Source organism: Pantoea sp. BR_17, assembly GCF_041955125.1.
Taxonomy (GTDB): domain Bacteria; phylum Pseudomonadota; class Gammaproteobacteria; order Enterobacterales; family Enterobacteriaceae; genus Pantoea; species Pantoea stewartii.
The window spans coordinates 460,611-515,735 of record NZ_JAVAXT010000002.1; the positions used below are offsets into that span (position 1 = coordinate 460,611).

At 52.4% G+C, this 55,125-nt stretch carries 62 protein-coding genes and 1 tRNA gene (1 of these 63 cut by a window edge); 24 read left to right on the forward strand and 39 right to left on the reverse strand.

The window, feature by feature from the left end:
* Window positions 1-17: 17 nt before the first annotated feature.
* The 6 genes from aspA to RAC60_RS05750 all read left to right on the forward strand — a co-directional run bounded on the left by aspA (window position 18) and on the right by RAC60_RS05750 (window position 5,743).
* On the forward strand, window positions 18-1,454 hold the full coding sequence (gene aspA, locus RAC60_RS05725; protein WP_033739147.1) for an aspartate ammonia-lyase: 1,437 nt from the start codon (window positions 18-20) through the stop codon (window positions 1,452-1,454).
* Between the two features lie 114 nt (window positions 1,455-1,568).
* Window positions 1,569-2,870 carry an anaerobic C4-dicarboxylate transporter gene (locus RAC60_RS05730; protein WP_033739146.1) on the forward strand — a complete coding sequence of 434 codons (1,302 nt, stop codon included), beginning with the start codon at window positions 1,569-1,571 and terminating at the stop codon, window positions 2,868-2,870.
* Window positions 2,871-2,927: 57 nt separating this feature from the next.
* The gene (gene cutA, locus RAC60_RS05735) at window positions 2,928-3,242 is read left to right on the forward strand and encodes a divalent cation tolerance protein CutA (protein ID WP_185200089.1); all 315 of its coding nucleotides are present in this window, start codon (window positions 2,928-2,930) and stop codon (window positions 3,240-3,242) included.
* The gene (locus RAC60_RS05740) at window positions 3,218-4,918 is read left to right on the forward strand and encodes a protein-disulfide reductase DsbD (RefSeq protein WP_375092901.1); all 1,701 of its coding nucleotides are present in this window, start codon (window positions 3,218-3,220) and stop codon (window positions 4,916-4,918) included. The genes cutA and RAC60_RS05740 overlap by 25 nt, the downstream gene beginning before the upstream one ends.
* A gap of 64 nt (window positions 4,919-4,982) precedes the next feature.
* The gene (locus tag RAC60_RS05745) at window positions 4,983-5,561 is read left to right on the forward strand and encodes a transcriptional regulator (RefSeq protein ID WP_006121703.1); all 579 of its coding nucleotides are present in this window, start codon (window positions 4,983-4,985) and stop codon (window positions 5,559-5,561) included.
* A 106-nt stretch (window positions 5,562-5,667) separates the two neighbouring features.
* Window positions 5,668-5,743: transfer RNA gene (locus tag RAC60_RS05750), tRNA-Phe, on the forward strand.
* Window positions 5,744-6,027: 284 nt separating this feature from the next.
* Here RAC60_RS05750 and RAC60_RS05755 read toward each other — a convergent pair.
* Window positions 6,028-6,987 (reverse strand): tyrosine-type recombinase/integrase, encoded by a 960-nt coding sequence (locus RAC60_RS05755; protein WP_375092903.1) that lies wholly within the window; start codon window positions 6,985-6,987, stop codon window positions 6,028-6,030.
* A 29-nt stretch (window positions 6,988-7,016) separates the two neighbouring features.
* Window positions 7,017-8,570, reverse strand: coding sequence for a conjugal transfer nickase/helicase domain-containing protein (locus RAC60_RS05760; protein ID WP_375093001.1), 1,554 nt, complete (start codon window positions 8,568-8,570; stop codon window positions 7,017-7,019).
* A 195-nt stretch (window positions 8,571-8,765) separates the two neighbouring features.
* On the opposite strand from RAC60_RS05760, the gene RAC60_RS05765 reads away from it, so the two are divergent.
* From RAC60_RS05765 to RAC60_RS05810, 10 genes are all read left to right on the forward strand, one after another.
* On the forward strand, window positions 8,766-9,314 hold the full coding sequence (locus RAC60_RS05765) for a pili assembly chaperone (RefSeq protein WP_228225396.1): 549 nt from the start codon (window positions 8,766-8,768) through the stop codon (window positions 9,312-9,314).
* A 173-nt stretch (window positions 9,315-9,487) separates the two neighbouring features.
* Window positions 9,488-10,477, forward strand: coding sequence for a conjugal transfer protein TraE (locus RAC60_RS05770; RefSeq protein WP_375092904.1), 990 nt, complete (start codon window positions 9,488-9,490; stop codon window positions 10,475-10,477).
* A 95-nt stretch (window positions 10,478-10,572) separates the two neighbouring features.
* The gene (locus RAC60_RS05775) at window positions 10,573-11,778 is read left to right on the forward strand and encodes a conjugal transfer protein TraF (protein WP_375093003.1); all 1,206 of its coding nucleotides are present in this window, start codon (window positions 10,573-10,575) and stop codon (window positions 11,776-11,778) included.
* Window positions 11,779-11,831: 53 nt separating this feature from the next.
* Window positions 11,832-12,386 (forward strand): hypothetical protein, encoded by a 555-nt coding sequence (locus RAC60_RS05780; RefSeq protein ID WP_375092906.1) that lies wholly within the window; start codon window positions 11,832-11,834, stop codon window positions 12,384-12,386.
* A 40-nt stretch (window positions 12,387-12,426) separates the two neighbouring features.
* Window positions 12,427-13,176: a hypothetical protein gene (locus RAC60_RS05785; RefSeq protein ID WP_375092907.1), complete on the forward strand. Its 750-nt coding sequence runs from the start codon at window positions 12,427-12,429 to the stop codon at window positions 13,174-13,176.
* Window positions 13,177-13,290: 114 nt separating this feature from the next.
* On the forward strand, window positions 13,291-13,725 hold the full coding sequence (locus tag RAC60_RS05790; protein ID WP_375093005.1) for a hypothetical protein: 435 nt from the start codon (window positions 13,291-13,293) through the stop codon (window positions 13,723-13,725).
* Entirely contained in the window at window positions 13,725-14,066 is a 342-nt protein-coding gene (locus tag RAC60_RS05795; protein WP_375092908.1) for a hypothetical protein, read from the forward strand. Before RAC60_RS05790 ends, RAC60_RS05795 begins: the two co-directional genes overlap by 1 nt.
* 59 nt (window positions 14,067-14,125) lie before the next feature.
* The gene (locus RAC60_RS05800) at window positions 14,126-14,482 is read left to right on the forward strand and encodes a hypothetical protein (RefSeq protein WP_375092910.1); all 357 of its coding nucleotides are present in this window, start codon (window positions 14,126-14,128) and stop codon (window positions 14,480-14,482) included.
* Between the two features lie 55 nt (window positions 14,483-14,537).
* On the forward strand, window positions 14,538-14,780 hold the full coding sequence (locus RAC60_RS05805; protein ID WP_375092911.1) for a DNA polymerase III subunit theta: 243 nt from the start codon (window positions 14,538-14,540) through the stop codon (window positions 14,778-14,780).
* Between the two features lie 214 nt (window positions 14,781-14,994).
* Window positions 14,995-16,338 carry a HEPN/Toprim-associated domain-containing protein gene (locus tag RAC60_RS05810; protein ID WP_375092913.1) on the forward strand — a complete coding sequence of 448 codons (1,344 nt, stop codon included), beginning with the start codon at window positions 14,995-14,997 and terminating at the stop codon, window positions 16,336-16,338.
* A gap of 136 nt (window positions 16,339-16,474) precedes the next feature.
* Here RAC60_RS05810 and RAC60_RS05815 read toward each other — a convergent pair whose 3' ends face one another.
* The 9 genes from RAC60_RS05815 to RAC60_RS05855 all read right to left on the reverse strand — a co-directional run bounded on the left by RAC60_RS05815 (window position 16,475) and on the right by RAC60_RS05855 (window position 24,353).
* A complete protein-coding gene (locus tag RAC60_RS05815; protein ID WP_375092915.1) occupies window positions 16,475-17,827 on the reverse strand; it encodes a hypothetical protein in 1,353 nt (450 codons plus the stop codon).
* 64 nt (window positions 17,828-17,891) lie between these two features.
* Entirely contained in the window at window positions 17,892-19,154 is a 1,263-nt protein-coding gene (gene umuC / locus RAC60_RS05820; protein WP_375092917.1) for a translesion error-prone DNA polymerase V subunit UmuC, read from the reverse strand.
* A complete protein-coding gene (umuD, locus tag RAC60_RS05825; RefSeq protein WP_375092919.1) occupies window positions 19,154-19,579 on the reverse strand; it encodes a translesion error-prone DNA polymerase V autoproteolytic subunit in 426 nt (141 codons plus the stop codon). The genes umuC and umuD overlap by 1 nt, the downstream gene beginning before the upstream one ends.
* Window positions 19,580-20,340: 761 nt before the next feature.
* The gene (locus tag RAC60_RS05830) at window positions 20,341-21,057 is read right to left on the reverse strand and encodes a type I restriction-modification system subunit M (protein WP_022622228.1); all 717 of its coding nucleotides are present in this window, start codon (window positions 21,055-21,057) and stop codon (window positions 20,341-20,343) included.
* A gap of 137 nt (window positions 21,058-21,194) precedes the next feature.
* Complete coding sequence (locus RAC60_RS05835; RefSeq protein ID WP_375092921.1) at window positions 21,195-22,142, reverse strand: DUF1281 domain-containing protein; 948 nt, start codon at window positions 22,140-22,142, stop codon at window positions 21,195-21,197.
* Window positions 22,143-22,282: 140 nt separating this feature from the next.
* Window positions 22,283-22,894, reverse strand: a complete 612-nt coding sequence (locus tag RAC60_RS05840) for a hypothetical protein (protein ID WP_375092923.1) — start codon at window positions 22,892-22,894, stop codon at window positions 22,283-22,285.
* A 71-nt stretch (window positions 22,895-22,965) separates the two neighbouring features.
* Entirely contained in the window at window positions 22,966-23,274 is a 309-nt protein-coding gene (locus RAC60_RS05845) for a hypothetical protein (RefSeq protein ID WP_110003486.1), read from the reverse strand.
* 152 nt (window positions 23,275-23,426) lie between these two features.
* Window positions 23,427-23,849, reverse strand: a complete 423-nt coding sequence (locus tag RAC60_RS05850; RefSeq protein WP_375092925.1) for a hypothetical protein — start codon at window positions 23,847-23,849, stop codon at window positions 23,427-23,429.
* Between the two features lie 75 nt (window positions 23,850-23,924).
* On the reverse strand, window positions 23,925-24,353 hold the full coding sequence (locus RAC60_RS05855; protein ID WP_375092927.1) for a hypothetical protein: 429 nt from the start codon (window positions 24,351-24,353) through the stop codon (window positions 23,925-23,927).
* A 430-nt stretch (window positions 24,354-24,783) separates the two neighbouring features.
* On the opposite strand from RAC60_RS05855, the gene RAC60_RS05860 reads away from it, so the two are divergent.
* Window positions 24,784-25,338, forward strand: coding sequence for a hypothetical protein (locus RAC60_RS05860; RefSeq protein WP_375092929.1), 555 nt, complete (start codon window positions 24,784-24,786; stop codon window positions 25,336-25,338).
* Window positions 25,339-25,345: 7 nt separating this feature from the next.
* On the opposite strand, the gene RAC60_RS05865 is transcribed toward RAC60_RS05860, so the two are convergent.
* On the reverse strand, window positions 25,346-26,227 hold the full coding sequence (locus tag RAC60_RS05865; protein ID WP_375092931.1) for an integrase domain-containing protein: 882 nt from the start codon (window positions 26,225-26,227) through the stop codon (window positions 25,346-25,348).
* Window positions 26,228-27,199: 972 nt separating this feature from the next.
* Window positions 27,200-28,069: a hypothetical protein gene (locus RAC60_RS05870; protein ID WP_375092933.1), complete on the reverse strand. Its 870-nt coding sequence runs from the start codon at window positions 28,067-28,069 to the stop codon at window positions 27,200-27,202.
* Window positions 28,070-28,305: 236 nt separating this feature from the next.
* Here RAC60_RS05870 and RAC60_RS05875 point away from each other — a divergent pair, with 236 nt between their 5' ends.
* Window positions 28,306-28,593 (forward strand): hypothetical protein, encoded by a 288-nt coding sequence (locus RAC60_RS05875; protein ID WP_375092935.1) that lies wholly within the window; start codon window positions 28,306-28,308, stop codon window positions 28,591-28,593.
* A 47-nt stretch (window positions 28,594-28,640) separates the two neighbouring features.
* On the opposite strand, the gene RAC60_RS05880 is transcribed toward RAC60_RS05875, so the two are convergent.
* The 5 genes from RAC60_RS05880 to RAC60_RS05900 all read right to left on the reverse strand — a co-directional run bounded on the left by RAC60_RS05880 (window position 28,641) and on the right by RAC60_RS05900 (window position 33,314).
* Window positions 28,641-30,161, reverse strand: coding sequence for a conjugal transfer protein TraG N-terminal domain-containing protein (locus tag RAC60_RS05880; RefSeq protein WP_375092936.1), 1,521 nt, complete (start codon window positions 30,159-30,161; stop codon window positions 28,641-28,643).
* Window position 30,162: 1 nt separating this feature from the next.
* The gene (locus RAC60_RS05885) at window positions 30,163-30,510 is read right to left on the reverse strand and encodes a hypothetical protein (protein WP_375092938.1); all 348 of its coding nucleotides are present in this window, start codon (window positions 30,508-30,510) and stop codon (window positions 30,163-30,165) included.
* Between the two features lies 1 nt (window position 30,511).
* Window positions 30,512-31,864, reverse strand: coding sequence for an integrating conjugative element protein (locus tag RAC60_RS05890; protein ID WP_375093007.1), 1,353 nt, complete (start codon window positions 31,862-31,864; stop codon window positions 30,512-30,514).
* A 77-nt stretch (window positions 31,865-31,941) separates the two neighbouring features.
* The gene (locus RAC60_RS05895; protein ID WP_375093009.1) at window positions 31,942-32,904 is read right to left on the reverse strand and encodes a TIGR03756 family integrating conjugative element protein; all 963 of its coding nucleotides are present in this window, start codon (window positions 32,902-32,904) and stop codon (window positions 31,942-31,944) included.
* 2 nt (window positions 32,905-32,906) lie between these two features.
* Window positions 32,907-33,314 (reverse strand): TIGR03757 family integrating conjugative element protein, encoded by a 408-nt coding sequence (locus RAC60_RS05900; protein ID WP_375092940.1) that lies wholly within the window; start codon window positions 33,312-33,314, stop codon window positions 32,907-32,909.
* A gap of 1,079 nt (window positions 33,315-34,393) precedes the next feature.
* On the opposite strand from RAC60_RS05900, the gene RAC60_RS05905 reads away from it, so the two are divergent.
* The gene (locus RAC60_RS05905) at window positions 34,394-35,017 is read left to right on the forward strand and encodes a hypothetical protein (protein WP_375092942.1); all 624 of its coding nucleotides are present in this window, start codon (window positions 34,394-34,396) and stop codon (window positions 35,015-35,017) included.
* The gene (locus RAC60_RS05910; protein ID WP_375092943.1) at window positions 35,018-36,142 is read left to right on the forward strand and encodes a hypothetical protein; all 1,125 of its coding nucleotides are present in this window, start codon (window positions 35,018-35,020) and stop codon (window positions 36,140-36,142) included.
* Between the two features lie 107 nt (window positions 36,143-36,249).
* On the opposite strand, the gene RAC60_RS05915 is transcribed toward RAC60_RS05910, so the two are convergent.
* The 11 genes from RAC60_RS05915 to RAC60_RS05965 are packed head-to-tail and all read right to left on the reverse strand — an operon-like array spanning window position 36,250 to window position 44,524.
* Window positions 36,250-36,654 (reverse strand): hypothetical protein, encoded by a 405-nt coding sequence (locus RAC60_RS05915; protein ID WP_058707905.1) that lies wholly within the window; start codon window positions 36,652-36,654, stop codon window positions 36,250-36,252.
* A gap of 11 nt (window positions 36,655-36,665) precedes the next feature.
* Window positions 36,666-39,470 (reverse strand): conjugative transfer ATPase, encoded by a 2,805-nt coding sequence (locus tag RAC60_RS05920; protein ID WP_375092944.1) that lies wholly within the window; start codon window positions 39,468-39,470, stop codon window positions 36,666-36,668.
* Window positions 39,471-39,884 carry a TIGR03751 family conjugal transfer lipoprotein gene (locus RAC60_RS05925; RefSeq protein WP_019105568.1) on the reverse strand — a complete coding sequence of 138 codons (414 nt, stop codon included), beginning with the start codon at window positions 39,882-39,884 and terminating at the stop codon, window positions 39,471-39,473.
* The gene (locus RAC60_RS05930) at window positions 39,874-40,146 is read right to left on the reverse strand and encodes a hypothetical protein (RefSeq protein WP_019105569.1); all 273 of its coding nucleotides are present in this window, start codon (window positions 40,144-40,146) and stop codon (window positions 39,874-39,876) included. Before RAC60_RS05930 ends, RAC60_RS05925 begins: the two co-directional genes overlap by 11 nt.
* On the reverse strand, window positions 40,146-41,669 hold the full coding sequence (locus RAC60_RS05935; RefSeq protein ID WP_375092945.1) for a TIGR03752 family integrating conjugative element protein: 1,524 nt from the start codon (window positions 41,667-41,669) through the stop codon (window positions 40,146-40,148). Before RAC60_RS05935 ends, RAC60_RS05930 begins: the two co-directional genes overlap by 1 nt.
* Complete coding sequence (locus tag RAC60_RS05940; RefSeq protein ID WP_375093011.1) at window positions 41,666-42,553, reverse strand: TIGR03749 family integrating conjugative element protein; 888 nt, start codon at window positions 42,551-42,553, stop codon at window positions 41,666-41,668. Before RAC60_RS05940 ends, RAC60_RS05935 begins: the two co-directional genes overlap by 4 nt.
* Window positions 42,553-43,212 carry a PFL_4703 family integrating conjugative element protein gene (locus RAC60_RS05945; protein ID WP_110267997.1) on the reverse strand — a complete coding sequence of 220 codons (660 nt, stop codon included), beginning with the start codon at window positions 43,210-43,212 and terminating at the stop codon, window positions 42,553-42,555. The genes RAC60_RS05940 and RAC60_RS05945 overlap by 1 nt, the downstream gene beginning before the upstream one ends.
* Complete coding sequence (locus RAC60_RS05950) at window positions 43,209-43,583, reverse strand: TIGR03750 family conjugal transfer protein (RefSeq protein ID WP_105091851.1); 375 nt, start codon at window positions 43,581-43,583, stop codon at window positions 43,209-43,211. The genes RAC60_RS05945 and RAC60_RS05950 overlap by 4 nt, the downstream gene beginning before the upstream one ends.
* A 9-nt stretch (window positions 43,584-43,592) precedes the next feature.
* Entirely contained in the window at window positions 43,593-43,958 is a 366-nt protein-coding gene (locus RAC60_RS05955; protein ID WP_105091852.1) for a TIGR03745 family integrating conjugative element membrane protein, read from the reverse strand.
* A gap of 12 nt (window positions 43,959-43,970) precedes the next feature.
* Complete coding sequence (locus tag RAC60_RS05960) at window positions 43,971-44,210, reverse strand: TIGR03758 family integrating conjugative element protein (RefSeq protein ID WP_105091853.1); 240 nt, start codon at window positions 44,208-44,210, stop codon at window positions 43,971-43,973.
* Window positions 44,207-44,524 (reverse strand): RAQPRD family integrative conjugative element protein, encoded by a 318-nt coding sequence (locus RAC60_RS05965; protein ID WP_105091854.1) that lies wholly within the window; start codon window positions 44,522-44,524, stop codon window positions 44,207-44,209. Before RAC60_RS05965 ends, RAC60_RS05960 begins: the two co-directional genes overlap by 4 nt.
* 173 nt (window positions 44,525-44,697) lie before the next feature.
* Here RAC60_RS05965 and RAC60_RS05970 point away from each other — a divergent pair, with 173 nt between their 5' ends.
* From RAC60_RS05970 to RAC60_RS05980, 3 genes are read left to right on the forward strand one after another with little or no spacing between them, the layout of a single operon-like run.
* Window positions 44,698-45,159, forward strand: a complete 462-nt coding sequence (locus RAC60_RS05970; protein WP_375092946.1) for an STM2901 family protein — start codon at window positions 44,698-44,700, stop codon at window positions 45,157-45,159.
* A complete protein-coding gene (locus tag RAC60_RS05975; protein ID WP_263757090.1) occupies window positions 45,159-45,476 on the forward strand; it encodes a DUF1493 family protein in 318 nt (105 codons plus the stop codon). Before RAC60_RS05970 ends, RAC60_RS05975 begins: the two co-directional genes overlap by 1 nt.
* 34 nt (window positions 45,477-45,510) lie before the next feature.
* Window positions 45,511-46,023 (forward strand): GNAT family N-acetyltransferase, encoded by a 513-nt coding sequence (locus RAC60_RS05980; protein WP_375092948.1) that lies wholly within the window; start codon window positions 45,511-45,513, stop codon window positions 46,021-46,023.
* A 73-nt stretch (window positions 46,024-46,096) separates the two neighbouring features.
* Here RAC60_RS05980 and RAC60_RS05985 read toward each other — a convergent pair whose 3' ends face one another.
* The 9 genes from RAC60_RS05985 to RAC60_RS06025 are packed head-to-tail and all read right to left on the reverse strand — an operon-like array spanning window position 46,097 to window position 53,539.
* Window positions 46,097-46,858, reverse strand: coding sequence for a TIGR03747 family integrating conjugative element membrane protein (locus RAC60_RS05985; RefSeq protein ID WP_105079561.1), 762 nt, complete (start codon window positions 46,856-46,858; stop codon window positions 46,097-46,099).
* Window positions 46,845-48,959: a type IV conjugative transfer system coupling protein TraD gene (gene traD, locus RAC60_RS05990; protein ID WP_375092950.1), complete on the reverse strand. Its 2,115-nt coding sequence runs from the start codon at window positions 48,957-48,959 to the stop codon at window positions 46,845-46,847. Before traD ends, RAC60_RS05985 begins: the two co-directional genes overlap by 14 nt.
* Window positions 48,960-48,978: 19 nt before the next feature.
* Window positions 48,979-49,746 (reverse strand): hypothetical protein, encoded by a 768-nt coding sequence (locus RAC60_RS05995; protein WP_375092952.1) that lies wholly within the window; start codon window positions 49,744-49,746, stop codon window positions 48,979-48,981.
* Between the two features lie 3 nt (window positions 49,747-49,749).
* Window positions 49,750-50,208, reverse strand: a complete 459-nt coding sequence (locus tag RAC60_RS06000; RefSeq protein ID WP_375092954.1) for a hypothetical protein — start codon at window positions 50,206-50,208, stop codon at window positions 49,750-49,752.
* An 11-nt stretch (window positions 50,209-50,219) separates the two neighbouring features.
* A complete protein-coding gene (locus RAC60_RS06005) occupies window positions 50,220-50,852 on the reverse strand; it encodes a restriction endonuclease (RefSeq protein ID WP_375093013.1) in 633 nt (210 codons plus the stop codon).
* Window positions 50,852-51,382, reverse strand: a complete 531-nt coding sequence (locus RAC60_RS06010) for an integrating conjugative element protein (RefSeq protein WP_375092955.1) — start codon at window positions 51,380-51,382, stop codon at window positions 50,852-50,854. The genes RAC60_RS06005 and RAC60_RS06010 overlap by 1 nt, the downstream gene beginning before the upstream one ends.
* Window positions 51,379-51,996, reverse strand: coding sequence for a transglycosylase SLT domain-containing protein (locus RAC60_RS06015; protein ID WP_375092957.1), 618 nt, complete (start codon window positions 51,994-51,996; stop codon window positions 51,379-51,381). Before RAC60_RS06015 ends, RAC60_RS06010 begins: the two co-directional genes overlap by 4 nt.
* On the reverse strand, window positions 51,975-52,688 hold the full coding sequence (locus RAC60_RS06020; RefSeq protein ID WP_054688316.1) for a TIGR03759 family integrating conjugative element protein: 714 nt from the start codon (window positions 52,686-52,688) through the stop codon (window positions 51,975-51,977). Before RAC60_RS06020 ends, RAC60_RS06015 begins: the two co-directional genes overlap by 22 nt.
* 11 nt (window positions 52,689-52,699) lie before the next feature.
* Window positions 52,700-53,539 (reverse strand): plasmid transfer protein, encoded by an 840-nt coding sequence (locus RAC60_RS06025; protein ID WP_375092959.1) that lies wholly within the window; start codon window positions 53,537-53,539, stop codon window positions 52,700-52,702.
* Window positions 53,540-53,741: 202 nt separating this feature from the next.
* Here RAC60_RS06025 and RAC60_RS06030 point away from each other — a divergent pair, with 202 nt between their 5' ends.
* Complete coding sequence (locus RAC60_RS06030) at window positions 53,742-53,939, forward strand: hypothetical protein (protein WP_024472528.1); 198 nt, start codon at window positions 53,742-53,744, stop codon at window positions 53,937-53,939.
* Window positions 53,940-53,994: 55 nt separating this feature from the next.
* Here the strand turns inward: RAC60_RS06030 and pilV are convergent, their stop codons facing one another.
* Window positions 53,995-55,125, reverse strand: the 3' portion of a protein-coding gene (gene pilV / locus RAC60_RS06035) for a shufflon system plasmid conjugative transfer pilus tip adhesin PilV (RefSeq protein ID WP_279753245.1). 303 nt of this gene lie beyond the right edge of the window; 1,131 of the gene's 1,434 nt are visible here — the last part of the coding sequence; its start codon lies off the right edge, out of view — the gene reads right to left on this strand; it ends in the stop codon at window positions 53,995-53,997.

Sequence of the window (55,125 nt, forward strand, 5' to 3'; positions counted from 1 at the left end):
ACAACAAGAAGGTTATCATGGCGAACAACATTCGTATCGAAGAAGACCTGTTAGGCATGCGTGAAGTTCCGGCGGATGCTTACTATGGCGTTCATACTTTGCGTGCGATTGAAAACTTTTACATCAGCAACAGCAAAATCAGTGACATTCCTGAGTTTGTTCGCGGCATGGTGATGGTGAAAAAAGCCGCGGCGATGGCAAACAAAGAGCTACAAACCTTACCGCGTGATATCGCCAACACCATTATTCAGGCCTGCGATGAAGTGCTGAACAACGGTCGCTGCATGGATCAGTTTCCGGTTGATGTTTATCAGGGCGGCGCAGGCACCTCGGTGAATATGAATACCAATGAGGTACTGGCGAATATTGGTCTGGAGCTAATGGGGCATCAAAAAGGCGAATATCAGTATCTGAACCCGAACGACCACGTGAATAAATGCCAGTCCACTAACGATGCCTATCCGACGGGTTTTCGTATTGCCGTGTACAGCTCACTGCTGAAACTGCTCGACGGTATCAGTCAGTTAGCGGACGGGTTTCAGCGTAAAGCCGATGAATTCCAGACCATTTTAAAAATGGGTCGTACCCAGCTACAGGATGCGGTGCCGATGACGCTGGGCCAGGAGTTCCATGCCTACAGCGTTCTGCTGAATGAAGAGACGAAAAGCATTTTGCGCACTGGCGAACTGCTGCTGGAAGTGAACCTGGGCGCAACCGCTATCGGTACGCGCCTGAACACGCCGGACGGTTACCAGCAGCTGGCGGTGCAGAAACTGGCGGAAGTCAGCAACCTCGCGGTAGTGCCCGCCGAAGACCTGATCGAAGCCACTTCAGACTGCGGTGCCTATGTCATGGTGCATTCATCGCTCAAACGCCTGGCTGTCAAACTGTCGAAGATCTGTAATGACCTGCGCCTGCTTTCTTCCGGCCCACGCGCGGGCCTGAACGAGATTAACCTGCCGGAGCTGCAAGCCGGTTCCTCCATCATGCCTGCTAAAGTGAATCCGGTGGTGCCTGAAGTCGTCAATCAGGTGTGCTTCAAGGTGATTGGTAACGATACGACGGTCACGATGGCGTCGGAAGCCGGCCAGCTTCAGCTCAACGTCATGGAGCCGGTCATCGGTCAGGCGCTGTTTGAATCGATCAGCATTCTGACCAACGCCTGCTATAACCTGCTGGAAAAATGCGTCAACGGTATCACGGCGAACAAAGCGGTCTGCGAAGCCTACGTGTTTAACTCCATTGGGATTGTGACCTATCTGAACCCCTATATCGGCCACCACAATGGTGACATCGTCGGTAAAATTTGCGCCGAAACCGGCAAAAGCGTGCGCGAGGTGGTGCTGGAGCGCGGCCTGCTGACCGAAAGCGAGCTGGATGATATTTTCTCTGTGCAAAACCTGATGTATCCGGTTTACAAGGCGAAACGCTATACCGATGAAAACGAACAGTAAGGCGTAATTGCGCTTACTGGTGTAAAAGGCACATCGTAATCAAAACGATGTGCCTTTTTGTTTGTTAAAAGGATGGGTTTGCTTTTCGGCTCATCATCATTTCGGGAGTGGCACATGTTCCTGGTTGAACTGTTTATCGTGGTACTGGCGATCTGGCTGGGCGCGCGTCTTGGCGGGATCGGGATTGGCTTTGCGGGCGGCATGGGCGTGCTCATCCTGACGCTTGGCTTTGGTATGAAGCCAGGTGCCATTCCGTTTGATGTGATTGAAATCATCATGGCGGTCATCGCGGCGATTGCGGCCATGCAGGTTGCTGGCGGCATGGACTACCTGGTCAGCCTTGCCGAACGCCTGCTGCGTCGTCATCCCCGTTATGTCACCTTTCTTGCCCCTCTGGTCACCTATGTGATGACGCTGCTGGCGGGCACCGGTCATACCGCCTTCTCTACCCTGCCGGTCATCGCCGAGGTGGCGAAGGAGCAAGGCGTGCGTCCTTCTCGTCCGCTGTCGATGGCGGTTGTCGCATCTCAGGTTGCCATTACCGCCTCGCCAATCTCGGCGGCGGTCGTCTTCTTTGCCACGCTGCTCGAACCGCGCGGCGTAAGCTATATCATGCTGCTGGCCATCGCCATTCCGGCTACCATGGTTGGGCTGTTTCTTGCCGCGCTGGTCACTAACTTCCTGGGAAAAGAGCTGAAAGATGACGCCGTTTATCAGGCTCGCCTGGCGAAAGGAGACGTGGCCCTGCGTGGGGAAACCGTCTATCACGCCAGACCTGGCGCCAGAAAGTCTGTCCTGCTGTTCCTGATCGGGATTGCTGCCGTGGTGATCTATGCGACCATTACCAGCGAAAGCGTAAACCTGATCGTCAATCCGCCCCTGCCGCGCAACGAAGCGATTGTGGTGTTTATGCTCACTATTGCCACGTTGATTAGTCTGACCTGTAATATTGACAGCGGCGCGATTCTGAGCGCCAGTACGTTTAAATCCGGTATGAGTGCCTGCGTCTGCGTCATGGGCGTAGCCTGGCTCGGCGATACCTTCGTCAAAGCCCATCTGGCTGATATCCAGATGCTGGCGGGGGATACCTTAAAAACCTATCCGTGGATGCTGGCGCTGGTATTGTTCTTTTCTTCGATGCTGCTCTATTCTCAGGCAGCAACCGCGAAAGCCCTGCTGCCTGCGGCGTTAGCCCTTGGCGTCACCCCTTTGACAGCTATCGCTTCTTTTGCCGCCGTGTCAGCGCTGTTTGTGTTACCGACCTATCCCACACTGTTAGCCGCCGTTGAGATGGATGACACTGGCTCGACCCGAATCGGTAAGTTCGTGTTCAACCATGCCTTTATCATTCCCGGCGTGCTGGCCATCACCCTGTCTGTCGTGTTCGGGTTTATTTTTGGTGGGCTGCTGCTGTAGTCCCGACCGCACAGTGAACGTGCTATCATCGACGCGATTTTCAACAGGAGCCTCATGATGAATGCCGTTGTCATCCTCTGCACCGCCCCTGACCAGGCGTGCGCGCAGCAGCTTGCCACCCAGGCGCTGAAGGCCAGACTGGCCGCCTGTGTCACCCTTTTACCGGGTGCCACCTCGTACTACGTCTGGCAGGGCCAGCTGGAGCAGGCCAGCGAAGTTCAGATGTTACTCAAATGCGATGCAGCTCATCAGCAGGCATTGCTCGATCTGCTTAAGCGCTCACATCCTTATGACGTACCAGAACTGCTGGTGCTTCCGGTTCAACATGGAGACAGTGAATACTTGTCATGGCTGCACGCATCGCTCGCTTAATTACCCTGATACTGGCCCTGTTTATCTGCCTGCAGGCGCAGGCAGACCTGTTTGCCCCCAAAACCACCAGCCGCTTTTTGCCCGTCGACCAGGCTTTTGCTTTTGATTTCGACCAACAGGGCGCACAGCTCAATCTGCATTGGAAGGTTAAAGACGGCTACTATCTCTACCGCCAGCAAATCAGGGTCGTCGCCAACAATGCGCGTATCGCGCCTGTGGCCTTGCCAGCGGGTCAGCCACACGAAGATGAATTTTTTGGTAAGAGCGAGATTTATCCGCAGAACCTGAACGTGCCCGTCACGCTACAACAGGCTGCCAGGGGCAGTACGCTGAGCGTGACGTATCAGGGCTGTGCTGCCGCTGGCTTCTGTTATCCACCTGAAACGCGCAGCATTCCACTCACGCCCGTTGTCGCCAGCGCGGATGCAGACTCAGGGGAGCGCCCGCCCGCCACCGCCAGCCCGCTCCCCTTTTCGCCATTGTGGGCGTTGCTGATTGGTATCGGTGTGGCATTTACGCCCTGCGTCTTACCGATGTATCCCCTGATTTCGGGCATTATCCTTGGCGGTAAGCGTAACAACTCGCTGGGTCGCCTGTTCGCGCTGGCCCTGGTTTATGTGCAAGGAATGGCGCTTACCTATACCTTGCTCGGCGTGACAGTCGCCGCGGCTGGCCTGCGTTTTCAGGCGGCCTTACAGCATCCCTATGTCCTGATCGGTTTATCCGTGCTGTTTGTAGTACTGGCCATGTCGATGTTTGGCCTGTTTTCGCTACAGTTACCCGCCAGCGTACAAACCCGTCTGACGCTGTGGAGCAACCGTCAGCAGGGCGGCTCACTGCCCGGCGTTTTCCTGATGGGCGCGCTGGCAGGTTTAATTTGTTCCCCCTGCACCACCGCGCCGCTCAGTGCCATCCTGCTCTATATCGCACAGAGCGGTAACCTGCTGGCGGGTGCCGGTACATTGTGGCTGTATGCCATCGGCATGGGCTTACCGCTGATTGCCGTGACGCTGTTCGGTAGCCGCTTCCTGCCTAAAAGCGGCCCCTGGATGCAGACCGTCAAGGAAGGGTTTGGGTTCGTTATTCTCGCGCTGCCGGTTTTCCTGCTGGAACGGGTGCTGGGTGAGCTGTGGGGCGTGCGCTTATGGAGCCTGCTGGGCGTCGCCTTTTTTGCGTGGGCCTTCAGTGCCAGCCTGCGCGCCAGCAGCGGCAAATGGCGTATCGTGCAAATGCTCATGCTGATCGCCGCCCTGATCAGCGCCCGCCCTTTGCAGGACTGGGCGTTTGGCAATGACGCGCCACAACAAACTATCGCGCACCTTCCCTTTCAGTCTGTTCAAACGGTTAGCCAGTTAGATCAGGCGCTGCAACAGACACAGAGCCGCATGACGATGGTGGATTTGTACGCGGACTGGTGCGTGGCCTGTAAAGAGTTTGAGAAGTACACCTTTAGCGACAGTGCGGTACGTGCCAGTCTTAAAGATGTCCAGTTGTTACAGGCTAACGTCACGGCGAACACGGCCACCGATAATGCGCTGTTGCAACATCTTCACGTGCTGGGGCTGCCCACGATTTTATTCTTTGATGCTCAGGGAAAAGAAATTCCCGGTTCACGTATCACCGGTTTCCTGAAGCCAAAGGATTTTGACGAACATTTGCAGAAACTGCGTGAGTAAACAACACTGGAACCTGGACACAGCCCGTTGACCTGAACGGGCCTGCATCGCAGAGGAGAACGGTTTGCAACGTGAACAGATACTTGACCATGCATTAAACGTGCTTGAACAAAATGGCTTAGCGTCCACCTCGTCGCTGAAAATCCTGGCCGAAGAGATGCGACTCAGCGAGCAGCAACTTGAGCAGTTCTGGGCTGACCGCGACGCACTGCTCTACGACGCATTGCAGTTTCATGCCCAGCAAATCGACAGCTGGCGACAAGAGGTATTACAAAACAGCGCACTGCGACCCGAACAGAAGTTAATGGCGCGCTACGAAGGGTTAAATGAGCATGTCACCAAAGGACGCTTTCCCGGCTGCCTGTTTATCGCCGCCTGCAGCTTCTATCCGCATCCCGATCAACCCATTCATCAACTGGCAGAAAAACAGAAGCGCGCCTCCTGGGAATTTACCCACACTATTTTAAATGCGCTGGGTCTGGATAACCCGAGTATGGTGGCTGATCAAATGGAGCTGGTGCTGGAAGGCTGCTTAAGCAAGCTGCTGATCAAGCGCAATGTGCAGGATGTGGATGTCGCCAAACGTCTGGCGGAAGATATATTAAGCATTGCCCTGTGCCGTAAAAATGGTGCACTGGCGTGAGTTTCAACGCCTTTGACTGAAATTCAGGCAATCAGTCACCTTTTACAGGGTTTTTTCATGAAAGCCGTTGACGGCCTGCGGCCTTTACGGTTTAATGCGCCCCGTTGCCCGAATAGCTCAGTCGGTAGAGCAGGGGATTGAAAATCCCCGTGTCCCTGGTTCGATTCCGGGTTCGGGCACCACTCTTCAGAGCCTGTTCGTTAAGAGATGAGATCCTTAACGGGCAAGACAGAGGGTCCCCATCAGCCATAAGTCGGTAAATATGCCTTACCGAACCTTTGTTGAACACGGGACTTTAAAGTCCGGAGGATGTTACCAGCATCCTCTGGACTTCTCACATCCATTAAAAATACTTCAGAGACGTATTTACCTGTTCTTCAGCCTCTCTGTCAAGATAATGTAAATAAATACTTCGTTTTTTTTCCATTTTCTAAATCAGTCAGTTAGATTTGACTTAAGATTAATCCTACGCCACATCCAGCTCCTCAATCACGCTTCTTACCCTCTCAATATCGCTTTCCACGTACTGCAGGGTTACTGTCGGTGTCGAATGTCCCAGAAGATCCTGTGCCATTTTGAGGTTACGATCGGGAAGTCGCATAAGGTTTGTTGCTATCGTGTGCCTGAAACGATGAGGGCTGACGATGAAACCACATTCCTTTGAAAGCCGTCTGAAAAACGCTCTGAGTGGAGGGTTATCCATATTCTCACTGACCTCATTTCTCCGGCCGTCAAACCGTGAGAGATTGAAAAGCTGATCTTCCATTTTGGCTCCCCTTTCAAGTGAGAGGTTGTACAGCCTTTCGAGGCGCGGGCGCAGCTGGCTGGTTACCGGAACCCTGTGCTCGCGATGATTTTTTGCCCCCTCTGGCCTGAGACTGATCCAGTTATGAGTGAGATTCACATCGCACAGCCTGATGTGTAGGAGTTGATTCTGTCTCATGCCTGTCCGGCGTAACGCATCCAGCACAGTCAGCCAGAACCAGCATGGCCGGAGTGCATTTTTACGTACCTGACCTACGCCGATAAACTCATCCTGCTCACGGGCCTCCATGATGAGATAGATTTTTTTTATCTGGGCATCGGTCAGCGTTTTTTTCCGCTTAACATCGGGTCTGGCAATGGCCCCGTTAAACGGATTTTCACGGGGGGAGATATATCCCTTATGAATGGCAAAATTAAAAATTGCCCGCATATGGGTCAGTTTATTATTCCAGGTTATTTTGGACAGTTTCTCATCCGCGATGACTTTCCTTCTCCAGGTGAGCACCATATGATTCGTAACCTTTTCAGGGACTATATCCGGCCCTGCAAACTGAACGAATGTTTTTACGACTTTGCGGTAACTCCATTCTGTTGCTTCACGGAGTGATTTACTGAAGAAATAATCATTCAGTAAGTCATCGAATGTTATGTTATCAGACATGGTAACCTCGTATTTTATTAACCCTGTAATTACTCTCTTTTGGGAGAGAGCCATATGCTGTCTGAAAGACAGCGTCCTTTCTTTAAAATAATGTCAGACTTAATCATGTAGCCCGACAGTTTGGTGAACTGACCGCGTTTATCCGGCGAGTCATATTTATGGTAGGAGTAAAGCCCCTTTCCATTTCGTATGTGATGAAGGCCCAGTGATTCAAAGTTTTTTTGCAGCTTGTTTTTTTCGTATTTATTTTCTGGCTGCGAGGTAATAAACCGGAAAAACACATCGGGCGATATCATAAAAATAAAGCCGGACAGTACATGCAGAAGACTGTCGGACTCATTAACAGTAATATTTCCGGCCTCCACGCTCTCCCGCAGCCAGTCCAGAAAAACGTTGCCCTCAGAGGGTTTACTGTCGTCCGCCGGCTTCCCGTCTTCCGTTTGCTCCTGCTTCGCTGACTCAGCAGTTTGTCCGGCTGATAAAACGGGGGCTTCCCCTTTAGCCATCAGGTCCAGTACCGAAAGTAAATCCACTTCCTGTTTAATTTCTGAATCTTCCTTTTCATTTTCACTATCTGAACCATACTCAGTGGCTTCGCGCCCGCTGAGGGCAGACTGCAGCGCGGAGTGCAGTACCGGTAACTCAGGTTCTTCTGTTCCTGGAGCGGTCTCCTCACCGGCTGCCTGTGAGGAAGTATACGTTACCGCTTCACTTTCAATTGGCTCTGAAACATTTGCTGAAATGATGTAACTCGACAAAAGGACAGGTGCGTTATCTGCTAATTTTGGGGCATTATCAGCATGTTGCATTTCCGGCGCCGGGTTTACAGAAGACGTGCCAGTAATATCTGAAAGACCACCTGTTTCCAGACCCGCCCCCTCCCGCGCCTGCATGATGATGCTGTAGAGCACACCGGCACCGGCACGCTCACCCGACAGAAACTGAAGAAGACAGCGTGACGCTTCCGGCCACTGGTGAAGCCACAGCATGCCTGTTTCAGGCAGCAGCTTTGCCGCCATGTACTGACCTGTCAGGTCAGGAGCCAAGGCACTCTTTGCGGGCCGGATCCGCCACGGGCCGTCAGGCCTGTGCAGCCCCGGATACCAGATTTTTCCGGACTGCGTCGCGCCTTCCACCTTCGTCAGCCAGGGCAGATGATGAAACAGGCCTGCCCAGAATACCGCACAGACCCAGCCCGGGGCCTGAGCCGACTGCTCTTCAGGTGTGGCGCCGGGCGGCAGCATCATTCCCCTGATGAGCCTGACCGCCCGCACGGCCACGCCGAGGCTGAGGTCGCCAAATCCCCCCGGTGACGAATATGCGCCGCTCCATGCGGCCGGGCAGTCCTGCACACGCTCAAGCATCGTCTGCGCAGGCTTCAGCCACCACGCATCGGTGACGGGCTGCGAAAGCGGGCTGTTATCTGCCAGCATTCTGACAAACCTGCGTCGCTCCTCCGTCTGCATAAGCGTGCTGCCCTCCAGAACCGGGCGAAACGCCACCTCTCTGACGACCGTATCCGCCGGCTGCCCTGAATGCCTGTTGTTTCCGCGCCCCGTCAGCCACTTCATCACCCGCTCCATCGACACCCGCTCTTTATCTGAAATGACGTAACGCTAAGAGACAGGGTGACATTTGCAACGTTAAACCTGGATTCAGCGCAGAGAGATATTCTGCTTGCGTTAATTTTCAGGAACGGATTCAGGATTAACGGCAGACGGCTTTAACGTCCCGTGCTTTTCTTGCGCAACCTTCCTTTAATTAAACTGAACACACTCATGCAGCAACGTCTGGTAGCGCTGTACCTTCTGCTGTGGCTGACTCTGTCCGGCAGCATCAGCCTTTTTATTTCATCCGGATGTGACGCATTCTTTTTTATGTGGCTGCTTACGGCACTCTCTCCGTTTCTGCTCAGACCCCTCGACTGGCTGACCCGTCAGTTGCTCAGGAAGCCCTGCATGCTGAGCCGCAGAAAGCGCATCACCGTTCATCTGTCACCCTGTCAGCCAACCGTTGGACTCACGCCTGAGCGCGTGAGCTGGTTCTGGTCGGGGGTGTTTGAGTCAACTGAAGCCGCGTTAGCCGGGGGGAAAACCGTTGTGGTTGCTTCACATCTGCTGACGCCTGCCCGTGCGGCCAGGCTCAGGACATACCTGAAGGTGCGGGGCTGGTCTTACCGCAGCAGGCTGACCAGCGTCCCTTTCCGGGATTCAGCCCGCGCGCTAATGCAACTGGAAATCCTCTTCCGGCAGTGGCACTGGCGCTGTCCGTCCCGGACCCGGTGGCCGGTGATGCTGCTGAAAAAAACTTCTGAACCGGAAAAATAATTTCGGGTGTTAAGTCATAAAGGCAATGTTCAGACTGATTACACATATGTATTCGATCTGAACGATCGAAATATCGCGTTATACAACACGCGGTTTCGCCAGGTACTGTATTCACACCGAATACAGAAAAGATTAACAAAATATTTTCTCATTCAGCCAACACCAGGGCCTTTATGAAACGTATGAACCTGACAGAAATTCTGTCCCGCGTCGCCTTAGAGCAGACCGATGAGCAGAGGCAGCTGCTTGAGCAGTTTGCGGAAGGGAAGAAAACCGTAAGTCCGCCAGTGACCATCCGTTTCCGGCCGGCATCACGGGAATTTGTGAATCAGGTATCACATAAACTCGGCATCTCCGTTTCAGAGCTGGTCAATGTGATTGTTGAGGGCGTCATGACAGAGACCACAGCGCCCCGCAAAGCCACGGTAAACCGCGTTTATGAACGCTTCTGGCACCTGATGGACCGCCACAGCCTTGATGTCGCGCAGGTGGCCACACTGCTCTCTGAGCTGAATATCGGCATGAGCGTGCTTGAAAACCGGGAGCGCACGCTTGATCACCTTACCCTGCCAGTGCTGGAACAGCTTGCGTCATGGTTCGGTGTTCAGCCCGGCTGGCTCGCCGGAGAAGATATTCTTCCGGTTCCGACCGTGATACTGCGTGACTTCTGGCAGGCAGCTGAATGCCTTCTGCCGCATAAAGATACAGTGATTAAGTCCTTACGTTTTTACAGACGTCAGCATGACATAGGTGAGCCAGCGCTAAATTTCAGCCACGAGATGGTAATCACAGCGACCCGGGATAAATATATTAACGGCGTGTCCTTTGAAAGTAATTATTTAACCGGTGTGGTTCCTCTTACGCTCAGCAATGAATCAGAGACAAACGCCTTTCTTTCTTTCTGTGAATTACTGCGGTTAAAAGGACGGGTTGCTCAAATTTCTTTTCGAAAATTACCGGACAGGATATTTGACAGGCTGAGAGAGGGCTCTGAGTTGCCGTTTTCGGTCTCATCCGTCACTGATGAAAGTATTATGGGCAAGCTCAGACCAGGGCTAAATTTCATGTGGAGTGAGGAGGAACTGATACCTTTCATAAACCCGGCGTTTCATATTACGCCTGAATGGGAAGACTATCTGAAAGAAGTCATGAGTTTCGGTTAACCGTATTTAAAGAACAAAAAACCAGGCTGTTTATTTTATTGGTCCGTCAGCACCAGGGAAACCCCTTTGTCAAAAACAAGAAAAGGAAATAAATGATGAAAGCAAAACTGTCAACCCGCAGCATCATTCTGGCATTACTGGCTTCAGCCGTGCCGTCAGTGAATGCTGCAACAACCTGGACCGAAGCGCGTAACGACGCCATGGGGGGAACCGGCGTGGCCTCTTCCGGTTATCTTGCCGCTGCGCTGGCCAACCCCGCGTTGATGACCCGCCACGATACCGGTGACGACGTCGGGCTCATCCTGCCGGGCGTGGGGGCACAAATCAGCGATCCGGATAACCTGCGTGACGGACTGGACAGGGTAAAAAGCACCTTTGACGACTTCCGCGATTCAGCGGGCACCGGCAACAGCTCACGACAGGCGGCCGCGCTGAAACAGGCCCTGCAGGACGTCGACGGCGACAGCGGGCATGCCAGTGCCGGGCTTTCTGCGGTGATTGCCATTCCCAATGACACCCTTCCTTTCGCCTTTGTGGCCAAAGGCTGGGGACAGGCGAAGGTCCGCACCGATATCACACAACGTGACCTGGCGTATCTCGATGCGGCACAGAGCGGCATTTTCTCGCCGACTCAGACGGATATTGACCAGATGACCTCCCGGGCGCAGGGCGTTGCCGCACTGGTCACGGAATACGGTATCGCCGCAGCGCATCAGTTTACCCTGGGCGACACGCCGGTTTCTGTCGGCATCACGCCAAAGGTCCAGCGCGTGGATACCTGGAACTACAACGTTTCCGTCGGTAACTACAGCGCGTCAGATTTTCGCAGCGGCGACTGGAAGCGTTCCGAAAGCGGCGCAAACGTCGACGTCGGCTTTGCGGCTCAGCTGACACCTGAGTGGACCGTCGGACTGACCGGACAGAACCTGGTAGCGCGTGACATTGATACGCGCGAAATCAACGGCATTACTGACACGTTCCGGATACGCCCGCAGGCGACTGCCGGCACGGCGTGGAGCAATGGTTTTGTCACGCTGGCCACAGACGTTGACCTGACACCGGCCAGCGGTTTTGCCTCGGATGAAAAAGCGCAGTATGCCGGCGTGGGTGCCGAGCTGAATGCCTGGAACCGGGCGCAGCTGCGTGCCGGTTACCGCGCAGACATGCGCAACAGCGATCGGAGCATGTTTACTGCCGGTGTGGGGATTTCACCCTTCAACGTCGTGCATCTCGACCTGACCGGCATGGCCGGCACAGACCGCAGCTATGGCGCTGCTGCGCAGCTTTCTTTCACTTTCTGATTATGAACAACGCGGGCTGCCGGGTGCAGCCCGCCTGTTAACCGGAGAATAGTATGTCAAAAAAAGCCCTCAAACTGTCTGCCATTGTGCTGGCGACCACGCTTACAGGCTGCAGCAGCTTCATGAGCGGTATCGGCCAGTTTGGTTCGCTGAATGACGGCAATCAGATGCCTTCAGACGTAAAAGACCAGACCACAGTGGAAAAACGCAATCAGGTCAGTGATGCCTACGGCCCCATTGCCATACCGGTCGATACGGTGGCCATGCGCCTGAAAGAAAAGTTTGGCTTCGTTTCTGACGGGGATGTGGCTGCCGCACGCAACAGCGGCCAGGGGAATGCGGGCTGGTCAGCCTCAGCCATTTCAGAGGGCACCAGCTGGTCGGCAGAGCCCGGCAGTTATTACCGCATGTCCAGGAACTGGGCCGGAAATGACAGGCTGACGATTGAGGTTCGCCGGACATTCAAAGGCACGGGTACCACCGGCAACAGAGCCGGGAGCTTTGTTGTATCAACGTATATCTCATCCGATCCGAAGCACGTCACTGATGCCTGGACAAAACGTCTTTTCAGTCAGATTCATGCGGCAGCCCGTGGTGAAGCGCAGTAATGCTGTCCTCAGGCACCGGATTATCCGGTGCCTGAGGGTCATGAAAGAGCATGCTGACTGTGAGGTGTTCGGCGCTGAGCAGGCTCACTTTCATTACGGTGATCCGTTTACCAAACGCGACTTTATTTACTACTGGCTCAGGGGAGCCTCGGGAGGTTTTATGACCCACTTGCAGGACACTAAAGACTCAATTGATTCACTTATTGCCGCAGCGGAAAAGGCCGTCATGCTTCGTCAGCGTTCTGTCACCCGGGCAGAGCGTAATCTTGCGTGGGCGGAAGAAAGCCTGGCAGAACTGCTGACCCGGAAGGATTTGCTTTTAATCCGGTCATGGGGGCGTGAACCAAACTGGCAGGCTATTTTTGATATATCAGACCCTAGTCCATCGATGTATGAGTATCAGGAATACTGGATAAGCCAAAAAGGACTGATTAAATCCGGGATGCGTCACTGTGAAACGAACCAGGTTGTTTTCAGTGTAGGATTTGAAACAACAACAACTGCTGAACTGGCACAAAATATCGCTATGGTTGAATTTGTCATGCAATACATCAGAGCCGGTGAGAGCAATGAAAAATTAATGAGCATTCATAATCTCCCCACTAAGGATTGTTCTTATTCATTCATATATAACACTCATACAAATTTATACGGCATATTAACTGAAAGTTATATGCGCAGAGTTGATTTAAAAGAATTCGACCAGCTTGAGACCGCTCTGGCGTATCTCCAGAGCATATCGAACACGGATATTGTGAATGAGCCTGACGCGCTTCCGCATCACGATTAATCCTGAAAAAAGAAAATCAATACGAAGAGGCCCCTGATGGTCTTTATAAGAAAAAAAACACTCGTAAATACTGAGATAAAAGCTCTGCCCTCACCGGGAGTGAATGCTCATGAAATGATGTGCCGGCGAGCAGAAAGGTTTCTGCGCAGCAACGGTTTCCCCGTTACGCTCGGCGACGGATTTCGTGCATGGAGTAATTCCGGGGAGTTGCCCGACGCTATTGGATTTCGCAATGGTGCCTCATGCCTGATCGAGTGTAAGTGCTCCAGAGCTGACTTTCTGGCTGACCGGAAAAAGCCATTTCGCATCGTCCCTGAAACGGGGCTGGGCGACTGGCGCTTTTACCTGTCTGAACCCGACATTATCACTGTTGCAGATTTACCTCCGGGCTGGGGACTGCTTTATCTCCGTGGTCGTCAGATCCTTAAAGTCTTCGGCTGGCCGGGTAATGCCCATTGGCTTTCCGAGAAACCCTTTAAAGCCAATAAGCAGGCTGAGTGCGACTTTTTGTACAGTGCATTAAAACGCAGCATCAGTGAGGTTAAATAATGAAAAGAGAGTTAAGCGAACTTGAAGAAGTTTTGAAGGTAACCGGGTCAATGCAATTGATTGCTTTTGCTTTAGTACTGTTAATCTGTTTCTTACGGTATCCCTATATTAAAAGGGAACAGTTGTTACAGACAGAGCGGTGTGAATTCAACGTCATTACTTTCTCTGGCATTCCTTACGAATCCGCAGATAAAAAATTAAATATTACTGGCCGTTTTTTCAGACGCGAGGGCAATATCGAAATCAGGAAAAATGATAATTCGGTTGTTAATGTCAAAGCCTGCCTTATCGGTAAAGGATACAGCGAAAAAATCCTGAGCAGAATTCCTCAGTCAAAATGAAATATATTCCTCATTAAATGACTCAGAGGCTTCATAACCACTTTGAACAGGAGTTAAAAATGGACATTAAAAAGCTTATCAATTATGAGCGATTGTTTTTTAAAGTATTTATAGCTTTAAGCTTTTTAATTTTTATTGTCCTATTTGCCGCTATCGTTTTGTTCAAATATGGCAAAGATAAGACAGATACATGTGATTTCAATGTGATTACTCTTACAGGTGTTCCATATGAATCCGTTAATGACAAATTCGAGCTCACTGGCAATTTTGTCAGATCCGAAGATGGCGATATATGGCTAAGGGGGCTTGATACCTCTGTTGTGAGTGTTAAGCGATGCCTTATCCAACAAGGCTATGACGAAAGCATTCTTGACCGGATTGAACTCTCAGACACCATGCACCATGTGACGCCATAGGTTTAAACTAAACAGCGCCTCTTTCCTGATATACTTCTGTCAGGGAGGGCTTCATATGTCACACAACATAGCAGCAAAAAGCAAAGAAGAGCGGGATAAGGTCAACGTGGATCTGGCCGCATCAGGGGTTGCTTATAAAGAGCGTATGAATCTGCCGGTGATTCCTTCGGAAGTCGAGAGACAGCAACCGGAAGAGCTTCAGGAATACTTCAGACAAAGACTGCAGCACTTCAGAAACGAAGCCTTAAAGTTTCCGCGTGGGACGGACCCTGTCTATCAGAAAGAGGAAGGAAAATAGTGTTTAAGTCAAAAAACATGTCTTTTCAAAATCTTTCATGGGGTACAGAAGAAACCTCAATGCGATTCGATCCTTGCCAATAGTGGGCTGAATGAAAATGTGTATAAGATCAACTCGCCGTATCTATTTAGATACAGTAATTTCTTGAATGAAGTACACTAAGATATCAACGTTACCTTATAATCGCAATTGAGTGGTCTCACAGGAGGATGTTATGGGCACGGACATTAGACTCGACTTGTCAGGTATGACTGTGACTTACAACAGAAACGGCCTAGGTATTGATCATGGTTCTCTTTTTCAGAAAGAGGATATTAAGAGAGTGAAGAATGATGGCATTGATTATAATGCATTTGAAGAAAACGAAGATCCTGATGATGAAAGCATACTGGCTGCTATGGAAATCGCTCTACAAAGGAACTTAGGCACAGTTAAGAATCGTCTTGATCTTCTGGGTTTTACTCTAAAAAATATTCGAGATGAGTTTAACTTCTACGTCCAAGATGTGCCTGAAGACCAGGGTGAGACAACACGATTTGATACACCTACTTACTCTTACAAAAAAGATTGGATGGACTTCGATGAGTTCCTCGCGTTTATAAAAAGCATCAACATCGATGAATTACAGGATGAATTTACATCCCATTACAGCAATGAGAAATGGCTAGAAATAGTAACGGGAAGATTTAGTGACGAAGCAATACTTAAAAGAATACCGTTTTTCAGTGGGCATTTTAACCAGAGCAGTTCAGAAATTGAATCTTTCAAGGAACTTATAGGTTTTTTACACCCCTATTCGGCTCTGCGACTTATGGCTGAAAACGAAAAAAACGCAGGCTCCTTATTGACGTGGGATTATGGGATTTTAGTTGAAAACGGCTGGGCAAGTTCAGACGATATTAAACCTGGAGCATCACGTTCTGAGAAGTTTTTAATTGCCACTGAGGGAACGTCTGATATACATATCTTGCGACATGCGTTTAGTCTCCTGATGCCTGATATTGAGGACTTTTTTACATTTATTGATGTTAGTGAGCGCCATCCATTTTCAGGAGCTTCGAGCTTAGTGAAGTTTGCTGAAGGACTTGTTAGTATTGATGTCCATAATAATATAATTTTTCTTCTTGATAACGATGCGGAAGGTTGTGAAGCCCTCGAAAAAATCCGAAGATTAAATCTACCTTCAAATATGTCATGCCTTAGTTTACCTGATATGGATGTTTTCAGAAAATTCAAGGCTGAAGGTCCTGATGGCATTCGGGAAACAGATATTAATGGCCGAGCGGTAGCGATTGAGTGCTATTTGGATTTGGACATCAAAGGGTTCTCTCCTCCTTATATACGGTGGACTAACTACAAAGAAAGTTTGGGTAAGTATCAAGGTGCATTGCACATGAAAGAGGGGTATGTAAAAAAATTCTTACAAACTAAAAAAATTGACATTGCAAGTGGCAAATACAACGTTAAGAAGCTTGACGCTGTATTGAGGGCTATAGTTGCTGTTAGTAGTGAAATCGCCGAATCTGAAGTACGTAAATGGCTATTTAAAAACCAGTGAAAGCTGTTTTTCAATAACAACTATATTTAAGTGGAAATACAACATTCCTTTTCCACTCTTAAAATAAAAAACATAGTGCAGGGATATAATGATTATATATATCTCATACCCCTAAAAGTATATCGTATGAACTCTCTCATAGCTTATAAGTTAAGTTGTCCGACGGCGGTGCGGTCGCTCTTACTGCTCTGGCATAAACACATCCAAGATTTTGTTTAGCACCTATAGATAACCATGGTTTATTAGCACAAATGTCAGGCATATTTTTTCTCAATTCTACTTCGCAAGTGGTGAAGAATGGACATTTGAAGTTGCAGGTAATACTTGCGGAGTTTATAAAACCTCCCGTTGAATAATCTAAATGAGCATTTAAAAAATGAAAACTTGATCGGGCAATTTGAAGTCCCTCGCTGTAATCGTCTTTATGCTCATTAAGCATAAACTCGTAAATAACATCACGCCCCACATCATTATCGTCACCATGTCTTTCCGAGATTAAAACACACCCACCATATTTCCGTATACATTCATTTAAATAATTAGGGTTTTTTGCAGTATGTTCAACTATCGATAACTCGAAAAAAGGTTTTTTAATTCTAGCTTTTATATTCCTTTTCAGTCTCTTTATAGTCAGCTTAATAAATTTACCCATTGGCTCGTCAACAGGAAATAAGCTTTCTATCTGATTGAGTTGCTCACTAATGGAATCTTTGAATGCCATTATATTTCTAATGGCGATATCATTAAGAATAATTTGTCTTTTTTTACGCTTTCTGTTTTTTATTTTCTCTAAGGTCACCAATAACATTGCAGCAGGGTCATTGTTCTGTAATGCTGTAAGCATGGCGCAAATGATCTCATCTTTCTTAAGTTTGGGGGAAATTCCTTTAGAAAGTATATAGACGAGTTGATAAGGTTTAATTGGTGACGATAATGGCATACTATCCATTTTTTCGACGAGTCTAGTTTCAAGCATGTAAGCAACAGACTCGATGATTTCGAGTACACCTATCTCAATATCAAAAATTGCGCCCTGACTCATAAAGTTACATGCTATTTTTGATGAGACCTCCCAATAACCATTGGTAATTACCCCTTCTTTTAGCTTATATGAATGCAAACTAATATCATTTGGATTGATATAACCAGGAATACTTCCTTTACCAGACTTCACTCTAGAAAAAAGATGTCTAATGATTCTTAAGTTATTCTCACTTTCGACATCATCTCTGTACATAGAACCTATGCAATGTCCTTTTTCATTTACAGACCACCTAAAATTCGACCATAGGACTATTTGTTGCGAAAAACCTACAAGGCCATTTGTAGTTGAAACGTTGTGTAAGAAGTGTATCCATTCATGGAAAAAAACACTAAGGCTCTGAGGATTAGGGAAGCCTTCTAAATTATCAGGATCTTGAAAACAACCCATGTCTTTTTTCAAGGTTATTATTTGTGACTCTGGTAAATAAGTTGCTAAAGGTGCCATGTATCCGCCTTAAGTTTAATTCCGTTATAAAAAAGTTCGAAGTTTCATAACAATATTAGAATTCCTAAAGTTTTGCTATGGGTATGTCCTTCCATCTTGTTGTATAGGCAGGTGACAATAGTTCACGCTTCATCTGCCATGTGGGAGCTATCCCTCTTCCTGCAAACCAGATATTTCCCATCCCGGTCTGATTTATATGGTCAATCACCTGCATCAGAGGCTGACTGTTCGCTCTGGGTTGAACTTCGTCAAAGAGGTTGAGCTGTGCAACACCTGAGGGAGTGAAGTCGTTCAGCATAACGCCTGCTTTGGCATAGCGATGGCCGCTTATCCACACCCGATCAAGTGCTCTCATTGCAGCCTCTATAATGTCTCTGGAATCCTGACTGGGCGACATAAGTGTCTCTGAAGCCACGTTACCGTAGTAAGTCTCCCCGGGCGAAAAAGGTGAGGTTTTGATGAATGCACAAACCTGTCTGCAGTATTGCTTTTCCCCCCTCAATTTAACGGCCGCCCGTTCGGCATGCTGACAGATTGCCTGCCTCATGTCTTCATACTCGGTGACTCTTTCGCCAAAAGAACGGGAGCACACGATCTGCTGCTTCGCCGGCGGTGCCTCTTCCAGACTGATACAGCTCTCGCCGTTCAGCTCGCGCACCGTTCGCTCCAGTACCACGCTGAAGTGTTTACGGATCATTGCAGGATTGGCGCGGGAGAGCTCCAGTGCGGTTGTAATTCCCATAGTGTTCAGTTTTTTGGCAATGCGTCTGCCGACTCCCCAGACCTCCTCAACGGGCTGGCGGGCCAGCATCTTCTCAGCCCGGACGTGCGACGTGACGGCCAGCACGCCGCCAAACTGAGGCCATTCCTTGCTGCTCCACTGGGCTGATTTTGCAAGCGTTTTGGTTTTACCTATACCGACCCCGACCGTAAGGCCGGTATGTTCACGCACACTGCGCCGGACTTCGCGGCCAAACGTCTCGAAATCCGTGCAAAAATCGATTCCGCGTACGTCCAGAAACATCTCATCAATCGAATACTGTTCCACGCGAGGTGACAGAGCCTCTAAAATGCTCATTACCCTGTTAGACATCGAGGCGTATAACGCATAGTTAGAGCTAAATGCATGAATTTTAACAGGGAAGTTCTCGTTTTTAATCTTAAACCAGGGTTCGCCCATTCGTACAAATTTTTTACTTTCAGCACTACGGGCGATGACGCAACCATCGTTGTTACTCAGGACGACGACAGCCTGGTTACGCAAATCAGGTCTGAAGACTTTTTCACAGCTCGCATAAAAGCTGTTTACGTCCACAATGGCGAACATCACTCACCCCGGGTCTTATGAATAAACGAGGTAACCACTCCGAAAATCTGGATCGTTTCCGGATCAGGGTATATGGGAGGAAAGGAAGGATTCATGGGCTGAAGCGTCAGCTTGGGGCGGAGCAGCAGGCGTTTAACGGTAAATTCACCTTCAATCTCAGCAATTACTATGTCGCCGTGCCGGGGAGATTCGGCCTTATCGACCACCATTAAATCACCGCTGTTGAGACCAATGTCTGTCATAGACTGTCCGGAGGCGCGGACAAAAAACGTGGCTGCAGGACGCATGACACAATATTCGTTGAGGTCTAGCTCGCGCTCAACATAATCCTGAGCAGGGCTGGGAAAACCTGCCTGACAGGTTTCGAGGAAAAGTGGTGCAGCTATCGAGATCGGGGATAGCGGGTATTTATATAAAGTGAGCATGTCATGGCACCTCCTGTTTTTACTGTTTATATATACAGTATTATCGAGTAACTACTCGACAGTCAACGAAGCTCAGGTATGATTTTTGTATGCTCATGAAATGCGAAAAAAAATAGCGAGGCGGTGACAAAAGTGACAGAACGACTTTTAAACACTTTTAAAATCAGCGGTCGATCATAAATCGCAATATTTTTAAGAAAGGTTGACAAGTCTTGCGGCCTTGTAAGGCGCGGCCTAAGAAAAACCGCAGAAAATACAACCCCCGCAGACATCATTTTTACCTCTTGTTAACCGCCAGTAACTACCTAAAATACTACTACATGCTGTACGTGAGTTGTTAAGCAGGGGCTATATGTGGGGTGTCCATGAAAGCGAGGAGTTTAAGAATGGAAATAAAAAAGGCCGAAAGCACGCCAATGCTCTCAGCCTTTCGCACACCAGAAGGTGTTTTTGACAGAAGTGAAATTCATTGCCGAACTGCACAACTGAAGTCTGAACACCTTCATTGTAGAGGCTGATTCGGCTCACTGTAAAGCAGTCATGAGGAATCAATATGACTCTGCAAAGCCTGATTTTTGATAGGAATGGAAACCCAAAACCCTATCTTATCCCGCTGATTTGGATCAGCAAAATCGCCTTAAGCTCGCTGTTTAAGTGGCTTCTGGAGCGTTTTATTAAGTAGTAAAAAAGGGGCAAATGCCCCTTTTTTATCGGTAAATAAAAGCCTCTCAGTTAATTAACAGACTGGCGTTTGTTTGCGGTCATGCGGCAGCTTCACTCTGCTCTTCGGGCTTTTTAACATGCTTTTGCAGTCGTCCTGACCATCCCTCCCAGTAATGTACCGGCGTCAGCAGAACCCGCCGCCGTTCGTCGCTCAGGGCATTCCCGATCACAACCTCTCCGGGTATGCCGCAAAGTGACAGCTGGATATATGCCATACCCGCCGCCAGCGGGTCGATGTCAGTTACCGACACCCACAGATACCGGTGAGGTGAATAACCTGCCTGCCGGAGCATGCTGGCAAATGCCAGCGTCATGGCACCTGCGCCGCAGGCCGGTTCAGCAAACGTGATAAACGGCTTGTCTCTGAACACCTCTTCAGGCTTGCTGAGTTGCGCGCCGAACTGCAGCTGCGCCATCATCAGCGCCACGCTCCATGGAGTAAAATACTGCTCTTTGTCTTTGTCACCGAGCTCCAGCAGCATGTAAATGCGCCCGAGAAAGTCACAAATCTTTTCTTCCAGGCCGTTCACTACACAGGCCAGCAGTCTGGCCATCGATAAAACGTCCTCTTTTTGGTATCTGCCCACGATGGCCATGTACTTCTTTTCACGTTTCTCACAGAACTGCACACCATTCTGAAGTGCAATAACGCTGCAGCTGATGAAGTCGGTAAACACCTGAATACGCCGGGTGCCCCGGGCGATGGAGTTGAACAGGGAGATAAATTCTTTCTCATGGTCGGTACGGATGCTCATGCGTGTTTCCTCAGAAAAAAAGGGGAACACGCCCCGTAAGGGAAACGATGTTCCCCCTTCGGGTAAAAAAGCGGCCACAGCAGATGCTGTGGCCATTGTCTGACAGACCTGAGATACCGGTCTGTCGGTTGGTAACGTCATGCGAGAACGCCGGCGTAGTGCGCAACTGACGGCGTGGCCGGTGCGCCTGCTTCAGCACTGAACTGATACAGACGGGCACCTTCACTCACCGGATACTGCACGTCCTCCTCCGGGTAAGGACCGCTGTCGACGTGGTCACCGCGGTCAAAACAGTTGTAACCCGACGTGCCGGCATCCGGAGACAGCCAGTAGTGACGGATTTCACAGTCAAACTTCTGCGACATCTGCCCCATGACTTCCGCCGACGGCGGATACCAGGGAGAAGAGAACGTCAGCTTCAGTGAACCGATATCGTCACGACTACACTCCAGCCGGTGCCCCGCCGGAAACTCCGTCCCGTAGAGCTGGGTATAGAGTTCTGATGTGGTGCTGAGGCCACTGAACAGACCGCTGTCCCCGTTGAGCTCGGTGGCCAGACGTGACGGCATCACCATCAGCATGTCACACGGACAGGTTATGTCCGGTTTTATACTGAGCCACTCCCAGCGCTCCTGCGGGTCAAACTGACCGCCCGCAGAGGCGATGCCAAACCAGTCGGCGTAATGAACGGCCATAAGCCGGGAGATGGTCTGGCGGGCTGCATGAGGGATACTTTCCCACTTAATGTCGCCGATGCCGGACTGAACCCAGATTTTGTCCATTTTCGAGAGCGTTGCATCGTCAAGCAAGGCATCCCTGTCAAGCAGTTCCAGGAAATGCTGAAACGCCTGGTTGGGTGATGTGCCGACGCCGGTGCCTGATGAAACCAGCTCCGGATAAGCACGATATTCCGTTGCCTTGACGGGTTTGAGCATACCGGCACAGCCAGCGAGAAACAGCTTTATGGCCTGCCGTATGGCGTGGCGGTAAAGCGGCACTTCGGTTCCGGCAATCCACGACTGCATAACGTCGATGTCGGCAGACTTACCGGTGATTTCCAGACGGTTTTTGCACCATGAAAACATCGTTGTACTCCTCTTTTACGTTTAAAAAAGAGGGCATCTCCCTGAGGAGAGTGCCCTCAGGGGGATGATGGCGACTGACGTCGCCGGGTGTAATTTCTCGCTGCCTCGCTCCTTTGCTCCGTGTAAAACCCGGAGTGGCATCAGTAACGGCGGTAAGAGCCGTCTGACCTCAGCGATTCGATGTCGAATTTGACGCGACTTACGGCGCTTTCAAACCGCTTACGGTCTTCAGGTTTAGCCCGCTTAGAATCAACGCGTATAACCCTGTCGAGCACATGAAGCGTCTCCGAAAGCCAGCTGAGACGCTCAGCATTGCTCACGCAGGCGCGAAGATGCTGACGGGACTGATCGTGGAGCCACTGAATATGATCACGGTAATCCGCAACCGGTAAATATTCCTTCAGAGGCGGCTGTGTCTCTATATAAATGGTCAGCGATTTAGCCAGCTGATTAATGCCGGGTTGCATGTATAAATCATGATGTTCGTTCAGCACGGCATCGTAAATACTCTGGTCCAGGAAGGTGCTGAAAGAAAACTCCGGCTCGGGTATTAAGGCATCACACAGTGCTGACCAGTCAGCATACCTGGCAGGATTGCAGCCGGCAGCCCAGGCTTTCAGCCATTCCGCACAACCATTGTCATCCGGCACGCGGACATAAATTCCAAGATTCTTTTCAAGTATCAGCGGACGCTCTTTGCCCTGGTTCTGTGTAAGCAGCGGGCGAAGTTCAGTTGATGTAAAACGGATCATAAGCGCTCCTTAAAAAGGAGGTGACCTCCCCGGGAGGGAAGGTCCCTCCGGGAAGTGTCATTCAGTTAACATCAGTCAAAGCGGTAGCGAAGTTCCGCCATCTGCTGCGCCATCAGCCGCCCGGCCCTGAGGGCCTTGCGGGCTGTTGCGTAAGTACCGGCTCCAGGCAACTGGTCTATATGCCAGTCACGCTGAGTGAAGCCGGTGCGACGGGAGATGACGGGCGTAAACCCGTTCTCTGTCGGCACGACGTCTGCCTTAAAGCTGCAGCGGCCGCTGCGGTTGGTAAACCACTCTGCCTGCTGTTGCTGCAGGTTGCCGGCAAGCCGGTTGAGTGCGCCTGAAAGGCGGGTGATAAGTGAAAGCATTATACTGCTCATGGTTTTCTCCTGATTAAGCGCGGAGAAAACCATCACCGCTGCGGCGGGGAGGTTGTCCCCGCGCGGGTTAAGCCTTTGTCAGAAACTGACGCAGGCCGGTGGTTAACAGTTAACCCGAATGACGGTAACCGACGTTATCTGCATCGTCCGGATTAAAACCCCAGCATCATAGCCTCTTCGTCCTTCACAGCACGGCCGAAAAAAAACGTCCAGGCGGCTTCATCAATGTCTCTGGCCATCTGGCACAGGCTTTCGAAGAAAGACTGCCAGGATGCCGGCACGAGTTCGCGTACAGACAGCTCGGCCAGGTCCCGGGCAACGTCAGCCATTTCCCAGACATAGTATGGAAAACCGTCTTCATCACTATCGGTGTTAAGACCAAGACGGCGATGCGCTGCAATAATCAGCAGGTCACCTTCAGCTTTGGCCAGTGCAACTTTATGAGCGGTCAGTTCCGCGGCGTGGGTATTAAAATCAACTGTTAACCCTTCTTCTGCGTCTTCTGCATAAGCTTCAGCTGCATAATCGATGGTAAAATCACGGGCAAAATCATGTGTTAACGTTAATGCGTTCATAAAGGATTCCTTAAAGTATTGAGGAACCCTGCCCCTGACGGGGACAGAAGTCCCGTTAGGGTGAGAACTGTTCGGTTAATAAGAAGGCCAGACGATGTCAGAAGCATCAGCGCTCTGATAAAACATTGCGCGCAATTGCTCCGTAGCGTTGTCCAGCTCTTTATCCTCGCGAGACCGGGTAGCGCCCTCATGAAAAGCCGCATTCCAGTGAAGACTGTTAACACTTGTCCCCAGGAGAGTAAGTTCGGCCACTGCCTCCTCGATAAAGGCGTGTCTGATATAGCCGTGCTCAGTTGCAAAACCAACTGCGCGCGCGACATGTCTCAGAAAAGTCAGGTAGTCCGGAAGGCCATCAGCAGGAACCTGTGGATCTGCATCGACCATGAGTCTGTAATCCAGACGAACGTTAAGCTGAGTTTTTACGTAATCCACCATGATTTTTGCTGAAGCTGGCGAGTCACAATTCAGTAACGTGAGAGGGTTGAGCATTCTGGTGTAATGCATGGGTACGATCCCTTATGAAAAAAAGGGAACCGTCCCGGAGGGAAAGTATCCCTCAGGAGTGAGAATCAGGCACAAAATGCCAGATGAGTAAAAAAGGTGTACGGGAGTGTAATGCGAAGTAGAAAAGGACCTTAACCGCAGTGGTCTCTGTTTTCAAAGGTTAACAGATTTGTTACCGCCCTAAAGCGTCATCTCTCAGGTAATGATGACATTGGCGTGTGATTACCCGAAGGCGTTCCTCTCAAATCACCGGAACATTGGCAGTTGTCGTGATGACAACAGTTAGCATGTATATCGTACTGGATGATTTATAACCCGGCAAGTCCAAAAAATATTTTCAGGTTTAGGTTTAAAACGGACATTGGAAACACATAAGTTATCCTAAAATATCTTGTATCACAGGACCAATAGTTAATAAGCGAGGGAACTTATGTTTACGGTCTTTTTAGACTCAAAAGTTAAAGGGGCTCGGGCGACGGGCATGGGATACAGCGAGTTCGTAAGGACTTTTGATACTATCTGCAAAGAGCACATGAGGGAGAAACGCGCAAAGGCCTTTGCATTTATTTTTTATGACATGAAGCACGGCCCTGTCAGGAGAGCTCTCAAATCAGCAAGGGGATTTGAAATACTTAACGCAGAGACCGGTAAAGATATGACACTTTTTTACCTGCATGCTGCGGCAGTTGAGCCTAACGCAAAAGCTTTTAACGAGCATTTTATCAAGGCTCTGGGCGTTGAAGAACAGATAACAATGCCATGCATAGCTTTCTTTAGCGTAACTGATGATAAAATTGATGATATCAACTTCAGGTGCATCGATGATCAAGTCGATGAAGGACATTTGATCGTCGAAGCTCTGCGTCGTGATATAGAGGAATATATTGAAAGCATGAAAACTCAAGGCGACTATTCAGCCCTGACAAGCGTTGCAGGCTGGCTTTCTGTGCAAGGATTTCTGGCAGCTCTGAAACACTTCATTTGAAATTGATTTAATTAACTTTGTTATATACCCGAGCTACATAGTGCCCTCTACCATCACCGTGGCCTAAATCCATCGAGGTGAGGGCTTCAGCCTCTTTCTGACTAAAACCTCTGTCCTTATGGAATTGAAGAACATCCTTTGTATAAGCGTATCTCAGACTATGAGGAGCAAACTCGCCAACAAGTCCTGCCTCTCGGACGATATTCCTGTATCGTTCAATTGCCAGATGAATGGATGGTTTATCGATAAGTTTTCCATTATTTTCAGCAGAATAAGTTATTGCTCTATTAATGGATTCCAAAGTTTCAGTCCTGTTTATTATTGTGGTGTCTCTCGGCCGCCCTCCTTTCGTGCCAAAAACAACGCGAACTTTTTCATCTCCATTCTGCAGTGCTTTTTTCCATGTCTGAAGTGATTTTACAGACTGAACGGTTTCTTCTGTTCGCAAACCTAAAAGCCGTGAAAGTTTCATTGCACAGGCGACGCCCTCGTCCTTTTCACTAACAGATGCAAATACCTGGTTGAAATAGTCATCAGTTATTGCAACCTTAGTTCCGTCGCGGCTGGTTCCAGAGATATTCAGAGCGTCATTATTCAACTTCGGATGAGCTGGGTCAGCCATGAAGGTTTTACCCGATACGCGCAGTATTGCACGTATCGCCGCCATTTCATTTTGTAGTGTACGTTTGGATATATTTTCTGCCAGACGGCTTCGAATATAAATTTCTATGTGATTTGTCTTTATGTTTTTAATGTCCCTAATTTGAATGTTAAGACTGATCATTCTGTCAGCAAACCGGTTAGCAATTTTTGTACGGTCAGATACAGTTTTGAAACTTCCGCCCGCCTGGCGGGCAAGGGTTTTTAAATTTTTATTAAGCTTTGCCACAGAACACTCTCCATTCAACGAGGTGACAGAGCTTTTCCGTCTGTGTGAACGGAAAAGCTCTGTCACCGGCTGCACAACGATTACAGACGATGAAATTTCACCCCGACGGCACGGTTCATTTTGCGCTTCCTGCGTCTCGGCAGACATCTGTGCATCGGGGCGGCGAAATGTTGAGTTATTGCAAGGCTCCCCAGGTCTCTGACCTGTTCGCGGCTTTCGCCGGGCTGAAATGAATCAGTCTGCCTCCACACACCAGTTGTCTGGTGTCGCCATCGATGTCGTGCCAATTTCTCCTTTTTAAGTGGCGTTCATGTCTTTAGTAAGCGAATGAACGATAGGTTTAAAATCAATCAAGCTTGAGATGAGAAACGTATTAAGGCCGTCAGAAGACCTTCAATACGTGTTGGTCCGTTGGTAAACCTGTTGTTAAAGGTACAGTGCGTAAGCGCTGACCGTAATGCGCTGCGCGCGTCACTTGGTACTCGTTTCACTCGAACGCAAGTGACGCCGCGCTCCTCTGCTTTCAATGCGGTTGTGGAAGATGCCCAAATGTTCCAAATGGTCATACCCACAACGCAAAGTTCGCAACGGACGCAGACGTCATCAGACGTGAGGAAACGAAATAAAACAGGCTTATGGGCCTGAAAGAAGTGCTGACGAATCAGACGAAGGTGAAAGTAGATCCTTTATCGCGCTTATCGCGATCCCCATTTTCAAAGGCTGACGGGTTTACCGCCCGAAGGCTCCGTCTCTCAGGTCATGACGGTTTTGGCAGTGCAATCACCCGAAGGCGTCCCTCTCAGATTGCCGGGACATTGGCGTGTTGCGTAAGCAACGGTACAACGGATGAGATATTAGATCGTTATGAGATCCAATTACAAGCCTCACATGTGTATAGGTTGCGTTTATTAAGGAACTAGGTTTTCCCAGTTCCTTAAAAATTCTTAGGTGTGAATACTGTAAGACTAAGGACTAAAATTTTTGATTTAAAAATGAATTTATGGGTCCAGACGAACTTCGCCAAACTTCGCATGGGTCACATAACAAAATCTCCCTAGCAAAATCAATGCTCATACTGCTTTTAACTTTATTGAAAAAAATCTCATCTTCACTTTCTTTTTTTACTTCACTCTTGTCTATAAAAATATCAGTAATGCAGATATCAACTATCCCCGTTCGCGATCTGTTTATAACAATCCACTCTTCACCTTCCATACTCATCTTATTAGTCTCATTAGTAATCGTGAGATGAGAGTAAAGTATATCCTCCGTGGGTATTTTCAACCTAAAGGTCACACCTCCATAAGCACTTAATCCGATGTGATCACTAAATGAATTTAGAACATCCATATCCACAGGAACTCTTTCTCTACCTAAAAGTTCTGCTGCTGCTTTAAGTACCAATACTTTTTCGCAGTATTCTGAGTGAATGCTCCTTTGTAAAATCAGACTATTGGCCCCAATGGCTTTAAGTGTTTTTTGTGTGTGATTATATATTGCCAGCAATTCACTTTGCATAAATTCGCATTTGGAATCATTGAGCGAATCATTAAATCTCTCAATCATTGGTGCATATTTTTTTGCATCTGGAAATTTATAACCTTTAACTATACGATCTTCATGGGGGGGAAGCCTGGAAATATTAAATGCATTAGAGACTAACCCTACTAAAATTTGATAACCTAATCCTTTCCTCTCGCTAAATCCTTCCATGAATGCGTAATCAGGATAGTCATGAGCCCAGCCTATACATGCCGCAAGTAGAGGATCTCGGACACTATATTTCGTTATACCAAGATCATTGATAGTCGCTTTCAAGCCATTTATTTGTATATCATTCATATCCCATCAACCCTTAAAAAAACACCCTTTCTGTTTTAAAGTAAATCCTAAGGCCCTTATAACTCTAAATTTGTAAATAATTGAAAAAGCCCCGTAAGTTGTCGTTTAAAACAGGGGGTGATATGCATGTTTTGAACTGTACAAAAATTTGCCACTCAAGCCGTTTTTTAGTAATGTAAAGTTCTATACTAACGAGTGGTACATATCATCGCGTAACAACAATTATGGGAGGCCGTATGGTTGATGGCGGGTTCGATAAGGATGATTTTGACAGTACCATGGCTCGTTTCGAGAGTAAGGGACAAAAGATTGTCCACGACATATCAAAGCTTAAGCGCAAAATGCCAGAGCCTGTAGTCTTATCCAGTGCGACACAAGAATGTGGCGTTAAAGTTGTTAAGAGCGTGGCTTCTTTTCTGCGATCTTCTACAGAAGATAATGATACCTGTGATGAGCTAAATACAGATGGCTGGCAGAATGGAACTCAAGGATATGGATACTACCGGAGTGGAATCAAAGATTAAGCCAACTTACTAAATAGTCGGTCGGCTTAATCTATTCCACATAAATCTTAGAGCTTAGTTACTACCGTTTTTGCGCCGCTTACAGCTGCTTTCCCACCATCGTCTCCAGCTTTTTGCGGCATTTTAGATGCGGTACTCATTGCTGAATCGATGACCCCTCCGATTTTTACTCCAACCCAACTTAGCATCCCCATCCAGAAAGCAGGAAAAACTAAATACATCATCCCTAACACTAAATTCATGATCCAGCCGTCGTTGGTTGAACTCATAAAATTGGCAAAAGGGACTGAGCTGGTTAGTCCCTGGTCAGCCATATTATTGTAGAGAATGGTGATAAGCCGGTCATCCAGCCAGCCTGCCAGTGCCCACCAGAACGTGATGAACTGCAGTGCAAACAGCGCAAACGAAATCGTCACTACTGTTTTGGGTTCGTAGGCACTGAACATCATCAGCACGGGGATGACGATAATGATCATCATCTGTAGCAGCGCCTGTATCATCGGTAGCGCCTGCTTGAGTGCATCAAAACCCGGCAGTGCCTCGGCCTGCTTAAGACCCAGCCCAATTGTCGACGTCAGCCGGGTGAGGTTACCGACCACTCCGCTGGTATTATCTGCACTACCTATGGCGTAAGTTGTGCCGTCACCGGACAGTCCGGCATTACGGGGACTGACCAGCCAGCGCAGCGCCGCTTCTTCCCACTGACTGCCCGGGAACTGGCGCTGAAGCTCGATGCGCGTGCCATCACTGATGCTGGCCAGCACGCGCTTACGCAGCCCGTTGCTGCCGTCTGACCACCAGGTTTTGCACGTCGGATACCCTCCCTGGCCTGTATCCGGATAGCCACTGTCACGACTGCTGTTGTATGGCCACTGGCTTCGTGGCGTCATGGCCGTGTAATAGTCGTAATAGCCTGAGGTGTTAAGGAAATAGTCACTGCCAATCCAGCCGACTGAGTTGATGGTGGCGTCGCTAAGCTGGCTGTTGCTGTTCTTCAGCTTAAAATAGGCCCGGGAGTAACACTGGTTTGCGAAGTCCTGGACCTCCTGCAGCACTACCGGGTCGCGCAGTTTGGTGTTCTGCACGTCAAAGCGCAGCTGCCGCAGCTGAGTGCCGCAGGGAATGGACGCTATCATCGCCTGCGTGGTGCCTTTCGACATCGCATGCAGCAGATACCACCACACCGGCACCTCAGCCGTGCGGCCGACGAAGTCATTTACCAGCCCTTTATAGCCGGAGTTCTGCGGCGTCGGTACGCTGAAGCCACACTGTTTTGCCCGCGCGTCGTCAAACTTGATCGTGCTGATATCCACCGGCAGCAGCGGAATGCAGCAGACCAGCATGACCACAAACGAGACATAGATGGCGTGCTCGATGCGCGGCAGCGCCAGAACGCCTTTGTTTCCCTCATCGGCCCCTTCTTCCCGCACCTTCAGCCACACGCCGAGTACCTTAAAAACCAGCGGCAGCGCGAACAGACCGGTGCTGCTAAGGATGCCCCACATCGAGTTATTGAGGACCCAGCCAAACAGGATGAGGAAGTATTCCAGGTAACTGTTCGCCGTCATGTCAGCCTCCCTGAACTGCGTTAGACCAGGCCACGTACTCCGTGGCCAGAACATAGATGACGACAAGTAGCTCGGTACGTGGCAGGCGTGCCGCTGCTTCCGGCCAGCGCTTCAGCAGGCGCGGCCGCATATTCAGAATCCAGATGCAGCCCACGAGGATGTACATGCACAGTCGCCAGACAAACATGGCCCACCGGCTGTCGTAGAGCCACTTCTGAATAAGGTGGCCATCAGGGTCATACGCCATGAACACCGACGCCAGACCAAAAAGCGTGCCCACTGCCAGAAACGTGTAGAGGAATATCAGTAGAATGCGGCCGGTGCAGCTAATCAGGAATCTGAGCTTCATTTCAGTTGCCTCCCGGCTGAGGCTGGCTCATCTGGCTGAAGCCCTGGTCCTGATTGCCGGCTTTCTGCTGCAGCTGGTTGTCCTGATTACGTTCGCCCTGGCGCTCAAGCGTGGTCAGCAGGCTGTTGCTGCTGATGGACTTGCGCAGCTCCATTTCGTTGCGCAGCGCGTTCAGCTCGCGATCGAGCGCATCCACGCGGCGGTCACCCTCGGCAATGGCCTCAGGCTGTTCGGCCGCGTTCGGCTCAGACTCACCGGTCGTCAGCATGCGTCGCATGGTGAGTGCCGCCTCAACCGTATCAGCCATGGCCAGCTCACCCGCCAGTCGCTGCACCAGTGCGGCCCTGTCCGGGTCATCACGCAGCGCCTGAATCACGCCGCGCGTGACGACGAGGCTGCCCGTTTTTAGCGCGACCAGATTATCGGCTGTGGGCTGAAGCTGACCGTTAACCAGTTTGCTGAGCTGCTCCAGGTTGGTTTTGGTGGCGTCTTCCAGTACCGGCGAGAAGCCGGTGCCGGCAACGGTGCTGCCCGGCTGGTTATCCGCGCCGCCGCTGGTGCATTCGCTGGTTTCACGGCAGGTGCGGATAGAGCGATCGCCGAGAACTTTAACAACGGCCGCTGCGGCTTCATCGGAGGATTTGTAGCGCTGGCAGACTGTTCCGTTACAGCTGGCTGACCCGACGCTGCTGTTGCTGGTCACCGGCAGGCTGTTCATCATGTTGTAGCCGGCTTTTGCCAGGTCACGCGTAGGCTGAATGGCTTGCTGTCCCTTGCCGCCGCGCTTCTGGCCTCCGACCCATGTCACACCTTCTTCGCCCGTGGCCTTCTGCAGCTTCTGGTCGCTTGATACAGCATCACCGCCGCTTGATGCCACGATGTCTTTATACTCTTCAGACACGGCCGCCTGCTGCCACTTACTGCCCAGGGTATAGTCGGCCAGCTTTTTCGACATGTTCTGACAGTTCATCTGGGCCTTGTCGAAGTTCAAACCTGCCTGCAGCACGCCGTTGGTCAGCATTTCATACAGACCAGGATTGGCACGCTGAATGGCCATCGCCGGCATGCTCATCACCGCGCCGGTAGCCCCCTGAATGACGTTACCCATCAGGTCCTTAAATCCGCTGGTGATACCGTTGAGCTGGTTACCCACCGTGGTTTTCAGGTCAAAGTTGCCGCACATCAAATCACTGCTCCAGCCGCCGTCCAGTCCCAGGCGGGACATGTTGCTACGCGTTGAGGGCGGCGAAATCACCGAGCCGCCACCTATGGAGTAGAACAGGCCGTCGTTGATGGCGCCGCTGACTCCGACGCCCTGGGAGGAAAGCGTGGTATCGATGGCCAGTGCCGGCATCACCAGGGAAAAGAAAAGCGCGCCCGTGGCCACGCGCAGTTTTTTAACGCTGAAATTCTTCATGCAGTGTGTCCTTATTAAAAATCGGTGCTGTACAGGAAGGTCTGGCCACGTCGCTTACAGCAGCTGTAAGGCTGCCAGAGCGCCCAGGCGTAATCGCCGCTTTCCGCCGTCTGGCCACCCGTATCCGGAAAGACCGCGCAGCTCTGCGACAGCTGAGGCGAAAGCCGCTGCCACTTGTGATTTTTTGTGCCCGTGTTTTCGGTAACGGAATCCGGTGGCCAGTAACCCGGTGACCGCTGGCCAATCAGTGGGTTATAGACGTGCAGCTGTCCCTCGCGGGTGATGATGTCGGCGACGCGCTGGACCACGACGGCCGCCGATTTGTAGCTGTCGGTCTGCGTCACGAAGCCGCTGCGGGGATAAACGTTGCCCCACATCTCGCCGGCAAACGTATTCCCGATTTCACGCTTACCGGGAATCAGCGCTTCCGGATAGAACGATTCAGGAATGCCCGTTCGCCAGGCCAGTGCGTCCATGGCGCTCACAAAATACGGCACGAACGGCGTGGCGGCTGAGCGGCAGGAGTAGCCCGGCACCATTCCGCCAATGAGCGACGTCGCCGGGTGGCCATACGCATCGCCGTAGTAGAAATGCAGGTTCTGCTTGCGCATGCCCGGAGCCTTCATCTCCTGACGGCCACCACCTGCAGGCACGCCGGCAAGACCGCCGGATACCAGGCTTTCAGCGCCGCCCGCCGTGGCGCTCACGGCTGACATTTCGGTCCACGGGTTGTCGCCCGGGTTAAGGTAGGCAGAGACCACTGCTTCCGGAATGTAGTGGGTGACTTTGACCGAGGTTTTAACCGTGCAGCCAAAGGGCGTACAGAGCAGCCAGTAACAGATACCGCTGATGCGCCAGCTGATACAATCCGGGCTCATGGCGCTGGAGACCAGACTCGCGGTGTTAACACTGGCAAGCGTGCCGGTGCAGGTAAACAGCGTGGCCAGCATCAGCCGGCGCGTACTGGTAAGGCGCATGTTCACGGCTGTTTCTCCCGCCAGGCATCGAGTCTCGCCCGGGCGGCTGCGACGTCGGTTGTGCCGTACACTACCCATTTATCGTCGAACACCACTGCCGGGTACTTTTCCAGCCCGAGTGACCAGGCGTGTGCGACGCCGCCATAGCTAGCAGCTAAGGCCTGCTGACTCTGACGGAACGCCGGGGAGGCGATGACCGCCCGGGCCTGCTGCTCAGCCTGCGCAGCGTTAGCGGAGAGCGGTCCGAATTGCTGCGCCAAAAGGCGATCGGGCGCGTCCAGCTCGGTGACGGTGATGTCGGGGCTCAGCTCACCGGTAACGGGGTGCGCATGGTCGGTATAAATCACGGTGCCGGCATGGGCACCTGCAGTTATAAACAGAGTGGTAAGGAAGCAGAGGGGGATTTTCATGAATAACACTCCCTGAGTGGATAGTGCAGTCAGGGTGCGTTGTTCGCGTGGCAGGGTCAGCCGTTAACTCTTAACTCAGAAATCATAATTCTCACGGCGGTCAGCTGTGCGGCACGCTGATTCATAAACCGTTACACACTGGCCCTTAAGGACCGGAAAAGCCAGCCGATACAGTAGTAAGCGAACTGCCAGAAGGTGGTGAGCATCGTGAATAAATTCATTAGCTAATTCCGTTTGGGGCCTCCTGGCCCCTTTTTTTACCTTCTGAGCAGCCTCCATGGTCATTACGCCGGCATGGTTCCAATTGAAAAAAACCTGAAAAGTGCTGAAGATTGAACGGATGCCGTCGATAACTAAATCGAGTCCCCATTGAACATCATAATAAAAAAGCTACTGCTGAACATTGAACTCTCTGGGGCCCTCCAGGCCCCCTTTTTTTATCTGTCATTCCTGACTGTCAGTCTCGTTTGAATGTCGCCATTCAAGATAATCCAGTTCCCAAAAAAATCCCGCAGCGGCCGCATTGCGCTCAATCATTACGCGTGTCTCACCCTCATTAACGTACGGTAGCCAAGATTCTGGGATGCTGTCCTTTGCTCGGGCCTCAGACTTTTCAACAGGTGTAGCACTGTCGTCTGCTGTGGGCAGAGGTCGGTATCCGCCGGGCTTTTTGACGCAATTCGGAAACGATAGGCAGTCGGCGTATGCACTGCATGGCGGCAGATACCTATGCTTTGCCGCCGCAAGGAGCTAAAACAACTTTAAAAAGCCCGGCAGAGGTATAAAGAAGAATAATGAACCGAACAAATCCTGCGATTCTTAGCAATCTTCCTCTTAGAAGATCTATGGCCATTCAGGAGAAGCCACTAAAATGATACGTAATTTTTACTTAGAGTTTTGAATGGAAAGTTCAGGCCTTTGCGTAATGCATGACAAAAATCACTATTTTTCATGCGCTTGCATCTATCTATTTTCTTTTGGGAAGTAAACATTTGAATGGTAATATGAACTATCTTATAAGATAATATTAAGTGTTCACTTAAGTGCCTAACATAGCCAACTACGCGTTACGGAGACGTATGAAGAGTCATGAATATATAGTAATTAGTGGATTCAACAGAAGCAAGGTAGGAAAAATTATTGGCTCAACAGCATCAGTGATATCTGGAATTCTTGTTTTTTTAATTTTAACCATCCTTGAGCATTTTTCTTACTTTGAAAGTAAATCTGTATTAACGCCAACAGTTTGCTCACTAATCAGCGCCGGTTCGATTTACCTAGGCCTTTATTCTTTTTTTGACTCAAAAATGTGGAAGTGGAAATCAATTTCAAAACACATCAATGTACCCGACCTATCAGGTCAGTGGAAATGTACAGCTCGTGGTAGAGATCTAAAAGGAAATATAACAGACTGGGAGGCAAAAATTGAAATATATCAGTCGTGGGATAAAGTTCATATTCATTTGGAAACTAAGTCCTCACAATCTGACAGCATTGCCGCTTCAATAATATTCGACGGTGAAAGTGGGTATCGGTTGGTTTATAACTATCAAAATCGCCCTCGTATAGATGAGGTAGAACTTACACCCCATATGGGCTTTGCGGAATTAACTTTTCATAAAAACCTGACCACTGCCGAAGGAGAGTATTTCAACGGCAGAGGCAGAAATACCTTTGGGACAATGAAGTTAAGGAGAATTTAAATGGCAGATAACTATTCAAACAGAATAGAGCGCTTAAGAAACAGAAGAAGGGGCGTAAATGAAATTTATGCTATGGATGAGGCTCTTGCAAGCAGACAAGTATTGCTAGAAAAATCCGCGCAGCAAGAAAGTTGGGAAAACAGGGCGTCAGGAAAGTCAGCAACAAAATATGCTTTGGGTGCGATGCAGGAGGTTGATCCTGTTTACACTAGGGTAAGTATTGATACAGCTAAAAGAATAGAAAACCAGCTAACAGACAGACTGAACAGAAAAGATATTACGACGTCATTCCGTTTGCAGGGCTCCGTACCTCTTAACATACATATCAAGGGTGTAAGTGATGTAGATATTCTCGCTATAGACGAGCAAATTTTTATGTCTGACATAAATGGCATAAAAAACCATACATATACCCCATCGGATAAAAACAGCCTTGATGTAATACTGGCTTTACGCACTGAAATCGAGGATTCACTTGCCTCTGCGTTCCCTACCGCAACCGTTCACACGGATAATGCTAAATCAGTAAAAATTACCGGCGGCTCTCTGGCAAGAGATGTGGATGTGGTTCCGGCTGTTTGGTGGAATAACGTAAAGTATCAGATGTCAGACAGAGAAACAGACAGGGGCGTGACGATTTTAAACAAGAAAACGTTTGAGCGTATTAACAATACTCCATTCTTACACATTGAATTAATTACAGACCGCTGTGGAAGAACGTCAGGCGGCTTGAGGAAATCTATAAGATTGCTAAAGAATATTAAGGCAGACTCAGCGGCAGAAGGCAATGAAATTGGCCTTAGCAGTTTCGATATAGCTTCTATTATGTATCATGCTAATGTCAATAATTTAGGGCAAGGCATATATTATGAATTAGCCATACTAGGCGAAACACAACGCTGGCTGGACTGGTTATGGAAGAATTATGAGCAAGCTAGAAATCTTGACGTACCAGACCAAACTAGGAAAATTTTTGATAATGATGACAAGAAGGATGAGTTAGGAAAATTATCGTATCAAGTTGATAAATTGGTATTAGCTGTAGCATATGAAATTGCAGGCCTCTCTGGTAGTGACGAGGTAAATGAAAACATCCGAAACCATGTGAACAAGTCGACGTTTTGATTTTCCTTATAAATCATAATATTCGCGGGCTCTATGCCGCCCGCACCCGCAGCCTCCGTTCCCGCCCGACACCACACACCGGTGCCGGGCGATAACGGAGGGTCTGTTTAATGGCACATATCAGCTTCTGTCGCGCGGTCTATTTCCTTCAGCACCCACAGCATATCTGTCGCATCAGGCACACAGATATTCCAGCGGATGCCGGTTCTGTAATCCCCCTCAGTTGGCCAGAGTGTGTTTCCTGTGACGGTGATGAGGATGTCCAGTGCCTTGTTATTGGCTCCGGACAGATGCACGGCCGTACAGCTGCGTCGCCCGACGCGATGCGGATAGACCGATACCAGCAAGGGATGCTCAAGGCGCTGGCCTATCTCCTCCCGGAGCTGCACGATGGCACGGTTATCCGTCTCACCGACCGATGCCTGCCCCTGCGGCGGGACGGTAAAAATGACAGTGGCAATTAAAGCCTTGTCCCCGACAACCAGTGGCGGCGCCATGGTCAGTTTTTTCATAAAATCCCCTGTCAGTGAATAAGACCACGGCTCTCGTCAAGACGACGTGCAACATGGTAAACGGCCTCAAGTTCCGTACATTTTAATTCATTCATGATGGCCCGGCGTTCTGCTTTCTCTTCTTTTTCCGTCATGCCCAGCGCCAGGTAGAGGCTCGGCGGTACGGCCCGAAACAGCGCCTGCACTTTGCGCGAGAGAATGACCCCCTCAGTGTATTTGCGCGGCAGTTTAGTGGCGGAGAGCAGCATTGCTTTTTGCTCATCATTAAGCGTCTTGAAGCGGGCTATCTGCTCAACCTCTTCAGGCGGCATAACCAGACATATCCACCACTCGGCCATGTTCAGCATCTTTTTCGACGTATCAGGGAAGTCGGCAAGGTTCTGGGTAAAAATCCAGAGCCAGGTGCCTAACTTACGCCACATTTTGGCGATTTTGGTGGCATAGGGTCCCAGCAGCGGGTTGGTGGTGACAATATGTCCCTCATCAATGGGCACGATGATGTCACAGTCAAGATACTGATCGCGTTCGGCGATGTTGTTGATGGTATTCAGGAGGGAGATAACCGCCACGGCCATCTGAGCCTCGTACCCTTCGCGGGCCAGTTGCCCCAGGTCCACGATCGTGACGTCGGCCTCAGGCCAGGGGGTGCCCGGGCGGTTGAACAGTTCGCCCTCAAAACCTTCCGTGAACATGCGCAGCGCCTCTGACATCTCCTCGGCGCGTGCGCGGCGGGCCGGCGTGCGTTTCTCGCGGCCGTCGTCGCCCAGGCTGATGTCATGAGCAATGTCCTGCAGCGCAAACATCAGGTCCTCGGGCAGCATCTGGCGGGACTCAGCATAAGCCTTGCGGGCGGCATTCATGATGGCTTCGCGGATCATGCCACGGTCGGCACGCGTCATTCTGGACTCTTCAGAGGCTTCTCCACCGGTAATCATCAGGCGGGCAGCAATCTCCATTTCCCCCAGAACGTCACGCTCACCGTCTTCATCATCCTCATCGTCTGCGTCAGTATCCGGCAGGTCGTCCTCACTGATGATCAACGATTCGGGCTTCACATCCAGCAAAAGGTGCGAGTCACCAAAGGGTGCCAGCGACACGACCTTGCCGGGCTTGATGCTGACGCGATGAACGCTGAGGCCCAGCGACGCACAGTAGTCACCATAGAGGCCAAAGCTGTTCCCCGCCTCAATCAGGAAAATACGCGATCGATAGATGGCCACCATCTGAGAAAGCTTGTCGACCGCCGTGGCTGACTTGCCGGCACCGGTCGGGCCAAACAGCAACAGGTGCGCGTTCTGGGTGCGATCCTCTTTATTTAGCGGGTCGACAGACAGCGGACCGCCGCCCCGGTTAAAAAAGGTGAGACCGTGATGGCCGGTGCCGGTGTCACGCCCGTAAACCGGTGACAGGCAGGCAAAGTGCTGAACAAACATAAGGCGCGTGTACCAGTTGTGGCGGTCAAGCTGCGGGTTAAAGCACATCGGCAGCGCCCGCATGTAGGTGCTGAGCGGACCAATATCGTGTTCCGGATTAACCGGCTCCAGCCCGCAGTTCAGCAGCTTACTGCTGAGGTCAAGGTAGCGTTTGCTCAGGGCTTCCTCGTCCTGACCCTTTATGAGCAGGGTAATGGCCGCCCGGTAAAGCTTGTGCTTGTTACCCAGGAACGTGCGGGCCGTGGCGGCATCTTCACGCGCACGCAGCGAATCGACGTTCTCTCCCATCGAGTTGCGGCTCAGGCTGGCAAAATTCGCCTCCAGTTTGTCCTGAGGCTGCACAACCAGCGTCATGGCCAGCACGGTGCCTTCCGGCAGCAGATCCATAATGGCGTTGATGTTGTCACCGCGCTTTACCTCACCGGTGAGGTGTCCTGTCTGCGGGCGGTTACGAAGTCGGGCGATCGGCACCGCTTTGTGCGCGACGTTATCAAACCACCAGATGCCCTTGTCCGCATCGCTGCGGGGGCGGGTGAACCACAGGCTTTCGCTGAAGTCATTGAGCAGAGGAAGGTCACCGGGCGCGTCATCGCGGTGACGGGCACAGCGGTAAAGCGTGGCCTTGTCTGTCCACTGGGGGGCCGGGTTGAACCATCGCAGCAGCCAGCTGTGTATCTGCTCACCGTTCTGGCGCACGGAACGAATGCCGGCACCGCTCATTGCCGAGGTCAGACGGTCGCAGACCTGATTCAGTAAAACTTCCGGCGCCATCGGGTCGCGGTAAGGCTTTTCCACCCAGCGGTAAACCACCATGCGCGTGCGACGGATCTGCCCGCGCCAGGGTGCACCGGTCACGGTTTCATCCACAAAAAGGCCTTTTTCAGCGGCCACGTTCTTCAGATGCCGCTCCTGTTCGTTCAGCCAGGCCTCGGTGAAAGCAGTTCCCTGTGCCCGGGGTCTGACGTAGCCCCGGATGGAATCCATATACGCCGACAGATCTGAATCGTCCTGACAGAAAAACTGTACAACCCACTGGTGTGAGTCCAGTTCAGGAATGCTGTCCTGCAGCGCATTTTCAACCACGTCACGGATTTCCTCCAGGCGCGATTCGGGACGGCCTTCAGTGCCGACCGGATTGATCTCATAAACTGCACCCACAGAAACGCCGTCATCGAGCAGGATGCACTGGTGTTCGGGAAGGTATTCCCCCCAGGGAACGTGGTCGATAATGGAGGGACCGGTGGCATAAAGACCTGATTCATCGGCGTGCGTCAGCCGGCCGTCACGGGTGATCGGCTCATGGCCCTCAACCGAGAACGGCCCGTGACCGTGCTGATGTTCAGTCTGGGCTTCACGGCGGCGGCGAAAAAGACGAAAGGCCATTTACAGCGCCTCCGTGCGTTCGCCGGGCAGCGCGTACTGCACCTGGCTGTAGAACGGGAAAACGGTACTGTAGCCCGGCACCGGCGTGTTGCCGTCGGCCAGATGCGGGAACACATACATCACCATGTCGGGGTTAGGCAGTCGCGGAAACGTCTGCTGAATTTCATTTTCCTGGGTGCGGCTGTAGCTGTCCCGGGTCTGTTGTCCGATCGTACGTTCGCTGTCGGAGACCGGCCGGCGCAGCGTGGTGCGGCTTTCAGCGGTGGCGTGGGTTGTTGAGGCGCCGTTGTTCCAGAGCTCCAGCATGGTGCTGTCACCAGGCGGCAGCATTTCATCTTTGGAGGTGCTGCAGCCGCTCAGCATCAGAGCAACTGTCCCGCCCAGAATGAGCAAAATTAAGGCATTATTCTTCATCATCAGCCTCCAGCGTGTGCATCTCAGAAATGACTGCTGAAAGGCGCAGGATGCGGCCATCCGCCTGCCTGAGCAGAACATCAGTATTTTCACGAACCAGCTTCTGCGCGACGGCCAGCATGGCCCAGTCCGTCACGTCCTGCGGTTCAGCTTCCCACTTGCCTGTATCTCGCCGGACGAAGCCGGCATACAGTCGGCCACTTAGCGGGGTATAACCCACGCGGTACTCAAGCTCACTGCTGTCTTTACTTTGGCTGTTCATCAGTCCATCCCCGTACCTGAGCCTGCCAGGCTGAAGTCATACTTCACCCTGCGGCCTTTCTCTTCGTAGTCGATCGCCAGCTGGCGGGTAATGTGCAGTGCCACGGTCTGACCAGGCGGCACGTATATCGCGTCAAACGTCTGGCCATAACGCTGCTTTACCCAGTCCACGGTTTCTTTCATGCTCCCGGACAGCGATTTACCCAGCACGGCCTGTCCCGCATCACCGGTCAGCGTCTGCGTCACGCCGCCCATGGCATTGGTCTGGCCCGTCATCTGGTTCTGTGAAAGGGCATCGCCGGCAGCGGCAGCGCCGGCCAGCAGGCTGATAGTCGGCAGATAGGTAGAGGCGTTGCTTTTACGTGTGCCGGAGATGCAGGGAATGCCGTTGTCATCCGACAGCCAGCCGATACTGTTATTGGCGTTTCCGCTGCTGTTCTGTGAATTCTGGTTATTACTGCCGCCGTTCTGGCTGTCCGGCGATGGCAGCGTGCGCACCGTGCCGTCCGCGAACACAAACGTGATGCTGGTAATGGACCCTCGCACGCAGGACAGCGTCCAGTCACCGGTCGCCGTACCGGACACGATGGCGCCCTGAACGTCCGGCAGCTCGATGCCGTTGGCCGTCAGGTTGTCTTTGCCTAACATAACCTTGAACGGGTAAGGATCGGTCACTTTGCCGTCTATGGGAACGCGGCCAAGCAGTGCCGTCATGGCGCGACTGCCGACCAGCGTGGAGTTCTCCGGCAGCGTAAACACCGGATCGACGGGTTTCACCGCATCCGGCACAGCCTGACTGACGGCTGTGGAAACCGCTGCGCCGGCCTGCTTACCGGCGTCACCCGCTTCACCGAATGACGAGGCAAACGAGAAGCCGGTCGCGCTGTTTTTATTGCTGTCATTCACGGGTTTGCCGCTGGCATCCACCGGGATACCGTCTTTGGGTTCGACCCACTGCAGACCGTCTGAGGCAGGGGATGACATTGCAACACTGCCACTGGTGCCGTTGTCATAGCCCAGCCCAATCGGGATGTCGCTGCCCGGTGAAGTGGGTTTAGCCGGCGAGGCCGAATTTCCGTTTTTAAGCTGCTCAAGCATCTGTCCAACCTGCGAACTGAGGTCGGAGACCTGTGCGCTGAGTTTTGCCCGCTTCTCGGCCTCGTCAGCACGGGCGTTTGCCACCGCTTCGTTGATTTGTGCATCCACGTTGCTGTTGGTCTTTTTCAGATCCGTGTTTTCTTCGTTCAGCTTTTTGTTGTCATTGGCGAGCGTATCGAGGCGGTCCTGAACGCGGCGAAAATTGCCCACAATCGTGCGCAGGGTGTCCTGCGGCGTGTCGCCTTCTACGCCCAGCGCCTTGAGCTCATCAGGTGTCAGGTCTTTCAGCGCTGCATTGGTGGTTTTTTGCGTCGACGCCGTTTTTTCCTTTGAATCCGAGCAGGATTTGACGCCCACGACGATGGCGACGGTCAGCACCACCGGCACCGCAATTTTCACTATCAGGTTTGTGCCGGGCTGGCTCATTTCTTCGCCCTCCGTGCCGTTTTAGGCATGACCGTGACGGGTTCAGAGATAAACGCGCCTTCAGGGCGTCCCTGAATGACCAGGTACACGACCGTTGTGTCTTCAGGCGTGCCGGCACGACCCAGCCAGCGGTGCTGAAAGGTCGCCGTCTCGAACTGTCCCTGCAGCTCTCGCGGGTCGAGGACCACCTTGTCGGCCGAGCGGTTACGCACCTGCAGCGCCACCACGCTGTCGCCCAGCAGGCTCCAGGCCGCCATCGGCGTGACCGATACGGGCTCACCGGGCATCAGTGTGGTAATGGATGAGGGCAGCTTCAGCGACACGGGGCTGATGCCCGACACCGGCTCCACGGTGCGGACCGGCCCGTACAGGCTCTGTGCGGCATAGCGGGTCAGCACCACCGGCAGCGGGGCGCTGAGTTTTGATGTTTTGTGTGCTGGCGCAGCGTCAGTACCCGACTCCTGAGACGGACTTTTTTTGCTGCTGCCGGCATCGCCGCTCACCGACTGTCTGTCACTGGCCGTTGCAGTGGCCACCTCACCGTCATAGACCAGCTTTACCGGTTCGCGCGTCACCTTGCCGGGCACGGCGCTGACGTCAAGCAGGATGACTTCGCCGTTTTCCTTGCTCTGCAGCTCAATGCGCGTCACCGGAAAGGCCTCTTTGGCATCGAAGTACACCGCGCCGCCGGTGCTCTGAATACGCACTTTGCCGTTGAGAGAGGGCGGGAACCCCACGCGCACGTTTTTATTCACAAACACGATGCGCTCCTGGCCGACGGTGAGCGGTATCTGCAGCGGAATACGCTCCCACTTCATGAGCTCAACCGCCTGCGTCAGGCCTGAGACCAGAAGCAGGCAAAGCAGTATCAGAGGACGTTTCATCACTGGAATACTCCTGATTTTTTCTCCGGCTCCGGCTGCGGCATGGCTTCGAGCTGCTGCGGCGTGGAGTCATAGCAGTCAAGCGCCAGACCAAAAGGGTTGCGGGCCGGATCACCTTCCCAGCGCACAACTTTGAGTGGGTAGCGAACAAGCGCCCGCTTGACCTTCTCGGCGTGGTAATACTCGTCAGCCACCAGGTCGAGCCGCACCACCCAGCGATCGTCGCTAAGGATGTCGACGCTGCTGTCGCTGTAGCCGCGACGGGGAATTTCATACACCACGCGCACGCGGTCCTTGAGTTCGCCACTGTTTTTACGAAACTCATAGTCCCTGTTCAGGAAATCCTGGCAGGACGGCGTCAGGTAAGGGCTGAGCTGGGCAATCTTCGCCGAATAGTCCACCTCACCGTTGGTCGGCCAGGCGTTGAGCTGCTGGAAGATGTAGAACGCAAAGGCGTAAACCGTATAGGGCGGAATAACCCACCATTTCTGCGTGCTGCCGGAGCGCAGGTCGGGCGGGATGTGGATAGTCATATCCGAGGGCGCCCGCATCCAGCCGACTGAGGTGACCAGCATGCCGGCGAAAAAGAGCACGCAGAAAATCCGCAGGGAAAAGATGTGGTTATCACGCGCCGTGATACCGTTACGAAACCGGCTCATGTGGACCTCCTCATTACCCTTACTGACGTGCGCTGCAGCTCCCAGGCGCGGCTGGCCAGAATCATCGAACGCGACAGGCCCAGGCGGCAGCGTATTTGCTCCAGTCTTTGCCAGATGTAGTTCTCAGGCTTGCCGCGCTTGTAGGCAGCAATCCAGTTTCCGCCGAAAAACACAGTAACAATCGGCATCAGCAGCATGCAGGTCGGAAATGCCAGCCAGCCGACGTGCGGCACCAGGCAAAGCGGTATGCCCAGCGGAATGCCCACAATACTGCCCGTGCCTGCTGCCAGCAGAAATTCGCCGGCGGTAAATCCCCGGTATACCACGGGCGGGTAATTGAGCCGGTCGGGGAGAAAGTCGATAACGGCCATGGTTGCTCCTCAGAGAATGTCAGCAGCCTGGGTCGCGAGGTAAATCACCACAAGAATGAGGATGATGCCGACGACGCTGTAAAGAATAAGTTCGGTCCATGTGCCTTTTCCCTTACGCACGTCATGGAAGGCGGTGATGACGGCGTGTGCAACAGCGAGAAAGGCGCCAACGCACACCAGTAGACCTATGCCCAGCCCGCCCATCTTTATGTACCCCATCCCGGCGTTCCAGAGTCCGCCACCGCCGCCCCCGGGTGGCGGCTGTACGGTAGGGAGCCCGGCCCGGGCCTGACCGGCAGCCAGAAACAGTGGCAGAATCAGCAGCGTGGCGCGAAGTCGTGCGGCACGGCAGAGCCTGATAAAACGGGATTTCATAATGGTGTCCTTTCAGTTAAAGAAGAAAAACAGGGTCAGCAGGTACAGGAGAACCAGACGGATAACCAGCTCATTGAACTGCCTGAGTGTGATGGCTCTTGACGCCCATCCCCGGTAACCCTGCACGATGGCCCAGGCAGAGAAGAGCAGGATGACGATGGCGAGCGCGCTCAGGATGAGAATGTTCAGCTGGGAAGGCGTGAGGCCGCCGCCGGTGCCTGCCGCCCAGCCGGAGGTCTGTGCGCCGTTCATCGCCAAGCCGGCTCCTGCGCCCGGTACTGTCCGGTAACCGACGCTGAGCCGCTGTCAGGCTGTGCCCGGGACGGTTCGAGGTAGGTGGAAATACCCTGTTTCATGGTGGCGATATCGCGGGTGGCCTGCTGATAGTCAAAGTAAAAGCGGGCATCCTGATTCTGGTTCGCCACCACGCGGGCGCGGTCAAGGCCCGCCTGAACCTGATCCAGCTGGCGCATAACCAGCGCGAGCTCATCCTTTTCGGAGGCATGGCACACAATTGCCGGCATGACGCAGGCAAGGAGTACAATGAAGGGGGGTAAACGGCGCATGTATGGCTCTCCCGGATAACAGATGACGGTGAGAGTGACGCAACCGCGCCCGCCTGACAGCAGTAAAATCTTTATGGATTTCTGAAAATAAAAGCAGATTGTTTCTGGCGAAAACCGCACCGGCTGGGCGATGATTAATTAAACAATGCATTCATATCCGGAGCTGAAGGCACATGGACACGACCGAAGAGCTTAATGGCACGTATTTTTATGGCGGATACAGCAATGTTACTCACGTCCAGCTGTTCTGGCTTGTAGGCGTACAGGTGGTGAGTGAGCATCTCGGACTCGCGGCGACCGACGCGGCACTGGTTCTGGCGGGACAACCCCTCATCCCCACCCGTGCAAAACCCGGAAGCGCAACCAAAGGCACATCAGTCGCCTCTCTGGCTTCCCGATACCTTCTGAATTACCGTTTTCCAAAAGGCATGTTACTGCCGACACTCAACGGCAAAACCATCAGTCAGTTGCACGTTAGCTGGACCAACCATCTGGGGGCGTTTGTTGGCCGGAATGTCCCGTGGCTGGGCTGGATAATGACGTTTACCACGGTCTACCACATCTTTAACGATATACGCAGCACCTACAACCGTGTTGCCCGGCCGGAACACCGCATCCAATGGACCTATTTTTAATGGACACCCTGAGCGAAGAAATCATTACCTTTGTGAGAGAAAACTATGCCCGCCGTCGCTTTATCTTCTGGGGTGAACGCCTGCCAGTTACGGCAGAAACCCGCATTCGGGATGACCTGAAGCTGACTATAGAGACGGCCGAAGCGATGATGAAGGAGTATTTTGAGCGCTGGAGTGTTCACAGTCAGGGCTTCAACATCAGAAATTATTTCCACCCCGAGTTGCCAGGAACGAGAGACGTACCTGACCCTCACAAACCACTGACCGTCAGCATGCTGATTGAGTCGGCCCGGGCTGGCCACTGGCTTTTCCAGTAAGGCGAAACAGTCACCCTTTGTCAGGAATAAATGAATGACTTTAATTCTGCGCGAAGCAAGACAGTCTGATGTTTCGCTCCTGAGTGAGCTGGGTGTCAGTACATACAACCATCATTTTAAACAATACTGGACCCACAGAGAGGAACTGGACGAATTCCTTAAGCAGGAATATTCGTTACAGGTCATCGAAAGCAGCCTTACTGACCCTTCCGCAGGCTGGTATGTAGTCGAGACGTCGGCTCCGATCGGATTTGTTAAAGTCATATGGCGATGCAATATTCCGGGAACGTCGTTAAATGGCACTCTTCTGAAAAAACTCTACCTTTCAGAAGGCTCAACCGGGAAAAACTACGGTCAACTCATATTTAATGAAGTTGCTGAGATGGCCAAAGAAAGAGGTAGTGATTTTCTGTGGCTTGAGGTCCTTAAAGAAAATACCCGTGCGCGCAGATTTTATGAAAGGCAGGGAATGACGTTTATCAGGGATAATTTCTATAACACTGCTACCCAAAATGTCACGGTGCATGTACTGGGCATGAACCTCTGAATCCTCTTTTTAGCCATAAAAAAGGCCTGCAGCAGCGCAGGCCCTCCGGGCATATTCCCCGCAAGCACACACATCACAGATACTTTTTGAACGACGCCGTCACAACAGCCAGTACGCCACCAACCAGCAGCGCAGAGGGCAGCAAAAACAGATTTGGCCAGACTGCGGTAGGCCATGCCAGATACAGCATGCAGGGCCCGTAAAGCGCAGGCTTGACGAAGCGTTTTGCGTGGTGATAGACAAAACTTGATTCGTAGCCTGCCCCGTAGCGACGCAGGTCACGCCTGACCAGTCCCTCAACGATGCCTGTGATGATGACAAGCCCGAACAGCGGGATGCTGAGAAACAGGATCATCACGCGGATAAAGAAGATCAGCGTCACCCAGAGCGTGGCCTGCAGGTACTCTCCAAGCCTGCTGATGAGGGATGCGCCGAAGCCGTTCAGCGCCGGAATGAGGCCGCTGCCTTTCCGGCTCGTTTCCCTGAAAGAGGCCAGCCAGTGACTGAATCCGCTGTCCACAAAAAGCCAGTGCCAGGCGGCCTGAACCCATCGGGTGATGGTTTCCACCGGCGTGGCCATCAGCAGGCTTCGGGTATATCCCGAAGACAGCCAGTGGCTCTCGGCCAGCATCACCTGATAGCTGTGCGTGGCACCCTCGTCCGGCCAGAGGAACGTCATACACGCATATTCAACACCCAGGCTGACGAACAGTGAACCAATCAGGATGCCGATGAGGCTCAGCGGCATGTCCCACAGCAGCAGCGTAAAAGGACCCGGGTGTCTGTGTTTCGCGGGAGCGCTCTGTCGCGCGCTTCCGCCGTCATTCTGAGACATGAAGGCCTCCCGGAATACCGGCGTCGCCACCCGTCCACCAGGATTCGCCGCTGTGGTAATTCTTCTCCATCGTGTCAGCCAGCTGTTTCAGGCTCGCCGGCATAAAGCGGTCACTGTCGTCACTGACCGGCAGCGGCATACGAATTTTCCACAGTCTTCCGCCTTCCAGCAGGGCAAAGGCCTGACCTTTAGGCAGATTAATGATGTCAGAGGGGCTTATCATCGGCACCTTAACCAGCGTCACCTGATCGTTAACATTACTGTTGAAGTCCGTGCCTTCACCCGGGCGGGAGACGTCGGTCACACCAGACGTCAGGGTCTTCTGGTACACCCCCACTTCAGGTAACTGATCGGTCATCAGCATGGCCGTATTTTTTTCGCGAACCCTAAGCATTACCAGCGAGTTAAAGTTACCGATGACCTGGCTGGCTTTGGCCGCATTCCCGATGCGGGCCTCAATGTCGGACAGCGTCTGCGTGTAGGCCGTAACCTGAAAGCCGGCACCGCCCCCCTTGTTGATGAGCGGGATAAACTCATCGCCCATCAGCTCGTTAAACTCGTCGCAGTGCAGGTTGATGACGGTCTTACCGGCTTTTTTGTCACCCTCATCGCCCAGACCAAACTTATAGATATGGCCACCTTCAGAGACCAGGTCGGCAAACATGCTGTTACCCACGGCGGCGGCCACAACCGGGTCAGACAGTGCATCGAGGCCGACATAAACCACGCCGCGAGACTTGATGATATTGTGCCAGTCGAGTATCGGACGTGGGTCGCTGAGATCGTTGTAATCAGGTGCCAGCAGCGCGGCCGTCTTGCCGGTTGTGAGCTTTTCCAGCAGCGGCAGCAGCGACGCCACGATTTTGTCGAAGTACGTACGGTCATACTGCACCGCACTGCGAAGGCCATCGAGAACCGGGTCCCAGAGCTTTTTACCCTCAGGACTGCCAAGCACCTGCTCTAACGCCCAGATTTTCTTGCCGTTCTCCCGCCCCTGGAGGTGTCGGGGCAAATCTCTGTCTGCTAACGGGAGCGCTATCTTAGCCTGCATCGAAGCGACCAGCTCTGGAGCCTTTTCGCTAAGCAAATTATCGACATAAGTTTCATACAACTCGCCAATGTTGGTGACGTATCGCAGGATCAGGCTGTAATCCGGACGCTGGCCAAGGGCGACCAGCGCACGGGTGATTATGTTAACGAACCGCCATGCAAACTCTCGGAAGGCGGCAGAGTTACCCTCGCCGGAGAGCTGACCCGCGACGCGCGACGCCACCTCGGAGATACGGCTGAAGCGACCCACGGCGTTATAGCGGGCACTGATGTCCGGCCACCCCAGGTGGAAAACCCAGAAGTTATCCTGACGGCCGGCGCGGTGCGATTCGGCATACATACGCCGGAGCAGGTCTGCATCGCCTTTGGGATCGAAAACGATAACTACCTCAAATTCGCCGGCGGCGTTGCGCCTGCGGATATCCTGCGTAATAAGCAGCTCAGCCAGGCGGGTTTTACCGACGCGGGTGGTGCCCATGACCAGCATATGGCCCACGCGCTCGCCCAGGTCAGACATAACGTTGACCTCATCAGGCTCAACCCCGTGATAAACGGAACTTCCGCCGACCGGCGGCAGCGGCCGGAACGGATTTAAGGCAGAGTCGGCCGACGTCAGCCGGCACAGCCACGGCAGGCTGTACTCCATCTTTTTTTCCAGCTCGCGGGCCATACGGTACATGACCGAAGGCTGGACGTAGATTTCGCATTCAGGACGGCGGGCCTCCATCAGCCTCTGCGTGTGCCGGGGGGACCACTGAAACCCCTTACCGAGGAACAGGAGCCGGCGGCTGACCGGTATCTGGTCACTGGTCAGTGCATAGCGGGAAAGGCGGCGTATATTACGGCGGTAGCGCAGTATTTTTAATCCCTGAGAGGTGCGTTTCAGGGCCAGCACGCCAAAGCCGGCGGCGGTTACCCAGCTCACCGAGGGCGCCAGCGCGACTGACCAGGGCGCCGTCAGGCAGATGAAGGTGGCACTACCGGCCACGGTTGCCGAATACAGCTCGACGGCGGGACGGAGCAGCGACTCCATGACGTAACGATCGCTCATGCTAAAGACCCCTGTCGGTTTATCTGAACAGCCTGCTGAAAAGTCCCTGACGCCTGCCTTTGTCAGCGGGCGCGTTTCGCCAGGTACGAAGTTCATGCAGGAGTTGCCAGCCTTCAGCAGGTTGTTTTATCTCCCCTGAGGCTTTTAGCCAGTGAACCAGAGGATGACTGAGCAGCTCCGCACTCACGTCCAGTGAGGGGAAATAAAGTGATGAGGAGTAGATGTCCGTTTTCCAGCCGGGATTATCAGCCCTGCTGAGGTGGACATGACTGACGCCGGTTTCAGCATACAGTCCCAGCGGCCTGTGCAGGGCCAGCTCGTCACGCAGCGCGAGGTAAACTGCCAGCAATTGCTCATCAAATTCGTAATGATTCAGATGCACACCATGGAGATACGCTTTTTCCTGATCATGGAAAAAGAATCGTGCCAGACCGCTGCGATGATTACCGTCGGCACCGATATACCAGTCAATACCGTCATAGCTGTTGTAATACATGGACGGCTTCTTAGCTGACGTCTCAGAGTAATAGCCCGGATTTCGTTCAAGCATAGGGATATTACGGTCCATGCGTTTGCCCCGGTGCAGGAACTCATGCCAGCTAAGCCCCTGGTAATCCGGATGTGCCGTGCCTTTAATACAAAATACGTTAATACTGCCCGCGTCGGTCCAGTAATGGCGTTTAAGAAATCCTCCGTGAAGACGTACGCGGCTGTCGTCCCAGACGCCGATTTTTTCACCTGCCCAGTGCGGCGGATTTGCGTCAATTTTCGATAGAAATTCGCTCATGGCTCAGCCTCTTTGCTTGTCTTTTACATCACCACCGCGACCCGGCCCGACATGAACGATTTCCCGTCTTAATAAACGGTCGCGCATTCTCGAAAATTCGCGGTTATATTCGCGACGCAAAAACAGCAGCATGTCGATCTGGAGACTCAGAAGGATTAACACCGGCCACATCTCAGGAAACTGATGGATTATCTTTAACAGCCCGCTGCAGGCGCTACCCAGGGTAAACACCGGACTGACAAACAAAAGAACCGGAACTGCCATCGTGAGGAGGGTCAGGATTGCGGAGAGGAACATTAATGGCCAGAGGAACACGGGCTTCAGCAGGTACATCAACAGCAGGAAAATATAATTTAGCAGGCTAAGAAAAAGGAGGAACAGGGATTTGAATGCACGCCCTGCGTTCAGTGACTGCAGCACGTTAATGGCAGCGACCGGGACGGTTCTGAAGAAAATACGCATAAAAGACTACCTCAATGGCGGGATGAAGGGCCGCTGAAACCGGACTGCAGCTTCAGGTGATGAACGTTGTCGGGGAAATCCAGCCAGCACCGGTCGCCGGCAAGCAGCTGAAGCAGACGCTTGCCGCTGATGAGCGTGACATTTGGCCAGCATCTGAAGGCTTCACGACTGACTTCACCCGTGCGCCCGGTATGGATGAAGAGCCCACTGCACGCTTCCTTACGGGCCAGCTCTCCGAATGCAACAACGTGTTGTGCGTTGATCGTGGCACCGTAGCGCTTCGCCTGAATCAGCCAGCGCTGGCCGGCTATCCAGACCTGACCGTCCATGCCGCCGTCTCCGCTGTAGCTGGCGTTGCGTTTGATATGAAATCCCTGGCGGGATAGTGCAGTCAGCAGCATCTCCTCAAACACATAGGGATTCATTTTTCGCAGCCAGACCATGCGGGCAGCATCGTCACGCAACTGCGGGAGGCGGGAGAGTGCTGATGCTGCGCGTTTCTGATAAAGGCGATGGCGACGGCCACTGGCGCTCCTGAGACAGAAAGGAGAAAGCAGGGACACCAGAACGAGGGCGAGCGCCACAGCAACCGCAACCTTTAACGGATGTCTCCTTACCAGCTCCGCAATAACAGACACCGGTATCACTGTGACAGCCCTTTTTCAGTAATGAGCACGGGGTAATGAGCCAGATGCAGGCGGCGCGCAAGGTCACCGCCGCTGACCGGCACCATTTCAGTGGACGGCGCCAGCGCTCGTAGGGCGCTCAGAGCAGCCGCGTCTTTCACGCTCACGACCATGCCCGTGGCATGCATCTGACTGAGCGCTGCCGCATGCTGTGAAAGCCACTGTTTTGAAAGGCTGTCGTCACCCACAACAAACACCGGCGGCATACCTGAAAGCTCAAGCGGCTGAGGTGATACCGGGCCCGGGCTCATTTCCGGTGTGCTGACGGGCAGCATGTCGGATATGGACAGCGACTCTGGCGGTGCTGCCGGCACAGAGGGTGCACCGGCAACAGCATCTTTGTCAGCGTTAATGGCATCAAAGTACGGCGCTGTGGACTCACCGCCCAGGTCACCGATCACAACCAGCGCCGCGCTGGCCCCCGTGACGACGGAGAGCAGGCACGCGCTGAACAGAGCATTCCGGATAATGCAGTTGAGTTTCATCATTTCGGTTCGATCCAGGTAAGGGTGTTACTGGCGAGCTCGACCGGCGTGACAGACTGTGCACCGGATGACACCGGGGCAATCTGGCCAAGCTTGCGGCGAACGATGGCAATGTAGGTCTGCGCCTCTTTACCGCCGGCCGGATGGTGATAACAGCCAGCCGCGTTTAACCAGCTGCCGGGGCGGGTTTCGTAACAGGCGCGAAGTATGCGGGCGGCGGCACGAAGGTTGAGATAAGGGTCAAAGGCGTCGCGGTAGGTCGGAAAAAAATGCCCGTTCCAGCCCAGGTTGACCTGAGCCACGCCGACATCGATGTTCTTCAGTGGCCAGCGCTGCATGAACCCCAGCAGCGCGGTGAAGGCCGCTTCACGCGTTTCATAGTGATAACCCCGACCGGCAACGTTGATCGTCCACGGCCAGGGTTTTGTACCCCAGGCGGTTTTGCGGGTGCTCTCCGCCATGGCCAGCGAATAAAGCGACTCTGCCGGCACGCGTTCTGCTGCCGCTATCTGCCGGTAGGCATCCGGAATGACCTGGCGCCTTTCAGACGCACTGCAGGCGCAGCTGACAAGGCAGACCAAAACAGCCGCCTTTTTCAGTACGCCGCGACCTGCCATCCGGTCTCCCCCTGCTGCAGAATGACCGGCATCTGCCCCATGCCGTACCTGAACCACAGGCCATTGTCGTGATTGAGCGTTATCTGCCGGCTGCGGACTTTTTCTACCGGAATGTTGTGCTTAACGGCCCAGGCACGCAGGCCGTCATCGCTGTCGATGCCGACCAGATACAGGTCGACGGGACGGTTATCAGCCAGCACGGCAGCCAGACGCGCATCACAACGTGAGCAGTTCTCCTTCAGGAACAGCGCAAGGCGACCCTGCGTGTCGTGCGCAATGCCGGCCGCGTTGGCGCCCATGTTTACCGCCAGCGTTTCCGGATAGAGGCGAAGCCAGGCGGCGTTGACTTCCCGCTGGAAAGCCAGCTCCTTCTCGGTTCGCTGATATTCGTGTTTGACCCATAACTCAGCCAGTCGGCGACGTTCCGCGCTGTTATCGGTTTCCACACCGAGCGCCGTGAGCGGGTCCAGCCCCGGTGACATGATCCCACGCTCGCCTTTCATCAGGGTCTGATAACGACTCCAGTCGCTGGCAGAAAGGCCCCACTGCTGGGCCTGCTGCTGTGTATTCTGCTGTGATGAACTGTTTTCCTGAATCGGCGCAACAGTGCTGTGCATTTCATAATTCGGCGGCAAAGCGGCCAGCGCCCATAAAGGCAGTAATATGAGTGTTACAGTCAGTGTTTTTCTCATGATTTGTCCTTTTACTGAACCTGAAGACGAACGGCACTGCCGTTAACGCTGAACAGCGCCGCGTTGCCCTCAAGCGCACGCAGGGTCCAGCCCATAAAGCCGTCCCCCGGTGAGAGCAGGCGCATTGAGGAAATCACGGTGACACCACGGGGAATGACAACGGCGAAGGTCTGGCCGCCGCGACGCTCGATGCCGGTCAGCTCAAACGGTGCAGCCGGCATCACCGCGTGCCGGACTGACCGTTTGGCCTTTTTTGGTGAGGAAACAGCCTTCTGAAACGACTGCGGCTTAGCCTTTTCCGGCTCAGGGGCTTTTGGCGTGGGCACCGCCTGCTGTTTCAGCGTCTCGATGGCTGAGGCCGACGTCTGAACCTCCTGACGAAGCTGTCGTAACTGTTGCTGCAGTTGTTCAACAGACTGCTGATCGGAAAGGCTGGCATCGCTGAGCTGATTCACACGGGTGCTGAGTTTCAGCTGTTCAGTCGACATCGAGGTGACTTTGTCCTGCACCGGCGCAAGCGCTGACACCTGTTTTTCCAGCGTTTTCAGCTTTTCCTGCATGATGGTAACGTTCGAAGACAGCTGGCCAATCTCGCCGCTGCGGAAAGCGGCATCCAGAGTGTTAACCCGGATAGTCAGGTTCGACACGCGTACAAGCAGTACCGCTGATGTCGTCAGGGTGCCGAGGAGAGCGATAACCACAATGGCAGCACAACCCTGACGCAACCGTCGCCGTATGTCGGGCGGCCGTTTTTCAGATGCTGGCGAAGAAACAACGGACTCATCTGTTGTGACGCTGGCCCCCGATACGGGCGCAACCAGTTCATCAGGTGAGGCATGGGAAAGTGACATCGGTGAATTCCTTATGGCTGCACAGCAGAACGGCCATAAGGTGCAAAATTAACGCAGCACTGGCGATGATTAACTCATCAGCCGCTTTCAAAGATTTATGAATCCGTTACAGGCTACTCAGGAGATTTAAATCTGACTGACGCAGCTTTACGGAATTTTTTGCAGGATAGCTCCGGTTGTTCAACAGCGAGGAGGAAGACACATGAAAGCGGGATTCCGTTTTGCAGCTCTGTGTATGTTTGTCACCTTTACCGCAATGGCCAGAGACATTCCGCATGTAAAGCCGCTGCCCTGGCACCGCAGCGGCTATACCGGCCATTCAGGTATAGCCGACACGGCAGAAACGCCTGACGAACACATCAGAGAAGAGCAACCCCGGGTGTCCCGGTCAGCAGTATGAAACTCAGACCGCCAGAGGGCGGTCTTTTATTGCTCGCCCGTTCTGTATAGAGACATCACTGGTAAATGAAGCCGCTGAAGGCGCCCGGTGAACATCCGTATTCAGGTAAGGGGTTGGAAACGATACTGAAGCTGGTATTAGCCGGCACCTCAAAACTGATAAACCCCATTTTTGCCCAGCCCGGATTATTATCGTGCGCCTGTGCAACATACTTACCTCCGGAGTAGCCAGTAAGATCGTAAGTGTTAGTGCAGTCACCACCATCCCCCACTTCTCTGTGGACAGTCGGGGAGCCGCCTGTAGCATAAACGGTAATGGTATAAGGCTGGCCGTTATAGCCATTATACTGCCCCGTGATATAACCCAGGTCAGCGTACTGGCCGGTTGATTTCATACCCACCCATTTACCATCTTTGCAGGAGAGTATGCCGCCACTCCAGTCGCGGCTGACCAGACCGTTTGGCCCGCATCCCGCACCGGGACTGTTTACCCCGTCAAGCTGAAGGACATCCCCCGTGGAGAGCCGGCCGTTTGACCTGACCGTTCCGCCCTGTAGCTGGCCGCCGGTGTAAATGCTCTTATCGTTAACGGCGCGAACCCAGTCGTTATCCGACATGTAAAAACCGCCACCGTGCGCTTCATCCAGCCAGCCTTTACCGTCGCGGGTGATAAGCCAGCCACTGTTACTGCGAATATCGCCGTTCGCCGTGATGTTGCTGCCGGCAGACATGTTGCCGCGTGCGTTAACGTCCTGACCCGTTACGGTGCCGTTCGCCGTGACGTTGCTGCTGAAATTGCCATTTGCCGCGTTCACATTGCCCGTATTGTTCAGGTCATTTCCGCCCATATCGATGCTGGTATGCATGGTGTTGAGGTCAGGTTTGCCGTTCACCGCAAACCGGTATAACCGGTCACTCTCTGCCCGTGAGGCGCCCAAATCATCCGTGGTCAGAAGTGCCGCGATATGGCCGGGCGTGGTGTTTGCGTTAAAGGTCTGGAGAGGGGCCGACCAGCCCCCCCGGGCGCCGGTGACGGTGCCGGCTGTATTGATGTAGCCGCCCATTCCTGAGTTGATGCTGACAGCAATCTGATCCATGGCCATAAAAGGCAGTGGATTCCCGTTCTGCGTGTAAACCAGCGCCTGCAACTGATTATTCTGGGACGGATTTCGCACTACATTGGCCAG

Bases quoted from the DNA above. Each gene is read 5' to 3' on its own strand.
- aspA (WP_033739147.1), top strand. From the start codon at position 18: ATGGCGAACAACATTCGTATCGAAGAAGACCTGTTAGGCATGCGTGAA.
- RAC60_RS05730 (WP_033739146.1), top strand. From the start codon at position 1,569: ATGTTCCTGGTTGAACTGTTTATCGTGGTACTGGCGATCTGGCTGGGC.
- cutA (WP_185200089.1), top strand. From the start codon at position 2,928: ATGAATGCCGTTGTCATCCTCTGCACCGCCCCTGACCAGGCGTGCGCG.
- RAC60_RS05740 (WP_375092901.1), top strand. From the start codon at position 3,218: ATGGCTGCACGCATCGCTCGCTTAATTACCCTGATACTGGCCCTGTTT.
- RAC60_RS05755 (WP_375092903.1), bottom strand. From the start codon at position 6,987: ATGTCTGATAACATAACATTCGATGACTTACTGAATGATTATTTCTTC.
- RAC60_RS05760 (WP_375093001.1), bottom strand. From the start codon at position 8,570: ATGGAGCGGGTGATGAAGTGGCTGACGGGGCGCGGAAACAACAGGCAT.
- RAC60_RS05765 (WP_228225396.1), top strand. From the start codon at position 8,766: ATGCAGCAACGTCTGGTAGCGCTGTACCTTCTGCTGTGGCTGACTCTG.
- RAC60_RS05770 (WP_375092904.1), top strand. From the start codon at position 9,488: ATGAAACGTATGAACCTGACAGAAATTCTGTCCCGCGTCGCCTTAGAG.
- RAC60_RS05775 (WP_375093003.1), top strand. From the start codon at position 10,573: ATGAAAGCAAAACTGTCAACCCGCAGCATCATTCTGGCATTACTGGCT.
- RAC60_RS05780 (WP_375092906.1), top strand. From the start codon at position 11,832: ATGTCAAAAAAAGCCCTCAAACTGTCTGCCATTGTGCTGGCGACCACG.
- RAC60_RS05785 (WP_375092907.1), top strand. From the start codon at position 12,427: ATGAAAGAGCATGCTGACTGTGAGGTGTTCGGCGCTGAGCAGGCTCAC.
- RAC60_RS05790 (WP_375093005.1), top strand. From the start codon at position 13,291: ATGATGTGCCGGCGAGCAGAAAGGTTTCTGCGCAGCAACGGTTTCCCC.
- RAC60_RS05795 (WP_375092908.1), top strand. From the start codon at position 13,725: ATGAAAAGAGAGTTAAGCGAACTTGAAGAAGTTTTGAAGGTAACCGGG.
- RAC60_RS05800 (WP_375092910.1), top strand. From the start codon at position 14,126: ATGGACATTAAAAAGCTTATCAATTATGAGCGATTGTTTTTTAAAGTA.
- RAC60_RS05805 (WP_375092911.1), top strand. From the start codon at position 14,538: ATGTCACACAACATAGCAGCAAAAAGCAAAGAAGAGCGGGATAAGGTC.
- RAC60_RS05810 (WP_375092913.1), top strand. From the start codon at position 14,995: ATGGGCACGGACATTAGACTCGACTTGTCAGGTATGACTGTGACTTAC.
- RAC60_RS05815 (WP_375092915.1), bottom strand. From the start codon at position 17,827: ATGGCACCTTTAGCAACTTATTTACCAGAGTCACAAATAATAACCTTG.
- umuC (WP_375092917.1), bottom strand. From the start codon at position 19,154: ATGTTCGCCATTGTGGACGTAAACAGCTTTTATGCGAGCTGTGAAAAA.
- umuD (WP_375092919.1), bottom strand. From the start codon at position 19,579: ATGCTCACTTTATATAAATACCCGCTATCCCCGATCTCGATAGCTGCA.
- RAC60_RS05830 (WP_022622228.1), bottom strand. From the start codon at position 21,057: ATGAGCATCCGTACCGACCATGAGAAAGAATTTATCTCCCTGTTCAAC.
- RAC60_RS05835 (WP_375092921.1), bottom strand. From the start codon at position 22,142: ATGTTTTCATGGTGCAAAAACCGTCTGGAAATCACCGGTAAGTCTGCC.
- RAC60_RS05840 (WP_375092923.1), bottom strand. From the start codon at position 22,894: ATGATCCGTTTTACATCAACTGAACTTCGCCCGCTGCTTACACAGAAC.
- RAC60_RS05845 (WP_110003486.1), bottom strand. From the start codon at position 23,274: ATGAGCAGTATAATGCTTTCACTTATCACCCGCCTTTCAGGCGCACTC.
- RAC60_RS05850 (WP_375092925.1), bottom strand. From the start codon at position 23,849: ATGAACGCATTAACGTTAACACATGATTTTGCCCGTGATTTTACCATC.
- RAC60_RS05855 (WP_375092927.1), bottom strand. From the start codon at position 24,353: ATGCATTACACCAGAATGCTCAACCCTCTCACGTTACTGAATTGTGAC.
- RAC60_RS05860 (WP_375092929.1), top strand. From the start codon at position 24,784: ATGTTTACGGTCTTTTTAGACTCAAAAGTTAAAGGGGCTCGGGCGACG.
- RAC60_RS05870 (WP_375092933.1), bottom strand. From the start codon at position 28,069: ATGAATGATATACAAATAAATGGCTTGAAAGCGACTATCAATGATCTT.
- RAC60_RS05875 (WP_375092935.1), top strand. From the start codon at position 28,306: ATGGTTGATGGCGGGTTCGATAAGGATGATTTTGACAGTACCATGGCT.
- RAC60_RS05880 (WP_375092936.1), bottom strand. From the start codon at position 30,161: ATGACGGCGAACAGTTACCTGGAATACTTCCTCATCCTGTTTGGCTGG.
- RAC60_RS05885 (WP_375092938.1), bottom strand. From the start codon at position 30,510: ATGAAGCTCAGATTCCTGATTAGCTGCACCGGCCGCATTCTACTGATA.
- RAC60_RS05890 (WP_375093007.1), bottom strand. From the start codon at position 31,864: ATGCCGGCACTGGCCATCGATACCACGCTTTCCTCCCAGGGCGTCGGA.
- RAC60_RS05895 (WP_375093009.1), bottom strand. From the start codon at position 32,904: ATGCGCCTTACCAGTACGCGCCGGCTGATGCTGGCCACGCTGTTTACC.
- RAC60_RS05900 (WP_375092940.1), bottom strand. From the start codon at position 33,314: ATGAAAATCCCCCTCTGCTTCCTTACCACTCTGTTTATAACTGCAGGT.
- RAC60_RS05905 (WP_375092942.1), top strand. From the start codon at position 34,394: ATGAAGAGTCATGAATATATAGTAATTAGTGGATTCAACAGAAGCAAG.
- RAC60_RS05910 (WP_375092943.1), top strand. From the start codon at position 35,018: ATGGCAGATAACTATTCAAACAGAATAGAGCGCTTAAGAAACAGAAGA.
- RAC60_RS05915 (WP_058707905.1), bottom strand. From the start codon at position 36,654: ATGAAAAAACTGACCATGGCGCCGCCACTGGTTGTCGGGGACAAGGCT.
- RAC60_RS05920 (WP_375092944.1), bottom strand. From the start codon at position 39,470: ATGGCCTTTCGTCTTTTTCGCCGCCGCCGTGAAGCCCAGACTGAACAT.
- RAC60_RS05925 (WP_019105568.1), bottom strand. From the start codon at position 39,884: ATGAAGAATAATGCCTTAATTTTGCTCATTCTGGGCGGGACAGTTGCT.
- RAC60_RS05930 (WP_019105569.1), bottom strand. From the start codon at position 40,146: ATGAACAGCCAAAGTAAAGACAGCAGTGAGCTTGAGTACCGCGTGGGT.
- RAC60_RS05935 (WP_375092945.1), bottom strand. From the start codon at position 41,669: ATGAGCCAGCCCGGCACAAACCTGATAGTGAAAATTGCGGTGCCGGTG.
- RAC60_RS05940 (WP_375093011.1), bottom strand. From the start codon at position 42,553: ATGAAACGTCCTCTGATACTGCTTTGCCTGCTTCTGGTCTCAGGCCTG.
- RAC60_RS05945 (WP_110267997.1), bottom strand. From the start codon at position 43,212: ATGAGCCGGTTTCGTAACGGTATCACGGCGCGTGATAACCACATCTTT.
- RAC60_RS05950 (WP_105091851.1), bottom strand. From the start codon at position 43,583: ATGGCCGTTATCGACTTTCTCCCCGACCGGCTCAATTACCCGCCCGTG.
- RAC60_RS05955 (WP_105091852.1), bottom strand. From the start codon at position 43,958: ATGAAATCCCGTTTTATCAGGCTCTGCCGTGCCGCACGACTTCGCGCC.
- RAC60_RS05960 (WP_105091853.1), bottom strand. From the start codon at position 44,210: ATGAACGGCGCACAGACCTCCGGCTGGGCGGCAGGCACCGGCGGCGGC.
- RAC60_RS05965 (WP_105091854.1), bottom strand. From the start codon at position 44,524: ATGCGCCGTTTACCCCCCTTCATTGTACTCCTTGCCTGCGTCATGCCG.
- RAC60_RS05970 (WP_375092946.1), top strand. From the start codon at position 44,698: ATGGACACGACCGAAGAGCTTAATGGCACGTATTTTTATGGCGGATAC.
- RAC60_RS05975 (WP_263757090.1), top strand. From the start codon at position 45,159: ATGGACACCCTGAGCGAAGAAATCATTACCTTTGTGAGAGAAAACTAT.
- RAC60_RS05980 (WP_375092948.1), top strand. From the start codon at position 45,511: ATGACTTTAATTCTGCGCGAAGCAAGACAGTCTGATGTTTCGCTCCTG.
- RAC60_RS05985 (WP_105079561.1), bottom strand. From the start codon at position 46,858: ATGTCTCAGAATGACGGCGGAAGCGCGCGACAGAGCGCTCCCGCGAAA.
- traD (WP_375092950.1), bottom strand. From the start codon at position 48,959: ATGAGCGATCGTTACGTCATGGAGTCGCTGCTCCGTCCCGCCGTCGAG.
- RAC60_RS05995 (WP_375092952.1), bottom strand. From the start codon at position 49,746: ATGAGCGAATTTCTATCGAAAATTGACGCAAATCCGCCGCACTGGGCA.
- RAC60_RS06000 (WP_375092954.1), bottom strand. From the start codon at position 50,208: ATGCGTATTTTCTTCAGAACCGTCCCGGTCGCTGCCATTAACGTGCTG.
- RAC60_RS06010 (WP_375092955.1), bottom strand. From the start codon at position 51,382: ATGATGAAACTCAACTGCATTATCCGGAATGCTCTGTTCAGCGCGTGC.
- RAC60_RS06015 (WP_375092957.1), bottom strand. From the start codon at position 51,996: ATGGCAGGTCGCGGCGTACTGAAAAAGGCGGCTGTTTTGGTCTGCCTT.
- RAC60_RS06020 (WP_054688316.1), bottom strand. From the start codon at position 52,688: ATGAGAAAAACACTGACTGTAACACTCATATTACTGCCTTTATGGGCG.
- RAC60_RS06025 (WP_375092959.1), bottom strand. From the start codon at position 53,539: ATGTCACTTTCCCATGCCTCACCTGATGAACTGGTTGCGCCCGTATCG.
- RAC60_RS06030 (WP_024472528.1), top strand. From the start codon at position 53,742: ATGAAAGCGGGATTCCGTTTTGCAGCTCTGTGTATGTTTGTCACCTTT.